Annotated in this window: 52 protein-coding genes and 1 other RNA gene (2 of these 53 cut by a window edge); 15 read left to right on the top strand and 38 right to left on the bottom strand. The window is 58.9% G+C overall.

Annotation, left to right across the window (positions count from 1 at the left end):
• The 7 genes from B3M52_RS14045 to B3M52_RS14015 form a co-directional block, all read right to left on the bottom strand.
• Positions 1-1,010 carry the 5' portion of an NAD(P)/FAD-dependent oxidoreductase gene (locus B3M52_RS14045; RefSeq protein WP_036211038.1) on the bottom strand. Its footprint begins 121 nt before the window's first position, so only the first 1,010 of its 1,131 coding nucleotides appear in the window; its start codon is at positions 1,008-1,010; its stop codon lies beyond the left edge, outside the window.
• 2 nt (positions 1,011-1,012) lie between these two features.
• Positions 1,013-2,332: an SAM-dependent methyltransferase gene (locus B3M52_RS14040; protein WP_075194241.1), complete on the bottom strand. Its 1,320-nt coding sequence runs from the start codon at positions 2,330-2,332 to the stop codon at positions 1,013-1,015.
• A 284-nt stretch (positions 2,333-2,616) separates the two neighbouring features.
• Complete coding sequence (locus B3M52_RS14035; protein WP_075194242.1) at positions 2,617-3,912, bottom strand: TRAP transporter large permease; 1,296 nt, start codon at positions 3,910-3,912, stop codon at positions 2,617-2,619.
• Entirely contained in the window at positions 3,909-4,454 is a 546-nt protein-coding gene (locus B3M52_RS14030) for a TRAP transporter small permease subunit (protein ID WP_036211047.1), read from the bottom strand. The genes B3M52_RS14035 and B3M52_RS14030 overlap by 4 nt, the downstream gene beginning before the upstream one ends.
• Positions 4,455-4,554: 100 nt before the next feature.
• A complete protein-coding gene (locus B3M52_RS14025; RefSeq protein ID WP_075194243.1) occupies positions 4,555-5,631 on the bottom strand; it encodes a TRAP transporter substrate-binding protein in 1,077 nt (358 codons plus the stop codon).
• Between the two features lie 182 nt (positions 5,632-5,813).
• Positions 5,814-6,875 carry a PA0069 family radical SAM protein gene (locus tag B3M52_RS14020; RefSeq protein WP_075194244.1) on the bottom strand — a complete coding sequence of 354 codons (1,062 nt, stop codon included), beginning with the start codon at positions 6,873-6,875 and terminating at the stop codon, positions 5,814-5,816.
• An 85-nt stretch (positions 6,876-6,960) separates the two neighbouring features.
• Entirely contained in the window at positions 6,961-7,425 is a 465-nt protein-coding gene (locus B3M52_RS14015; RefSeq protein ID WP_075194245.1) for an ATPase, read from the bottom strand.
• A 192-nt stretch (positions 7,426-7,617) separates the two neighbouring features.
• Here B3M52_RS14015 and B3M52_RS14010 point away from each other — a divergent pair, with 192 nt between their 5' ends.
• The gene (locus tag B3M52_RS14010; RefSeq protein WP_075194246.1) at positions 7,618-8,691 is read left to right on the top strand and encodes a beta-N-acetylglucosaminidase domain-containing protein; all 1,074 of its coding nucleotides are present in this window, start codon (positions 7,618-7,620) and stop codon (positions 8,689-8,691) included.
• Positions 8,692-8,705: 14 nt separating this feature from the next.
• On the opposite strand, the gene B3M52_RS14005 is transcribed toward B3M52_RS14010, so the two are convergent.
• The 4 genes from B3M52_RS14005 to ptsP form a co-directional block, all read right to left on the bottom strand.
• Positions 8,706-9,413, bottom strand: a complete 708-nt coding sequence (locus B3M52_RS14005; protein WP_075194247.1) for an SIMPL domain-containing protein — start codon at positions 9,411-9,413, stop codon at positions 8,706-8,708.
• Positions 9,414-9,495: 82 nt separating this feature from the next.
• Positions 9,496-11,235 (bottom strand): PTS fructose-like transporter subunit IIB, encoded by a 1,740-nt coding sequence (locus B3M52_RS14000; protein ID WP_075194248.1) that lies wholly within the window; start codon positions 11,233-11,235, stop codon positions 9,496-9,498.
• Entirely contained in the window at positions 11,232-12,206 is a 975-nt protein-coding gene (pfkB, locus tag B3M52_RS13995) for a 1-phosphofructokinase (RefSeq protein WP_075194249.1), read from the bottom strand. Before pfkB ends, B3M52_RS14000 begins: the two co-directional genes overlap by 4 nt.
• The gene (gene ptsP / locus B3M52_RS13990) at positions 12,206-15,034 is read right to left on the bottom strand and encodes a phosphoenolpyruvate--protein phosphotransferase (RefSeq protein WP_075194250.1); all 2,829 of its coding nucleotides are present in this window, start codon (positions 15,032-15,034) and stop codon (positions 12,206-12,208) included. Before ptsP ends, pfkB begins: the two co-directional genes overlap by 1 nt.
• 134 nt (positions 15,035-15,168) lie before the next feature.
• Between ptsP and cra the strand changes: the two genes are divergently transcribed.
• On the top strand, positions 15,169-16,152 hold the full coding sequence (gene cra, locus B3M52_RS13985) for a catabolite repressor/activator (RefSeq protein ID WP_075194251.1): 984 nt from the start codon (positions 15,169-15,171) through the stop codon (positions 16,150-16,152).
• A gap of 21 nt (positions 16,153-16,173) precedes the next feature.
• Entirely contained in the window at positions 16,174-16,725 is a 552-nt protein-coding gene (locus B3M52_RS13980; protein ID WP_075194252.1) for a macro domain-containing protein, read from the top strand.
• On the opposite strand, the gene B3M52_RS13975 is transcribed toward B3M52_RS13980, so the two are convergent.
• The gene (locus B3M52_RS13975) at positions 16,722-17,774 is read right to left on the bottom strand and encodes a ChaN family lipoprotein (RefSeq protein ID WP_226909979.1); all 1,053 of its coding nucleotides are present in this window, start codon (positions 17,772-17,774) and stop codon (positions 16,722-16,724) included. The genes B3M52_RS13980 and B3M52_RS13975 overlap by 4 nt on opposite strands.
• Before the next feature lie 132 nt (positions 17,775-17,906).
• Between B3M52_RS13975 and B3M52_RS13970 the strand changes: the two genes are divergently transcribed.
• Positions 17,907-19,853 carry a CASTOR/POLLUX-related putative ion channel gene (locus B3M52_RS13970; RefSeq protein ID WP_075194253.1) on the top strand — a complete coding sequence of 649 codons (1,947 nt, stop codon included), beginning with the start codon at positions 17,907-17,909 and terminating at the stop codon, positions 19,851-19,853.
• Between the two features lie 190 nt (positions 19,854-20,043).
• Positions 20,044-21,633, top strand: a complete 1,590-nt coding sequence (locus B3M52_RS13965; RefSeq protein ID WP_007154178.1) for an isocitrate lyase — start codon at positions 20,044-20,046, stop codon at positions 21,631-21,633.
• Positions 21,634-21,758: 125 nt separating this feature from the next.
• On the opposite strand, the gene B3M52_RS13960 is transcribed toward B3M52_RS13965, so the two are convergent.
• Genes B3M52_RS13960 through B3M52_RS13950 form a run of 3 tightly spaced genes read right to left on the bottom strand, consistent with a single transcriptional unit; the run spans position 21,759 to position 24,662 of the window.
• Positions 21,759-22,253 (bottom strand): acyl-CoA thioesterase, encoded by a 495-nt coding sequence (locus B3M52_RS13960; protein ID WP_036210582.1) that lies wholly within the window; start codon positions 22,251-22,253, stop codon positions 21,759-21,761.
• A gap of 41 nt (positions 22,254-22,294) precedes the next feature.
• Positions 22,295-23,365, bottom strand: coding sequence for a M48 family metallopeptidase (locus tag B3M52_RS13955; RefSeq protein WP_226909978.1), 1,071 nt, complete (start codon positions 23,363-23,365; stop codon positions 22,295-22,297).
• A complete protein-coding gene (locus B3M52_RS13950; protein ID WP_041332546.1) occupies positions 23,343-24,662 on the bottom strand; it encodes a YjgN family protein in 1,320 nt (439 codons plus the stop codon). The genes B3M52_RS13955 and B3M52_RS13950 overlap by 23 nt, the downstream gene beginning before the upstream one ends.
• Positions 24,663-24,856: 194 nt before the next feature.
• On the opposite strand from B3M52_RS13950, the gene B3M52_RS13945 reads away from it, so the two are divergent.
• The 3 genes from B3M52_RS13945 to B3M52_RS13935 are packed head-to-tail and all read left to right on the top strand — an operon-like array spanning position 24,857 to position 28,898.
• Entirely contained in the window at positions 24,857-26,665 is a 1,809-nt protein-coding gene (locus tag B3M52_RS13945) for an SLC13 family permease (protein ID WP_036210577.1), read from the top strand.
• 9 nt (positions 26,666-26,674) lie between these two features.
• Positions 26,675-28,144, top strand: a complete 1,470-nt coding sequence (gene senA, locus B3M52_RS13940; protein WP_226910029.1) for a selenoneine synthase SenA — start codon at positions 26,675-26,677, stop codon at positions 28,142-28,144.
• A gap of 10 nt (positions 28,145-28,154) precedes the next feature.
• Positions 28,155-28,898 carry a putative 4-mercaptohistidine N1-methyltransferase gene (locus B3M52_RS13935; RefSeq protein ID WP_041332547.1) on the top strand — a complete coding sequence of 248 codons (744 nt, stop codon included), beginning with the start codon at positions 28,155-28,157 and terminating at the stop codon, positions 28,896-28,898.
• On the opposite strand, the gene B3M52_RS13930 is transcribed toward B3M52_RS13935, so the two are convergent.
• The 13 genes from B3M52_RS13930 to B3M52_RS13870 all read right to left on the bottom strand — a co-directional run bounded on the left by B3M52_RS13930 (position 28,899) and on the right by B3M52_RS13870 (position 43,168).
• Positions 28,899-29,540: a methyltransferase domain-containing protein gene (locus tag B3M52_RS13930; RefSeq protein WP_075194255.1), complete on the bottom strand. Its 642-nt coding sequence runs from the start codon at positions 29,538-29,540 to the stop codon at positions 28,899-28,901. It abuts the gene before it with no gap.
• Complete coding sequence (locus B3M52_RS13925; protein WP_036210567.1) at positions 29,540-31,114, bottom strand: cation:proton antiporter family protein; 1,575 nt, start codon at positions 31,112-31,114, stop codon at positions 29,540-29,542. Before B3M52_RS13925 ends, B3M52_RS13930 begins: the two co-directional genes overlap by 1 nt.
• 105 nt (positions 31,115-31,219) lie before the next feature.
• Positions 31,220-32,167, bottom strand: coding sequence for an alpha/beta fold hydrolase (locus B3M52_RS13920; RefSeq protein ID WP_075194256.1), 948 nt, complete (start codon positions 32,165-32,167; stop codon positions 31,220-31,222).
• 44 nt (positions 32,168-32,211) lie between these two features.
• Positions 32,212-33,498, bottom strand: a complete 1,287-nt coding sequence (purD, locus tag B3M52_RS13915; protein ID WP_075194257.1) for a phosphoribosylamine--glycine ligase — start codon at positions 33,496-33,498, stop codon at positions 32,212-32,214.
• A gap of 21 nt (positions 33,499-33,519) precedes the next feature.
• Positions 33,520-35,100, bottom strand: a complete 1,581-nt coding sequence (gene purH / locus B3M52_RS13910) for a bifunctional phosphoribosylaminoimidazolecarboxamide formyltransferase/IMP cyclohydrolase (RefSeq protein WP_041332548.1) — start codon at positions 35,098-35,100, stop codon at positions 33,520-33,522.
• 85 nt (positions 35,101-35,185) lie between these two features.
• Positions 35,186-35,503, bottom strand: coding sequence for a DNA-binding transcriptional regulator Fis (fis, locus tag B3M52_RS13905; RefSeq protein WP_007154166.1), 318 nt, complete (start codon positions 35,501-35,503; stop codon positions 35,186-35,188).
• Positions 35,500-36,495, bottom strand: coding sequence for a tRNA dihydrouridine synthase DusB (gene dusB, locus B3M52_RS13900; protein ID WP_174447645.1), 996 nt, complete (start codon positions 36,493-36,495; stop codon positions 35,500-35,502). Before dusB ends, fis begins: the two co-directional genes overlap by 4 nt.
• Before the next feature lie 219 nt (positions 36,496-36,714).
• Positions 36,715-37,971: a DUF3426 domain-containing protein gene (locus B3M52_RS13895; protein WP_075194258.1), complete on the bottom strand. Its 1,257-nt coding sequence runs from the start codon at positions 37,969-37,971 to the stop codon at positions 36,715-36,717.
• 62 nt (positions 37,972-38,033) lie between these two features.
• Complete coding sequence (prmA, locus tag B3M52_RS13890; protein ID WP_075194259.1) at positions 38,034-38,930, bottom strand: 50S ribosomal protein L11 methyltransferase; 897 nt, start codon at positions 38,928-38,930, stop codon at positions 38,034-38,036.
• A gap of 38 nt (positions 38,931-38,968) precedes the next feature.
• Positions 38,969-40,315: an acetyl-CoA carboxylase biotin carboxylase subunit gene (accC, locus tag B3M52_RS13885; protein WP_036210545.1), complete on the bottom strand. Its 1,347-nt coding sequence runs from the start codon at positions 40,313-40,315 to the stop codon at positions 38,969-38,971.
• Between the two features lie 16 nt (positions 40,316-40,331).
• Positions 40,332-40,790 carry an acetyl-CoA carboxylase biotin carboxyl carrier protein gene (gene accB / locus B3M52_RS13880; RefSeq protein WP_007154161.1) on the bottom strand — a complete coding sequence of 153 codons (459 nt, stop codon included), beginning with the start codon at positions 40,788-40,790 and terminating at the stop codon, positions 40,332-40,334.
• A gap of 28 nt (positions 40,791-40,818) precedes the next feature.
• Positions 40,819-41,259: a type II 3-dehydroquinate dehydratase gene (gene aroQ, locus B3M52_RS13875; protein ID WP_036210542.1), complete on the bottom strand. Its 441-nt coding sequence runs from the start codon at positions 41,257-41,259 to the stop codon at positions 40,819-40,821.
• A 295-nt stretch (positions 41,260-41,554) separates the two neighbouring features.
• Positions 41,555-43,168: a diguanylate cyclase gene (locus B3M52_RS13870; protein ID WP_036210539.1), complete on the bottom strand. Its 1,614-nt coding sequence runs from the start codon at positions 43,166-43,168 to the stop codon at positions 41,555-41,557.
• A 200-nt stretch (positions 43,169-43,368) separates the two neighbouring features.
• Between B3M52_RS13870 and B3M52_RS13865 the strand changes: the two genes are divergently transcribed.
• Entirely contained in the window at positions 43,369-45,357 is a 1,989-nt protein-coding gene (locus tag B3M52_RS13865) for a bifunctional diguanylate cyclase/phosphodiesterase (RefSeq protein ID WP_036210536.1), read from the top strand.
• Between the two features lie 129 nt (positions 45,358-45,486).
• Positions 45,487-46,536: a DUF2333 family protein gene (locus B3M52_RS13860; RefSeq protein WP_036210533.1), complete on the top strand. Its 1,050-nt coding sequence runs from the start codon at positions 45,487-45,489 to the stop codon at positions 46,534-46,536.
• 79 nt (positions 46,537-46,615) lie between these two features.
• On the opposite strand, the gene ppa is transcribed toward B3M52_RS13860, so the two are convergent.
• From ppa to rpiA, 3 genes are all read right to left on the bottom strand, one after another.
• Complete coding sequence (ppa, locus tag B3M52_RS13855; protein ID WP_036210530.1) at positions 46,616-47,143, bottom strand: inorganic diphosphatase; 528 nt, start codon at positions 47,141-47,143, stop codon at positions 46,616-46,618.
• Between the two features lie 102 nt (positions 47,144-47,245).
• Positions 47,246-48,385 (bottom strand): acyl-CoA dehydrogenase family protein, encoded by a 1,140-nt coding sequence (locus B3M52_RS13850; protein WP_286749723.1) that lies wholly within the window; start codon positions 48,383-48,385, stop codon positions 47,246-47,248.
• 216 nt (positions 48,386-48,601) lie between these two features.
• A complete protein-coding gene (gene rpiA / locus B3M52_RS13845) occupies positions 48,602-49,282 on the bottom strand; it encodes a ribose-5-phosphate isomerase RpiA (protein ID WP_286749722.1) in 681 nt (226 codons plus the stop codon).
• 139 nt (positions 49,283-49,421) lie between these two features.
• Between rpiA and ilvA the strand changes: the two genes are divergently transcribed.
• Positions 49,422-50,957: a threonine ammonia-lyase, biosynthetic gene (gene ilvA / locus B3M52_RS13840; RefSeq protein WP_036210522.1), complete on the top strand. Its 1,536-nt coding sequence runs from the start codon at positions 49,422-49,424 to the stop codon at positions 50,955-50,957.
• A 271-nt stretch (positions 50,958-51,228) separates the two neighbouring features.
• Positions 51,229-51,378, top strand: coding sequence for a hypothetical protein (locus tag B3M52_RS13835; RefSeq protein WP_164732102.1), 150 nt, complete (start codon positions 51,229-51,231; stop codon positions 51,376-51,378).
• Between the two features lie 3 nt (positions 51,379-51,381).
• On the opposite strand, the gene B3M52_RS13830 is transcribed toward B3M52_RS13835, so the two are convergent.
• The gene (locus B3M52_RS13830) at positions 51,382-52,032 is read right to left on the bottom strand and encodes a 5-formyltetrahydrofolate cyclo-ligase (protein ID WP_041332551.1); all 651 of its coding nucleotides are present in this window, start codon (positions 52,030-52,032) and stop codon (positions 51,382-51,384) included.
• A gap of 137 nt (positions 52,033-52,169) precedes the next feature.
• Here B3M52_RS13830 and B3M52_RS13825 point away from each other — a divergent pair, with 137 nt between their 5' ends.
• A complete protein-coding gene (locus B3M52_RS13825; protein WP_136634057.1) occupies positions 52,170-52,553 on the top strand; it encodes a DUF2750 domain-containing protein in 384 nt (127 codons plus the stop codon).
• An 18-nt stretch (positions 52,554-52,571) separates the two neighbouring features.
• On the opposite strand, the gene ssrS is transcribed toward B3M52_RS13825, so the two are convergent.
• From ssrS to B3M52_RS13800, 5 genes are all read right to left on the bottom strand, one after another.
• Positions 52,572-52,751, bottom strand: a non-coding RNA gene (gene ssrS / locus B3M52_RS13820) — 6S RNA.
• Between the two features lie 64 nt (positions 52,752-52,815).
• On the bottom strand, positions 52,816-53,112 hold the full coding sequence (locus B3M52_RS13815) for a cell division protein ZapA (protein WP_007153201.1): 297 nt from the start codon (positions 53,110-53,112) through the stop codon (positions 52,816-52,818).
• A complete protein-coding gene (locus B3M52_RS13810; RefSeq protein ID WP_007153200.1) occupies positions 53,112-53,318 on the bottom strand; it encodes a TIGR02449 family protein in 207 nt (68 codons plus the stop codon). The genes B3M52_RS13815 and B3M52_RS13810 overlap by 1 nt, the downstream gene beginning before the upstream one ends.
• Before the next feature lie 102 nt (positions 53,319-53,420).
• A complete protein-coding gene (locus B3M52_RS13805; RefSeq protein ID WP_286749719.1) occupies positions 53,421-54,695 on the bottom strand; it encodes an ABC transporter permease in 1,275 nt (424 codons plus the stop codon).
• On the bottom strand, positions 54,692-55,432 hold the full coding sequence (locus B3M52_RS13800) for an ATP-binding cassette domain-containing protein (protein ID WP_286749718.1): 741 nt from the start codon (positions 55,430-55,432) through the stop codon (positions 54,692-54,694). Before B3M52_RS13800 ends, B3M52_RS13805 begins: the two co-directional genes overlap by 4 nt.
• Positions 55,433-55,481: 49 nt before the next feature.
• On the opposite strand from B3M52_RS13800, the gene B3M52_RS13795 reads away from it, so the two are divergent.
• Positions 55,482-56,024, top strand: a complete 543-nt coding sequence (locus tag B3M52_RS13795) for a DUF3299 domain-containing protein (RefSeq protein ID WP_414673599.1) — start codon at positions 55,482-55,484, stop codon at positions 56,022-56,024.
• A gap of 23 nt (positions 56,025-56,047) precedes the next feature.
• On the opposite strand, the gene B3M52_RS13790 is transcribed toward B3M52_RS13795, so the two are convergent.
• Positions 56,048-56,677 carry a ZrgA family zinc uptake protein gene (locus B3M52_RS13790; protein ID WP_286749717.1) on the bottom strand — a complete coding sequence of 210 codons (630 nt, stop codon included), beginning with the start codon at positions 56,675-56,677 and terminating at the stop codon, positions 56,048-56,050.
• A gap of 140 nt (positions 56,678-56,817) precedes the next feature.
• On the opposite strand from B3M52_RS13790, the gene B3M52_RS13785 reads away from it, so the two are divergent.
• Positions 56,818-57,089 carry the beginning of a UPF0149 family protein gene (locus B3M52_RS13785; RefSeq protein WP_036210508.1) on the top strand. It continues 325 nt past the right edge of the window, so only the first 272 of its 597 coding nucleotides appear in the window; its start codon is at positions 56,818-56,820; the stop codon falls past the right edge of the window.

Raw genomic sequence — 57,089 nt, 5'->3', positions numbered from 1 at the left:
CAGTCCGGCACTTGCCAGCCCTCATCCTGAGGCATGGCGCGATTACCAAAACGGCTGGCAATAGCTTCGCCGTAGGCCTGCAGTGCCTGGGCGGAATAATCCTCCTGGTCGCGAATAATGTCCGCCGCCATCAACGCAGACTCGATGGCAGGGCGAATACCTTCGCCGCTCTGGGTGTAGGCCAAGCCGGCGGAATCCCCGATCAACAGCAGGCCGTCATCGGCCAGTTGTCTTTCCGCGTGGGCGTATAGCAGGTAGGCATGACCTTTGAACTTGCCCGGTAAATCGGCCGGTATGCGTCCTTCGGATTTCATTTCCTCCACGAAGGCGTTGAGGTGCTCGGTCAGTTTGTGATTGTCTTCCCGGCCAAGGCCGATATTGAGGAAATTACCTTTTCGGAACACCCAGGCATAGCCCTTCAGGTCGCGGCAGAACCAGAGCTCGGGGGTGTCGCCACGAGCTTCGCACACCTCGGCCTGTTGAGGCGTCATCTCGAATTCCACCTCTTTGGCCGCCACTACGACTTCGTGGCTGCCGGGGCCGTCTCCCATCAGCTTCGCCACCGGGCAGAAATGGCCCCCGGCACCTACGATCAGGGGCGCCTCCCAGGTATCGTTGATCACCCAGTTGCCATCGCGACGAACAATGGACTTGACCGGTGTGTTCAGTTGCTTCGGCACGGCTGTCCTGTCCAGAAGAAACGCATCGAACTCGCAGCGTCGTATGCCGTAGCTGACAATCTCACCGTGGTCATTTTCCACCGCCGATTGCCCCATCATGCCTATACGGAACCGCCGGATGGGCTGAAGGGTTCGTCCGGTGCCGTAGTGGTTGATGTCGATATCGAGACTGTCCATCACCGCAGGAGTAACCCAGCCGGCGCAGGTCTTGTCCCGAGGAAAGTCCTGCTTATCGATTACCAGAATGCGTTTGCCGCTGTCCTGCAGTGCGTGGGCGAGGGTGGAGCCGGCAGGCCCGGCACCTACGATAATCAGGTCGTAGTAGTCCATGATTATGCCTCCGGAGCTGCGGGGGACGAATAGATGTCCTGGCGGTTTTGTGGCAGCTGGTTGTTCCCGCCATGGGTGAAGACCACCTGGAACAGTTGCAGTGACCCGGCGCGGAAGGCGGCTATGGAGCCGGCGAGGTACATTTCCCAGGCCCGGGCAAAGTGCCCGTCGTACATTTCTGTGACCTTGTCCATGTTGCTTCTGAACCGTTCCATCCAGTGGGTCAGCGTCTGTGCGTAGTGCAGTCTGAGATTTTCGACATCCAGCACCGAAAAGTCGCTGTGTTCGCAGATACCCATGAACTCAGAGATACTCGGTGGGTAAGCACCCGGAAAGATGCGTTTCTCGATCCAGGCGTTCATCAGCATGGGCCGGTTGCGGCCGATGCTGTGCAGTAACGCCAGGCCGTCCGGCTTCAGGGAACGACTGATAAGCTCCGACAGCGCCAGGTAATTGTCCTTGCCGACATGCTCCAGCATGCCGATGGACACAAAGGCGTCATATTGGCCGCTGATGTTGCGATAGTCGTCTTCAACGTACTCAATCAGGTGGTCCAGCTGCTGACGCCTGGCTTCTTCCCGAGCGTACGTCAGCTGTTCTTTCGAGATGTTGTAGGAATGTACCTTCACGCCGTAATTCCGGGCCATATAGCGCGCTAGACCACCCCAGCCACAGCCGGCTTCCACAACCGTCATGCCGGGTTTTAGTCGTAACTTGCGGCAAACGTGCTCCAGCTTGGCCAGTTGGGCCTGTTCCAGGGTCAAATCCGGCGTTTCGTAATAGGCGCAGGTGTACTGCATTTCGGCATGATCCAGCCAGAGCCGGTAAAACTCGTTGCCCAGATCGTAGTGGTGGTGAATGTTCTCCCGGGCTTCAGAAACGCCAGTAGAGCGGGGGTTGTGGTTGCGCCACAGGGCTTCCAGCCATTTGGGCCATTTCTGCCTGGCGTTGTGAATTGAGCGGTAAAGTGTCTCCATCAGCTCCGAAAGATCGCCATCTACCTGCAGCCTGCCCGCACTGTATAGATCCCCAAACGCCAGGTTGGGGTTGGTGACCAGCGTAAACAGCGCCTTGGGGTCTGTCAGTTTGAGCGTAAAACGGGCATGGCCTTCTTCGGGGTCAATGAATTCATTGTTCCACAGCTGGAACCGTAGCGGTGGTGACCCGGCCATGCGCATCAGCTTGGCGATCAGCCAGCGTTCATAACTGTGAGGCTCACGGTCCGCCTGCTGCTCTTCCAGGGGCAACGTCAGGACGTGAGGCCTGTCCTCCGGTCGGTCGTTGGTGGGCGCTGGGGGCTTCCGGGCGGTGCTTTGGCTCATGGATACATATCTCCCTTTTTCAGCTGGTTAATCACGGACTGAAGTCGGCGGGCTTGGCCGACAGTGATTCAGCATCAGGGCGTGTCCCGATATCACAACTGAGAATCGCCTGCTTCGTCTTTAGTATAGAAAACAAGCGTGTTTTGTCATATCCCCCCACACACCAAAGAATGGAGGGTTGCTATTGGGGCAATAGGTAAAAGGGGTAAAAGCGGGAATGGCGGGCGAAAAAACCGGGGCTGCACGGCCCCGGCTTGTTGGTGTGCTGTCGACTGGCGCCGACGTCAGTAGGTCGAACTCATGCCAAACCATTCCGGGAAAATCACGATCATCACCAGCACCAGTACCTGCATCAGGATAAACGGTAGTACCCCTTTGTAGATATCGATGGTCTGTACACCGGGTGGTGATACGCCTTTGAGATAGAACAGACTGAACCCGAATGGGGGCGTCAGGAAACTGGTTTGCAGGTTCATGGCAATCAGAATCGCGAACCACAGCATGTTGATGCCCATGGCTTCCGCCACTGGTGCCAGGATCGGAACGATGATGAACGAAATTTCCACGAAGTCGATGAAGAAGCCCAGCACCAGGATGACCAGCATGGCCAGGATGATGAAACCCCATTTTTCGCCGGGAAGCTGCAGTAGCCATTCTTCCAGCAGGTAATCGCCACCGGTGTAGCTGAACACCATCGAGAATGCGGTTGCACCGACGAGGATGGCGAACACCATGGCAGTGACCTTCACCGTGTCCTTTGAGGCATCCCACACCATCTTGAAGGAGAACTGGCGGTAAATGATGGCCAGCACCACGGCGCCGACACCACCGAGCGCCGAAGATTCCGTGGGGGTGGCAATACCGGCAAAGATGGAGCCCAGTACGACGATGATCAACGCCAGCGGCGGGATAATCGCCAGCAGCGCTGCACGGATTTCCTTGCCCCGTGACAGTCCGCTGTCATCCGGCATGGCGGGGCCGGTTTCAGGCTTGAAGCGGGTGAGAACAAGGATGTAGATGATGTACAGACCGACCAGCACCACACCTGGGATAACGGCTGCCCTGAAGAGGTCGCCAACCGGGAGCCCGAGCACGTCGCCAAGGATAATCAGGATAATCGAAGGCGGTACGATCTGGCCCAGTGTGCCGGACGCACAGATAGTGCCCGTTGCAAGCCGCTTGTCGTAGTTATGGGCCAGCATCACGGGGAGAGAGATCAGACCCATGGCTACCACACTGGCACCGACGACGCCCGTTGATGCGGCGAGCAGGGCACCTACCAGGATGGTGGAAATGGCCAGGCCCCCTGGCAATCCACCGAACAGGCGGCCCATGGAGGTCAGCAATTGCTCGGCCAGCCGCGTGCGTTGCAGGACCACACCCATGAAGATGAACAATGGCACCGCCATCAGCACCGTGTTCTGCATGACGCTCATAATGCGATAAGGCATGAAAGCAAACAGATCCATGCCTTCGGCATAGATCCCGAAAAACAGGGCAACGCCGCCAAAGGTAAAGGCAACCGGGAAGCCCAGCATCAGCAGGAGGAGGGCGGCTCCGAACATAATCATACCGATCATGCGAGACCCTCCGCGCCGTGCTTGGGCTCATAGGTCTTGTCGCCGGAGATAACCCGTATTGCGAAGGTCACCATGTTGAACCCGGCGATACCGGTAAACACCGCGGAAATCGGGATCACGCTCTTGATCACCCAGCGATGGGGTAGCCCACCCGGGTCGCCGCTGCCTTCGCCCATGCTGTAGGACTCAACGGCAAAATCGTAACCGTAGTTCCAGATCAGGTAGGCAAAGGGGATGACAAAGATAACAGCACCAACGATGTTGACCCAGGCCTTGGTCTTGTCACGCCAGCGGGTGTAGAAAACGTCTACGCGAACATGGCCGTCCGTGCGCAATGCGTAGGGGATGCCCAGCAGGAACACCACGGAATAGAGATGCCACTCCATTTCCTGCATACCGATCGAAACTTCATTGAAAGCGTAGCGGGCTACTACGTCGTAGAAGACGTTACCGGCCATCAGAATCATTGCGGCACAGGCCACCCAGCCGCAAAAAATGGACAGGGTGGCCAGGCCCTCGTCCAGCTTGATAATCCAACGCATTGATTGTCCTCCGCCAGCGAGCCGGCGATTTTTCAATTGCTATAAACGACAAAACCGGGATCACTGCTAGAGCGATCCCGGCTCAGTTACTGCCGATATGTTACTCGACTTCTGCCATCGTGTTTAGGTAGGCCCGCTCGGAAATGTCCGTGTAGGCCCGGCTCTTCTCAAGATATTCCTGTTGGGATTTTACAATCTTTGCGGCTTGCTCATTGTTCGCTGCCGCTTCTTTCAGGAGTTTCTCGTTGGCCTCGTGCATGGCCTGGAAGATTTCCTCAGGGAATTTCTTGATCTGTACGTTCGGGTACTCTTCCTTGATGTTGGCCCAGGCTTCTGCGTTTGCGTGCTGAGAGTGAACCAGCATGTCGTAGGAGGCTGTGCGCATAGCGACGCGCATGATTTCACGAAGGTCGGCTGGCAGTTTTTCCCATACCTTCTTGTTCACCAGGAACTGCAGCTCCGTGGCGGGCTCGTGCCAGCCAGTGTAGTAATAGTCTGCAATTTGCTGGAAACCGAGACGCAGATCCAGGGAAGGACCAACCCACTCAACCGCGTCAATGGTGTTGCGTTCCAGGGCTGTGTAAAGCTCGCCCGGTGGGATGTTGGTCGGATTAACGCCTACTTCTGCAAACACCTCACCGGCGAAGCCAGGAATACGCATCTTCAGGCCCTGCAGGTCTTCGAGAGTGTTGATTTCCTTGCGAAACCAGCCGCCCATTTGAACGCCGGTGTTGCCACCCGGGAACGACAGCATGTTGTGGGGTTCGTAAACCTCCTGCATCAGTTCCATACCACCGCCGTGGTAGAACCAGGCGTATTGTTCCATCGCGTTCATGCCGAAAGGCATGCTTGTGAAGAACAGGGTGTTGGGTACTTTGCCTTTCCAGTAGTAGGACGCGGAATGACCCATGTCGTACTGGCCGGCCTTGACCATATCAAAGACACCGAAGGGCGCTTTGTGCTTGTTTGACGAGTCGATGCGGACCTTCAGGCGGCCGTCGGACATCTTTTCGACAGTTTCAGCGAACCGTTTGGTGGTGTCACCGAAAATCGGGAAGTTGGGCCCCCAGGTCTCGGCCAGGCGCAGGGTAAACGTGTCTTGAGCGAGGGCTTGTGTGGAAGCAAAGGTAGTTGCTACAGCCAGCACAGCCGCGGATAGAACAGAACGGATCTTCATTGCTCTTCTAGCCTCTTTTGTCGTTATTGTGTTGAGAGCCTCTCCCTCTGTCTGGGAAAGTAACTCCTAATTCTAGTTCAAGTTATCAACAAACGTTAAGAAACGGAACGAAAAACCCGCCTCTGTACGACCTAGGTCTTACGACTTTCTCCCGCTGGTCAGCATGAGGTAATGTTTCCGGTCTAGAACAATCCGATCTGCTCACCCGCAGGACGCCTGAAGAGGTCGCTTCTAAGGGGCTCTGCCTGATGAAGGTTCAGGCCCAGTTGCCTTGCGCGCTTTGCGAAGCGCTGGCGGACAAGATCTGCGTAGGGGCCCGTTCCTGTCATTCTGCGCCCGAACTGGGCATCGTAACTTTTGCCACCCCGCAAATCGCGCATGCGATTCATCACATGACTGGCCCGGTCTGGAAAGTGCCGCTGCAACCAGTCCTGGAACAGCTCATCCAGTTCCAGCGGCAGGCGAAGCATGATCCAGCTTGCCCGTTCCGCACCTGCCTCTGCTGCGACCCCCAGAATGCTCTCAATTTCATGATCGTTGATGAACGGGATAACCGGCCCCAGGATGATGCCCGTTGGTACGCCGGCAGCGGCCAGCTCACGGATGACTTTCAGGCGTGTCGCCGGCGCTGCAGTGCGAGGTTCCATCTGGCGCTTCAGGGTATTGTCCAGGGTGGTTAAGCTGACCCGAACGGAACACAGGCCCTGATGTGCCAGTTCTGACAGCAGGTCCAGGTCCCTCAGAATCAGTGCCCCCTTGGTGATAATGGACACCGGATGGCGATACTCGACCAACACCTTGAGGACGTCGCGGGTAATTTCCCGGTGCTTCTCAACCGGCTGATAGGCATCGGTGTTCACGCCAAGGGCAATTGGCGACACACGGTAGCCGGGTTTATCGAGCTCCCTTCGAAGCTGTTCCGCAGCATTGGGTTTGGCGATCAGCCGGGTTTCGAAGTCCAGCCCCGGCGACATGTCCCAGTACGCATGGGTAGGCCGGGCAAAGCAGTATATGCACGCATGCTCGCAACCTCGGTACGGATTTATGGACTGGTCGAACGGCACATCCGGCGACTGGTTCCGGCTGATAATCGTACGCACCTGTTCATCCACCACTTCGGTTGCCAGTGAGTCCGGGCAGGTATCGTCAGCGGGGTCCTGATACCAGCCATCATCGTATTGGCGGTCCGTCACTATGGGCTGGAAGCGGTTCTGTGGGTTGAGGGGTGTCGCGCGAGTCTTCATGGGGGAAACTCCCGATACTGTTTATATATACAGTACTATCGGTGACTCGCGATTTCCAGTTTTCATGTACAGAGAGTGGAAGAATTCAGACATCATCCATCATGCCAATCTGCCTCGCGAGCCTCATGGCTTCGTTCTCCTCCATGGCGCGTAGGGATTCAGCGAGTTCTTTCGCTTCCGGAATCTCTGCCTTGCCGGCCAGGCTGTCATACAGGTCGATCAGTTGGTCATGGAAGTCGAACACCTCGCGGACAATGCTGTCGAAGTCGAGACTGGCGTAATGATCATCGCAGGTGCGGTGGGTTTTGATGGCCTTGTGTTCGTCGTTCAGGTAGTCGTAGAGTCTTGTTTTCAGGGCTCGTGAATCGGCCTGTTTCTCGAACTCCGCCGTGATGCGCTCCAGTTCGGCCTCATGGTCCGACAGATACGTCAGCAGTGCCCGGGCTCGCTCCTCCTTGTTTTTTGTTGAGCACTCCGACAAACATCGGGACAGGTGGGCGTGGAGCTCGCGAGCCCACTCAATCAGGTCTTCAAAGCTTTTAATGTCCATTTGCCAGGCTCCTTATCCACATGGGTAATCGGAGAGCGGATGTGAATCGCCACTGCTCATTACTACTCATCACTACATCATCAGTACGAGAAGTCTAGCCGACATTGCTAAACTTGTCCGGTGACCCCCACGGCCTGATGAGATACCCTCTGGACGGTAAACCATCTGTGTACTCGCGAAATGGAAACGCCAATGGCAGAGCAACCCCCACTGGGAATCATCGAAGGCTTCTATGGCCCGTTGTGGAGCTGGGAAGAGCGTCGGCAGCTGGTTGCGGCACTGGCTCCCCATGGTTATCGGAACTATTGGTACGCACCCAAGGCGGATGCTTTTCTCAGGCGCCGGTGGAACGAGCCGCATCCGCAAGCGGAGGCCGATGAGCTGGCTGATTTCGCCCGGTTTTGTGGCAGTCACGGAGTCCGGTTCGGCATTGGCCTGAGCCCGTTCGAGGTGTTCAACAATTTCGATGGCTCGGCGAAAACCGCGCTGACGCAAAAACTGGCAGCGTTTGATCAGTTGGGTATCACCGATCTGGCGATCCTGTTTGATGACATGAAAAGCGATACACCGGAACTGGCGGCCAGACAGGCGGACATCATTCACTGGGTGGCAGAACGCAGTACAGCGGACCAACTGACCGTCTGCCCCAGCTACTACTCCGATGATCCGGTGCTGGACCGGGTGTTTGGTCCTCGTCCCGAGCATTACCTGGAAGATCTAGGCAAGGCACTGGACCCGTCCGTGCAGGTGTTCTGGACGGGCGAGGAGGTGTGTTCGCGGGAGATATCGCCGGGCCACCTGCAGCGTGTTTCAGAAGCGCTGGGGCGCAAGCCGGTGCTGTGGGATAACTACCCGGTGAACGACGGTGACCGTATGTCCCGGCATCTGCACCTGCGGGCATTTACCGGCCGGCCGGCGGCCAACGGCCCGTATCTCTCGGGCCACGCCATTAATCCCGCGTTACAGCCAACGCTCACTACGATTCCGGCCATCACTCTGGCCCGTAGCTACGAACAGGGGCCCGGCTACCAGTATGGCAAGGCCTTCCAACTGGCCGCCGAGGAAGTGTTGGGCAAAGAGTTGGCGCAGCAGGTACAGGCCGATCTGCTCCTGTTGCAGGATGCCGGCTTGCATAGGCTCAGTACCGAACGCCATCAGGCGCTGACGGAATGTTATGGCCGCTTTGATCACCCGGCCGCCAGCGAGATCCTGCATTGGCTGGCCGGCCGCTATCAGGTTACCGATGAAATGGTGCAGACCCAGTAGCCGGTGGCGACTGTCTATTTAAGATAGTACTCCACGGTGGTCACCACCCGGACGGTTTTAATCGGCTGTTGGCCTTCGCTGACGCCTGGTGCCTGGTCTCGGGCCAGGATCTGGAACACGCCCTGATTGGCGCGGCGCAGGTTCCCCAATTCAGTTTTTGCATCCCTGGCAAACTGTGCGGCGGCCTCGCGGGCGGCGGCGGTGGCCTCGGCAATCATCTCGGGTTTGATGTCGTTCAACCGGTTAAACAGGTAAGTCGGCCCGCCTGGGCCATAATCGGATGACAGAATGACGCCGGAATCCACCAGTTCACTGACAGACTGCGCGGCCTGGCGAATGCGATCGATGTCGTCGCTGCGAACCATCAGGGTCTGGTTGATGATGAACTTCTGGCCGTTGCTTTCCTGGTAGGGATTGGCGCGGGTGTCCGTAACGTCCAGGCGTTGCAGTTCCACTGCGTCTGTGTCGATGGCTTGCAGCTTGAGGAAGGCCATAATGGCTTCGCGGCTGCTGCGGGCCTTCTCGCGGGCTTCGTCCAGGCTGTTGCCGGTAGCGACGAAACGCAGGGGCCAGAGTGCGAGGTCCGCCTGCACCTCCCGTTCCGCAACGCCCTTGACGGTGACGAAACGGTCTCCGGTGCGTAGCCCGGTCAGGCCGTTGGCGATGAGTGACGCGGAAACAACGGCGGCAATCGCCAGGATCAGGGTAGACAGAATTTTCATCACGGCGTCCTTGTGCGTGGATCTGGCGGATACCATCGCCGCAAATACCGGGGGCGTCAAGCGCCCCCGGAGGGGAGGTCTGCTAAGAGGAGGCGGTTGCCACCTCGGCCTTGCCGGTCTTGATCATGGCGTAGCCAAACCCGATTATCAGCGAACCGATGGCAATGGCGGCCACATAGGGCAGTACTGTGCTTACCGCGTTGGGAATGGCGAGCACGAACAGACCGCCATGGGGTGCCATGAGCTTGACAGTGAACAGCATGGACAGGGCGCCCGTGATGGCGCCCCCTACCATGCACACCGGAATCACGCGCAGTGGGTCTTTGGCCATGAAGGGGATCGCACCTTCGGAGATAAAGCACAGCCCCAGTACGAAGGAGGCCCGCCCGGCCTGCCGTTCGGCCTCTGCAAACTTGGCGCGGGCAATAAAGCTCGCCACACCCATGCCGATGGCGGGCACCATGCCCGCGGCCATGATCGCCGCCATGGGGGCCGAACCACCACTGCCTTCCGAGAGTAAACCGACACCGAAGGTATAGGCGGCCTTGTTCACCGGACCGCCCAGGTCAAAGCACATCATGGCTCCGAGAATACCGCCCAGCAGGATGGCGTTGGTGGTGCCCATCCCTTCCAGGAAGTTGGTCAGCCCATCCATCAGGGCGGCGGCGGGTTCGCCGATCACGTAGATCATGGCCAGGCCGGTGACCAGGCTGGCCAGCAACGGAATGATAAGGATGGGTTTGAGGGATTCGATGCTCTCGGGCATTGGCAGCTTCTGGCTGATGAAACGGGCGACGTAGCCCGCCAGGAAGCCCGCGATGATGCCGCCCAGGAAGCCTGCGCCAAGGGTGCTGGCCAGGTAGCCGCCAATCATTCCCGGCGCCAGGCCCGGCCGGTCGGCGATGGACCAGGCGATATAGCCGGCCAACAGGGGAATCATCAACTGGAAGGCGGTGCCGCCGCCGATCTGCATCAACGCGGCTGCCAGGGTGCCCTCCTCTTCAAACGCGTCAATGCCGAACACGAATGACAGGGCGATCAGCAGGCCGCCGGCTACCACCATGGGCAGCATGAAGGATACGCCCGTCAGCAAATGCTTGTAGGGGCCGCGTTTCTCGCCACCACCTCCTGAGGTCGCTTTTTTCTGGCCTTCCTCGACAGAGGCATTGGTCATGGCGTCATCAATGGTGGGCCCCGGTTTTTTCAGGGCGCTGCCGGTGGACGTGCGCCAAAGCCGCTTGCCGGCAAAACGGCTGGGGTCGACTTCGATATCACAGGCCAGGATCACCAGATCCGCCGCCTCGATTTCCTCGGCGGTCAGCGGATCCTGGGCACCCACGGAGCCCTGGGTTTCCACGCGGATCTGATGGCCAGCCGCGGTCGCGGCGGCGGTCAGGGCTTCTGCCGCCATAAAAGTGTGGGCGACACCGGTGGGGCAGGCGGTGACGGCGACAATGCGTTTGCCTGCGTTACCTGAGGTGGCAGGCTCGGGCTGTGAAGCCTCTGTTGGTTGATAGGGCTCGGCCTGCTTTTCGGCCTGGTCCAGAATCGACGCGGGATCGGGCAGGGCGGCCGTTACCGGGACCTGATAGAGGCGTTTGCCGGCGTAGGCGTTCAGGTCCGTTGGTGTTCCTGTTGCGGCAACGACCAGGTCCGCCGAGGCGATGACATCCTCGGGCAGGGACGACAGTGGTTGCTGCGGGCTGCGAATGTCTGTTCTGGCTTCCCAGCCCTTTTGCTGCGCGGCCCTTTCCAGGGCCCGGGCCGCCAGGAAGCTGGTGGCCACGCCCTGAGGGCAGGCGGTTACAATGATCAGTTTCATGATGGCATCTCCCCATTGTTGTTGTGCCCGGGCCAGGGGGTAAAGAGAGTGACGCGGGTTTGCTGAATCAGTTGGATAAAGTCGTCGGCCATTGGATCGCCAACGCCAATGTGTCGAACGCACTCGGCCGACAGCGCGGTGGCGGTTGACAGCACCTGTTCCGGGTGATGACGTTCGAGCAAGCCGTGAATCATTCCGGCCAGCAAAGTGTCGCCGGCGCAGACCGTGCTCGTGGCGGTCACGGGCGGTGGCAACGCTTGCCAGTTGCCCTTCGGCGACAGCCAGAGCACGCCTTTCTCGCCCATGGAAATCACCACATTGGCGATGCCGGTGGCCTGAAGTGAGCGGCCTGCCTCGGCGATGGCGTCCAGGCTCTCCAAAGGGTGCCCGGCCCATTCGGCCAGCTCTTCCGTATTGGGCTTGATGCCGTCTGGCAGCGCCTTAAGCCCGGCTGTGAGGCCTGCGCCGCTGGTATCCAGCCACACCGGGATGTCTGCTTCGCGAGCCAGGGTGACCAGTTCCGCCAGTGCCTCGGGCGGAAAGCCGCCGGGCAGGCTGCCAGCAATGGCAACGGCATCGAACCTGTTCTTCAAGTTACCCAGGCGTGCCTTTAATCGGTCCAGGGCATCCGCGGGTACGTCAAATCCGGGCCCGTTCAGATCGGTCACACGACCATCGCCCTCGGCAATTTTCACGTTGATGCGATTCTGCCCGGGGATGCGGACAAAGTGGTCTGCCAGGATGTCAGACGAGAACAGGCGGTCGAAGGGCGCGGCGTTGATGTCTCCCAGCAGTCCGGACACGGTCACGGTATGGCCGAGGCGTGACAGCACACGGCCCAGGTTAATGCCTTTGCCGGCAGCCTCCAGACGTGTGGACCGAGAGCGGTTCACGTTACCCAGCCGGATTGAGTCGGTCTCGGCATTTAGGTCCAGCGCCGGGTTCAGGGTGATGGTGAGTACCCGGGCCATTACAGTGTCTCCAGGGCGTCGCGCACTTCGGCTGCGGTGGCCTTGCCCAGCGCCAGTTTCGCCTGTTCACGGGCGTGTTCGCGGCTAAGCCCGCGGATACAGGCTTTGACCAGTGGCACTCGCCGGCTGGTCACCGACAGCTCGTCCACATCCAGGCCCAGCAGTACCGGAATAGCCTGTGGGTCGGAGGCCAGCTCGCCACAGATACCCACCCAGCGTTGGTGAGCATGGGCGGCTTCGACGGTCATGCGGATCAGTTGCAGTACCGAGGGGTGCAACCCGTCGGACTCGGCCGAAAGCTGGCCGTGGCCACGGTCGATAGCCAGGGTGTACTGGGTGAGGTCATTGGTGCCTACCGAGAAGAAATCCACTTCCGGTGCCAGGGTGTGGGCCAACAGGGCACAGGAGGGCACTTCAATCATCACGCCCACCTGCAGGCCCTGGCAGGGAATCTCGGCGCGGACCCGTTCGACGATGGCCTTGGCCGCGCGAAACTCTTCCAGGTCCTTGACCATGGGAAACATGATTCGCAGTGGGCGGTTGTCGGCAGCCGTCAGCAGCGCGCGCACCTGGGTTTCGAGGATTTCCGGTCGGGTCAGCGACAGGCGAATACCGCGCAGCCCAAGGAAGGGGTTGTCCTCGTGGGGAAGGGGCCAGTAATCCAGGGGCTTGTCACCACCCACATCGAGGGTGCGTGCGACCAGTGGCAGGCCGTTGAGGGCGTCGAAGGCATGGCGATATTCCTTCACCTGGGTGTCCAGGTCAGGCGCGTCCGGATGCTCCATGAAAATGAATTCGGTACGCAGCAGGCCAATGCCATCGGCGCCCCGGTCGACAGCATCCGGGGTGTGGGCGGTGTTGCCAAGGTTGGCGCATACGTCGATGGTGTGGCCATCGGTGGTGGTGGCTGGCTCGTTCCGGCACTCGTGGGCGTCCGCCTGCAGGCGGGTGAGTTGGTCCAGGCGACGGTCAATGCGGTCGCGGCGCTCGGCGCTGGGATTGGGCACCAGGCAGCCGCGTTCGCCGTCGACCACCAGGTTCGTTCCGTTGCTGATGGTCAGGATACGGTCACCAGCCCCGACCACGGCTGGGAGCCCCAGCGCCCGAGCCAAGATGGCGCTGTGGGATGTGGCGCCACCACGGGCCGTGATCAGGCCGCGAACGCGTTGGGTGTCCAGCCTTGCCACATCGGAAGGGCCCAGGTCGTCCGCCACCAGTACATAGGGTTCGTCCGGCGGTGTCGGCATGGCCACCCCGCAGAGGTTGGCCAGCACGCGCCGGCCAACATCCCGCAAATCTGCCGCCCGTTCGGCCAGAAGCCGGTCTGCCAGTGCTTCCTGGGCACGCGCGGCGGTATCAATGGCGAGCCACCAGCCGGCTTCGGCAGACGCGCCTTCGTTGATGGCTTCCAGGGCGGCCTGGTAGAGATCGTCATCCTGGAGCATTTCCACATGCACCGACAGAATCGGTGCTGCCTCACCGCCTTCGGCCTGGCGAATCAGCGTGCGCAGTTGTCCGTCGGCCTCGTCGATGGCCCGGCCCAGTCGGCTGGTCTGTTCACCGGCATCGCTGGCGGTGGCGGGGTAGTCCAATGTCGGCTGGCGCATGACGAAGGCGGGTGCCAGAGCCAGGCCCGGTGAGGCGGCGACCGCTTTCAGCGGTTCGTCATCGGCCAGAGGTTCGGGTTCCGGCTCGGCAGGCGCCGGCTGGCTCTGTTGTTGTCGAAGCGGGGAGATGGTTTCTCCGAGCCCGTCATTGATGGCCTGGCAAACGGCTTCTACCGCCTGTTCCGCATCGTTGCCGGTTGCGGATATGATCAGGGTTTGCCCCCTGCGGGCACCGAGGCCGATGATCCGGGTGAGACTGGTCGCCGATACCGAATTGCCATCGCCGTCCTCCAGGCGGATGCGAATGTCTGCCTTGTGCTGACGGGCTTCCTGTACCAGTTGTTTGGCGGGCCGGGCGTGTAGGCCATGGGTATTCAGCAGGCGCACCCGGTCGCTGACCGCATTGGCCTGCTCACCGGAAAGCCGGGAAAGTACAGCATCCACGGACTGGCTTTCCAGGGGGATGTTCTGGGCCAGGAAATTATCGATACGTTCCAGCAATTCGCGGCAGTCGTCGCCAGGGCCCGCCAGGCAGAAAACGCCGGCGAGGTCGTCACGGGGTTCTTTGGGGGTTGCCAGTGCCAGCGCAGGTCGGATACTGCCAACGCTGTGGTGAACCAGCCAAAACCCCTGGCCCAGCCCCACGGGTGGCTGGCTGACAATTTCTTTCATAAAGCTGGCGTCGACACAGCTCAACCCCTGTAGTCGGGCAGCAGCGCTGATGGCCAGTTCGCTGGTGGTCCGGGTGTTAACACCCAGGCAAAGGGTCTGAGCGTCGCATTTTGGCATCACTGGCTCCTTCGACAATAGGGATACCAGCGCCTCGGTGTCATCGGCCTCGGCCAGTTTCTGCGACAGGCCGGGTTTGTCCAGTACGCGGGTCAGGTGGCGCAGGATATCCAGATGCTCATCCGACTGGGCCGCAATGGCGACCAACACATGCACAGTGGCGTTGTCATGCCAGGTAACGCCGCCGGGAAACTGCAGCACGCGGATGCCGGTGCTGGTGACCGCCTCGCGGCTTTCCGGTGTGCCGTGGGGGATGGCAATGCCGTTGCCAAGGACGGTGGAGGACTGTTGCTCCCTGGCCAGCATGCCCGCGTGGTAGTCGGGAGTGGTCCGGCCTGCATCCTGCAGTTCCTGGCTGGCCTGGTTCAGGGCATCCCGCCAGTCGGTTGCAGTGCAGCCCAGGCGGATATCATTGGCTGTTAGCGTCAGCATGTGGGGAGCCTCGCCTTGTTGTTGTGAATACCAGTAAAATCTAGGTTGCTGAATCGTGTCAGCAAACATAGAATGAATCATGAAACAGATATGATCAGAAATCAAGCAATCTGTGCCCAGGAGGACTCGGCCCCATGACCCTTGCAGAACTTGCCCGCCTGGCGGGGGTGTCCCGCACCACCGCCAGCTACGTGATCAATGGCCAGGGGCCGGCCCGCCGGATCAAGCCGGCGACTATCGAAAAGGTGATGGCGGTTGCGCGGGACAACCACTTCCAGATAGACCCGCAAGCCGCGTCGCTGCGTGGTGGGGCCAGCCGCACCCTGGGGTTTATCCTGCCGGACCTGGAGAACGCCAGTTACGCCCGCCTGGCCAAATTGCTGGAGCAGGGTGCCCGTGCCCGGGGCTATCAATTGCTGATTGCCGGCTCCGGAGATGACCCGGATACCGAGCGCGAGCTGGCACGTTCTCTCAAGGCAAGGCGATGCGATGCCCTGATCGTTGCGAGTGCCCTGCCACCGAATGACCCCTTCTACCAAGAGTTGCAGGAGGAAGACCTGCCGGTGATCGCGGTGGACCGATCGCAATCACCGGGTGTGATCAGTTGCGTGGTCAGCGACAATCGCAAGGGCGCAGCCACACTGGCCCGTTCAGTGCTGGAGCCGGGCACCGGGTCGGTGGTCTGGCTTGATGCGGTGCCGGCGCTGGCAATGACACGGGAGCGCCGCGAGGGCTTTGAGGCGGTGGCTCGGAGTCGCAGTGGACAATGGGCGGTCTACAGTGGTGAACACTATGACCGAGCCTCCGGCGCCCGACTGATGCAGCTGGTGCTGGCGGATCAGGGGCTTCCGGATGCGTTGATTACCGCCTCGTACACCCTCTTGCAAGGGGTGCTCGACGTGCTGCTGGAGCAGCCGGGAGGCTTGCCGCAGTCCCTCAGAATGGCTACCTTCGGAGATGACCGGCTGCTGGATTTCCTGCCGGTCAAGGTTCACTCGTTACCCCAAAAACACGAAGCCATTGCCGAGGCAACGCTGGACCGGGCGCTGGCTGCCATCGCAGGTCACGGCGAGCCGGAAACCGTTATTATCAACCGCTCGCTGAAGCGGCGACGCTGAGGCAATGGCCGGGAGGTTTCCATGGCACAGGTTGAACTGAACGGAAAAACTGTGGAATGCGTTCGTGGCGACATCACCCGCCAGGATGATCTGGAAGCAGTCGTTAATGCCGCCAATGCCCAATTGATGTCCGGGGGCGGTGTCGCAGGCGCGCTCCATGCGGCGGCAGGGCCAGGGCTGGCTGAAGAGTGCCGGCCCATGGCGCCGATCCGCCCGGGTGAGGCGGTGATTTCAGGGGCGCATAACCTGCCAAACCAGTACGTCGTCCACTGCCTGGGGCCCGTTTACGGTGTGGATGAACCTTCCGATCACTGGCTGGCGGAATGCTATCGCAATGCCCTTGAGTTGGCAGACAGTAAAGCAATTGAATCCATAGCGTTTCCCGCCATTTCGGCAGGGGCTTTCGGTTACCCGGTGGAAGGGGCTGCAGAGGTTGCCATGGCGACGGTCAGGCAGGTATTGCCGCGTCTGGGAAGGGTTAGGTATGTGCGCTTCGTGCTTTTCAGCGCAGCGGACGAGGCGGTTTTTTCCCGCGCCATGGGGGCGGCTTTCGCCAAGGCTGGTGAGGCTTAGTCGCAGGTTGTTTCTGGCACCTTCCGGAATGCATCCATCATCGATTCGTGTCCCCGTGCTTCGTCCCGGTACTCCGGGGGCAGCGGTAGCAGGAAGTAGAGATAGTCGCCCTTGTTTTGGTTACCGGTGAGCGGTAGTTCGTCGCCGTCGGGCTGTGCTTCCATAAAAACCGGGCTTATAACCGCTACAGACAGCTCGGGGTTTCGCTGCAAAAGGGCCTCTACCGTGCCCAGGCGCTCCTCGCTGTGAAAGGTGCCCGTCAGGTGAATGACCTGGTGCTCGGGGTGGCGTTCCCTTGCGGCCAGTATCCGGCTTGCCATGGTGTTGTCCCGCAGCAACTGGGCGTGATAAGTGTTCTGCAGTCGCTCATTGTCGGCGGTGCCATGCCGGCCGCCCATGGTGCCAAAGAATTTTTCCCGGTAGGCTGCGCTGCCTGCGAAGGGCGCGTCTGGGATGTGGCGTTTCCGAGCTGCGTTCAGGTCCGCCAGATACTCGGGCCCCTCGCGTCCCACGCAGCGAACGATATCACCCGGAGCGTTTGCGGCGATGACCGGCAGGCCCTGGCGACGAGCAAATTCCACCAGCGGTCTGTAGGCGTATTGGTAGATAGGCCAGGCGCCGGCATCCTCGACCAGTTCCATTTCGCCAATGTCGCCGGCCAGGTAGCGGTCCAGCACCGGCTGCCGGTCCACCTCGAACTGTTCCATGGATAACAACTGTTCAGGGCGATGCTGGTACAGATGAGCCTGCAGGCGGGATTGGAGCAGGTGAGCGCCCTGGTGGCCGTGATATTCGCCAATCATGACCACATCCTGTTCCGCAAGTCGCTCGGCCAGTTGCGGTATGGAAACCGCCGTGCCGGATACGGCCTCGACCACGGGGGCATGATAGTGGGTTTGTGGTGGCGCCGGTTCCGGTGTTGGTGCCAGCAGGGAGCAGCCCGTCATCAGCGGGATGACAGCAAGTGACAATGTGATCGGCGCATGGGACATGAAAAACCGGCCAGTCTTGCAGCCGCTCAGGGCCGCGTTGGAGAACTTGATAGACATCTATACGATGCTGCGGATTGCGTAGCCAGTCAATTGTTCGTGAACGAGCGTGCTATAAGGCACCGCTCCGGTTTTATTCCATACGTTCTGCGCTATGCTACCGACATTCCCCATCTTGCCAGAAGGACGATCATGATCCCCTTTCGTTTTGTTGACCGCGTGAAGTTCATCGTTGAGCGCCAACTCGTAAAAGGTGCGGGCTTTCAGTTGTTAGTGGTGGGTGTCTTTATAGGCATCATTTCGCTTGTTGGCGGGCTGCTGGTGATCCCCCTTGGAACGCCTTTTGAAGATGTCGGCGATGCCATCTGGTGGGCTTTTTTGCGGCTGACGGACCCGGGCTATCTCGGAGACGATGTGGGTAACTGGCAGCGGTTTGTGTCCACCATTCTCACCGTCAGCGGTTATGTGGTTTTCATGGGCACGCTGGTGGCGATCCTGACGCGCTGGTTGATCGCCAAGATGACCGACCTGGAGCGGGGGCTGACCCCGGTTACCCTGCGAAACCACATCGTAGTTCTGGGCTGGACCAGCCAGACCTTACCGCTGCTGGGCGAGTTGTTGGGGTCATCAGGGCGCATGCGCCGTTTCCTGGAAAAACGTGAAACCAACCGCTTACGCCTGGTGGTGCTTTCCGAGCATGCCTCGGCGGCCCAGGTGCATGAGTTGCGCGACGAGCCCGGTATCGGGCGCAAGTCTCGCCAGATCATCCTCCGTGCCGGCGCTGCCATTCAGCCGGATGCCTTGCAGAGGGTAGCCTGCCTGGATGCCGCGGCTGTCATAGTGCCCAGTGCCTCCCATCAGGCGGGCAGCCTGGTGACATCGGACGTGGAGACCGTGAAGGCGTTGCTGTCCATTGCTGCTCAGGCACGACACCTGGGGGCATCACTGCCCTTTGTCATTGCCGAGATACAGGATGTGCGCAAGCTCCCGGTGATTGAGCGCGCCTATCCCGGAGAGGTGGAGGTGGTTGCCGGCGATGCCACCATAAGCCGGCTAATGGTGCAGAACATCCTCCATCCGGGGTTGTCGGAAATTTACAACGAACTTCTGACCGCCGGTGAGGGTTGCGAAATCTACATCCGGGGTGGCGATGCCCTGGCGGGACTGTCCCTCGGAGAATTGGCCTCTCTGCGGCCCCAGGCAATTGTGCTGGGTATTCTGAAGCGGTCGGGCAAGGCCTGGATGGTGAGGATGCCGGCGTCGTCAGACACGGTGATTGAGGCCGGGGACCGGGTTGTCATGATGGCCAGGGACTACACCGAAACCGAGTCGGATTCGAAGGTGCCGCCGCTGCCGGTTATCACTCGAGGTGAACCCGCAAGCCGGGCTGTCTCGCTTTCAGGCGGGGTTCACCGGATTCTTGTGCTGGGATGGAATCGCCGGGTGCCAAGCCTGATCGATGAGTTTTCCAGCTACAGCCAATGGCGGTTCGAGGTGGATCTCGTTTCGGTAGTGCCTGCCAAGGAGCGGGAACAGGAAATTGACCGTTACCTGGGGGGGCAGCGGGACGTGATCTGCCGCCATATCGAAGCGGATTACATGGTGGAAGGCGAGTTGAGGCGGGTTGGGCCGCTCAACTATGACTCCATTATGTTGTTGAGCAGTGATCGTCTGGCGTCCGGCGAGGAAGCTGACGCCCGTGCCATGGTGGGTTACCTGCAACTGGAAGACCTGTTGAGTGAGGGTGATAGGCGCCCGCAACTGATCATGGAACTGAGCGACCCGGACAATCGAAATCTGTTAATGGGCCACCAGAGTGAAATGCTGATCAGCCCAATGATCATCAGTCACGTGCTTGCTCAGGTCGCCCTGCGGCGGGAGCTGAGGGTGGTGCTGGATGAGCTGTTTACGGTGGGCGGTGCTGAGGTGCAGTTCCGGGATCCCCAGAACTATCCTTTGCCTGCCAGCGCGGATTTTCAGGTACTGGAGAAAACGGTCGCTGCGGAAGGAGAAGTGGCGCTGGGCATATGGCGCGCGCAGCCCGACTCGTTGGGGCGGCATCTGGCGCTGAGCCCGCCACGGGACGAGTATCTTGACCTGAATAGCGCTGATCGGCTCGTTGTTCTTTGCAATGCGTGAGGGAAGATGTCTTCATTCATACAAAAAATGCCGAATATAGATAATATAAATTTCAATTATAAAATCAAAGCCACTAAAGTAACCCTCAATGTCAGCGGTCTGGTTATTTTTTGAACGGACGCTGGCTCGCTGAAGTCGCTTTTATGCTTCATAAAAGAGCACCTCAAACCTTAGAAACAGGACTGAGACCATGCCATACGCAAAAGACGTTGACGCCATCGCTTCCCTGCTGAAGCAAAACCCGACCTGGAACGCCATCAAGCCCGAGCACGCGGCCCGCATGCGCGCCCAGAACAAATTCAAGACTGGTCTGGACATCGCCAAGTTCACCGCGAAAATCATGCGCGAAGACATGGCGAACTACGACAAGGACACGGCTCAGTACACCCAGTCCCTGGGTTGCTGGCATGGCTTCATCGGTCAGCAGAAGCTGCTGTCCATCAAGAAGCACTTCGGTACCACCAAGCGTCGTTACCTGTACCTGTCTGGCTGGATGGTTGCGGCCCTGCGCTCCGAGTTTGGCCCGCTGCCTGACCAGTCCATGCACGAGAAGACCGCTGTATCTGGTCTGATCGAAGAACTGTACACCTTCCTGCGTCAGGCGGATGCCTGGGAACTGAACCACCTGTTCCGCGCCCTGGAAGAAGCTCAGAACGCTGGCGACAACGCCAAGGCTGACGAGCTGATCAAGCAGATCGACAATCACGAAACTCACGTTGTGCCGATCATCGCCGACATCGACGCTGGTTTCGGTAACGCCGAAGCAACGTACCTGCTGGCCAAGCAGATGATCGAAGCAGGCGCTTGCTGTATCCAGATCGAGAACCAGGTGTCCGACGAGAAGCAGTGTGGCCACCAGGACGGCAAAGTGACCGTTCCTCACGCCGACTTCCTGTCCAAGATCAACGCTGTACGTCTGGCTTTCCTTGAACTGGGTGTGGACGACGGTGTGATCGTTGCCCGTACTGACTCCCTGGGCGCTGGCCTGACCCAGAAGATCGCTGTGACTGAAGAGCCGGGCGACCTGGGCGACCAGTACAACAGCTTCATCGACGGTGAAGTAATCGAGAAGGCTGAAGACATCAACAACGGCGACGTTGTGATCAAGCAGAAAGGTCAGCTGGTTCGTCCCAAGCGTCTGGCATCTGGCCTGTTCCAGTTCAAGCCTGGCACTGGCGAAGACCGTGTGGTTCTGGACTGTATCACCAGCCTGCAGAACGGTGCTGACCTGCTGTGGATCGAAACCGAGAAGCCCCACGTTGGCCAGATCGCTGCCATGGTTAACCGCATCAAAGAAGTGGTTCCCGATGCCAAGCTGGTTTACAACAACAGCCCGTCCTTCAACTGGACTCTGAACTTCCGTCAGCAGGTATTCGACGCGTGGAAAGAAGAAGGCAAGGACGTATCTGCCTACGAGCGCGCCGACCTGATGAATGCCAAGTACGACGAAACCGACCTTGGCAAGCTGGCCGACGAGTGGACTGCCAACTTCCAGCGTGACGGGTCACGTGAAGCCGGCATCTTCCACCACCTGATCACTCTGCCGACTTACCACACGGCTGCTCTGTCTACCGACAACCTGGCCAAGGGCTACTTCGGTGACGAAGGCATGCTGGCCTACGTTGCAGGCGTTCAGCGTAAGGAAATCCGTCAGGGTATCGCGACTGTGAAGCACCAGGACATGGCCGGTTCCAACATCGGTGATGACCACAAAGAGTTCTTCGCGGGTGACGCAGCTCTGAAGGCTGGCGGTAAAGACAACACCATGAACCAGTTCTAAATAACGGTTCGGGTGTTGTTCCCGGGCTTGCCCGGGACCTGCCACAAAAAAAGCCCTGCCGGGATTCCGGCAGGGCTTTTGTCGTTTAAGGGGGTAAGGGCCATGGGGATAGGGAGTGGAATTCCTTAGTGGCGTTCACTCAGCTTCTTGCGGGTTTCCAGGCGACCTTCCCGACGGATTTCGGCGTTGTTGAAGCGGCGTTTCTCGTCGTCGGTTTCCGGCTCTACCGCAGGCACGTCCACGGGATTGTCGTTCTCGTCCAGCGCCACGAAAGTGAAAAATGCGGAAAGGATATGTCGGGACTCTCCGGTGTAGCTGTTTTCCGCTTCCACCCGAGCTCCGATTTCCATGGATGACCCCCAGCTGCGGTTCAGGGCAAGGCTGAACAGCAGGGTATCGTTGCCCTTGGCGGGCGCGCGGAAGTGAATGGAGTCCACCGCTGCCGTGACGCAGACATGGCCGGAGTGTCGTTCCGCCACCACCAGGGCCAGACGGTCGCACTTGGCCATAATCATGCCCCCGAACACCGTCTGATGTGCGTTCATGTCATTGGGAAAAACCTTGTAGACATGTTTGTCGATGGCAGAGGCCGCAACCGGCCTGGTGGGTCTGGATGGCATCGTGTGTGCTCCCTGTGATGAACGTATCGCTACTATACCGATCAGGGCGTCTGTTTAAAGCGTTCGATGCGCTCGCCCGTTTCCGGGTGGCTCGACAGCATGTCGCGAAGGCTGTCCCACCGGCTAGTGCCTTCCTCGGCCTCTGAGGAACGGTCCTCGCCATGAGCAGCCATCAGGCGCTCCATGATGGTAACGAAGTGGGTCGGGTCCAGGTCGTGGTCCGTCATTGCTTTCAGGGCATAGGCGTCGGCCTCCCGTTCCATGTCACGGGAGTAGGACAGGCTCATCATGACCGCCGGAACCACTACGGTTGCGTCGGAAAACGCAGACAGGTCACCGGTCATCATCACGATCAGCCAGAAAGTCAGTGACGATTGCACCATGCCTTTCATGCCATGGTTATGGGCGACATGGCCGATTTCATGGGCGAGGATAGCGGTCAGTTCGTTATCATCTTCGGCGAGGTTCACCAGATCGTCCGTGAAGATCATCGTGCCGTCCGGCAATGCCATGGCGTTGGTGCCGATGGCGGGAGACGAGCGGAAAATCACTCTCAGGTCTTTGCCCGCCACTGGCATCAGGAAAGGCTCGAAATGGGCCTGCAACGCCTGTTGGCGTTCCTCTGAAAGCGAAGAAGGTTCAAGCCAAGTGCTGTCCAGCGTGGTGAGTGTGGAGTCGCCAACCTGCTCCGCTATACTGTTCGGGAGTGCATTGGCCACGGCCTGGGCCGCCCAGGGCACGCCCCAGACAAACGCAGCGCCGGTGGTCGCAATCGTGACGACGACCGCAACCAGAATCAGCCCCAGGTGATTCTCCAGCGCGTGCAGCAGCCGATTGCCACGCCCCCGCCGGGATTGCCGGCTAAGCTGATCCACCGCGGCGTTGTCTTCGGTTTCAAAGACCCCATCGTCAGGCAGGTGGAGGTAGCGGGGGGCGTTGCCAATCCGTGGTGATATGGTCACATCGTCGTGCGCGAGGCGCAGTCGGGTGTCTCCCGCATCAACGATGATCACGCCAGCGGCGGAGCGCAATACTGCGCCCCGCCGGCTGGAGTCATTACCTGAATAGAACTGGCCTTCGATCGTGACTTCAGATGGCGGCGAAGTCGACATCGAAGGCATCTCCCAGTTCCTGTCCCAACGCGCTGGTGCGGTTCTGCTCGGCTGCAACGAAGTGGTTCAGGTCACCGCTGACCATCATGGCCGTGCAGGAAGCCCGATACCTTGCCATGCGCACCTTGGCCCAGGGGGTGAAAAGGCCAAGGGTGAGGACTACGAAGAAACTGTTGGACAGGTAAATCCACACCATTTGCAGCGGTTGCAGGCGGGATTCAAAGCCGTGACGGTCGAGGTGGACGGCATTGAGGAAGAGGTTTGAAATGCCCGCCATGAAATAGCCGAACAGTGTCAGGTAGCCAGCACCGGCAATGATCGACCCGACGGTAAAGCCGACATAGCGCATGGCGAGGAACGCCGCAACACCGAAGGCAATGGCGATCAGCAGGCCTTTTCCGAAGAAACGGTAGTAGGATCCGGTATCGGCTTTGAGCGCGAACTCGGTGGTGCCGTATCGGCTGCCGTTAGCGATGAATTCGTGGGTTTTCTTCATCACCAGTGGGGTAAGCAGCAACAGGGTCAGCATGTTCAGCAATGGCCACACAAACGCCACCATGAAAGCCTGGCCATAGCGGCCCTGAAAGTCGAAGCGGATGTTGCGGTAGGCACTGTTGACGGCATTGAACCGCAGCGAGCGCACCATGATCCAGGGTACGAGGGGGATAAATGCGATGGCAAAGACCACGGCAGCTTCAACATACATCTCGGAAAGCACCACGTAGACAACCAGGACAGCCAGGGCAATCAATCGACCTTTGAGGATAGTGATCGGGCTGGCCAGGTACTGGAAACTGGCTCCATCGAGTTTGGTGTTGCCGTAGAAGTATTGATTGTTACGCACCGTGGCCCAGGCCGAATAAATGCCAAGGGTGACAATGGTCAGCAGGATGTTGACGATCCAGATTCCGAAATACTCGCGGCCGTTGCCGGTGAACTCCAGCGGTGTCTCCCGTTGTGGACCGGTCGGGGTGGCCGTTGCTGGCTCGTCGTCTGACGACGCTGGCGGTTGGGCGCCGGCGGTTTCCAATTTGGGGTTTACTGCAGCGGCGGGCTGTTTCGCAATTTGCACTTCGGCACCAGCTTTTGTCAGTCGCTCCTGGTAAACCAGGGCGTCCGCGTGACTGAGACCGGACTTGAGTGTCTTGGTGGCACCGCTGAAAAGGCTTGCAGTACGTTCGTCGGAGATCCGAAACAGGGCTTGTACATTTTCCCTGACTTCTGCGTCGTCGAATCCTTCGAGAATCCGCCCGGCAAACGTTATCTGATAGAGTTCGTTGTGGAGTTCCTTGGTCATGACGTCCCTTGTACCTGTTGTTCCCTGATGGGGTGTTCATGTCACCCGTTGTAATCGAAAGATGGTGCTGCGCTCGTAAAAGACCGCTACGGGAAGAAAGTTACCAGAAATTCATGCGGCATGCGCGATATCAGGCACAAATAATCCATGTTAAACCGACGATAAACCGTCGGATGTAAAATTAAGGGGTAGGCGTGACCACAGAGCAGGGAATTGTCTTCGCAGTGTTGGGGGCCACGCTGGCTCTGTTCATCTGGAACCGGCTGCGGTTCGATGTGGTGGCGATGCTGGCGTTGTTGGCGATTGCCATTGCCGGGCTGGTGCCCACTGACGAACTGTTTGCCGGCTTTGGTCACCCTGCCGTGGTGACCGTTGCGGCGGTTCTGGTGATCAGTCAGGGCCTGGTGAATGGCGGTGTGGTGGATAACATAGCCCGGTTCCTGGGGAAGGTAGGGCACCGACCCACCATACAGGTGCTTACCCTGACGGCGGTCGTTGCGCTCTGTTCCGGTTTTATCAACAACGTGGGTGCGTTGGCGCTGTTGATGCCGGTAGCGGTGTGGATGTCCAGGGAGGCAGGGCGCTCGCCCTCATTGCTGCTGATGCCACTGGCGTTTGGTTCGCTGCTTGGAGGCACCATGACCCTGATCGGGACGCCTCCGAATATTATCATTGCCAGCTATCGGGAAGGCAGCGAAGCGTTCGGTCTGTTCGATTTTGCGCCGGTGGGCGCTGCGATCACCTTTGCCGGTGTCGCTTTCATCGCCCTGGTGGGGTGGCGATTGACGCCCAGAAGGGGCGACGAAAGTGGGGATGACGACAAGCTTTTCAGCGTTGGCGACTACCTGACCGAACTGAAGATCCCCGAAGGTTCTCCCCATGCCGGCGCGACACTCCACAACCTGCTGGCGGAAAGCGGGGAAGACCGGGACGTGGTGGTGCTGGCGCTGATTCGCGACGACAAACGCCAGCTTGCGCCATCAACCTACAAGGTACTGCAAGAGAACGACCTGCTTCTGGTGGAATCGGACACCGAGAGCCTACAGGCGTTCCTTGACAACACCGGCCTGGAACTCGGTAGCCAGGATGACTCCGAATCCGAAGAGGACAAAACGGCACGGAAAAGCCGTAAAAAGGAACTGAATGAAGGTGAGGTGCAGCTGACCGAAGCGGTGATCACCCCTGAATCTTCCCTGGTGGGGCAGACGGCCAATCGCCTCAATTTGCGCGAGCGCAACGGCCTCAATATTGTTGCCGTTGCCCGGCAGGGGCATCGGCTGAAGCGCCGGCTGGGGGATATTCGCTTCAATGCCGGTGATATTCTGCTGGTGCAGGGCTTCGAAGACACCCTGACCGGTACGCTGTCCAACCTCGGTTGTCTGCCGCTGGCCGAACGCGGGTTGCGCCTGGGCTCTTCCCGCAAGACCCTGCTGGCATCCGGCATCTTTATCATCAGTATCGTTGCCATTGTCAGCGGTTGGCTGTCAGCCCCGGTGGCGTTGGTGTCCGGCGCTGTGGCCATGGTTTTGACCAAGCTGATTGACGCCCCCGGTGCCTACCGGGCCATCGACTGGTCTGTGATTGTGCTGCTGGCGGCGATGATCCCGGTGGGACAGGCGCTGGAAACCACGGGTGGCGCAGAGTTGATCGCCGGCCAGATGCTGGCAATTGGTGACGGACTGGCCCCGTCGGCCGTGCTGGTCATGGTTCTGGTGGGAACCATGCTGTTATCGAACGTGGTCAATAACGCGGCGGCGGCCATTCTGGTGGCGCCTATTGCACTGAGCCTGTCCGCTGAACTTGGCATGGCCTCCGATGCGGTGCTGATGGCGGTTGCGGTCGGCGCGTCCTGCGCCTTCCTGACGCCCATCGGTCACCAGTCGAATGCGCTGGTGATGGAGCCCGGAGGCTATCAGTTTGGCGACTACTGGCGTTTGGGCTTGCCGCTGTCGATCCTGGTCACCGCTGTTGCCGTACCGATGATCCTGCTGGTTTGGGGGTGACGAAGAGTGATGAAGGGTGATGAGCGCGAGCATCGAGAGCGTTCCCTGTACCAGGCTCTCTGTTATGCTGAAGGCGAGAAACGGGTAATCGACGGAGCCGACATGACGCAGAGCGAACAGGCGCAGAAAACAGAACTGCTGGCCGAGTTGGAGGCGACCCGCCAACGGACCTTTGAACTGGTGGACTCCCTCAGTGATGAGCAGCTTGAGGTGCCCTACCACCCGGGCGTGAACCCGCCACTTTGGGAAATGGGGCACGCGAGCTTTTTCTACGAAGTGTTCGTTTTTAACCTTCTGGATGGAACCCCGAGCTACGATCCGTCCATGGATGACCTCTGGGATTCGTTTCACATTGATCATGGAGACCGTTGGAGTCGCAAACTCTTCCCCGGCCGTGAGCAAACCCTTCAGTATTTCAACACCATCTACGATCGTGTTGCGTCGCGCATCGCACAGCAACCACTGACCGACGAGGCCCTGTACCTCTATCGCTACGCCATTTATCACCAGCACATGCACATTGAGTCGATGACGTGGTGTCGGCAGACGGTTGCCCTGCCTGCTCCCCCCGGCATTGTTGGCGCCTTGCCAGAACGTGTGGAGCCTCTGCCCGGCGATGCACTCATCCCCGGCGGTCGCTACCAGATTGGAATGCCGGGCGAGTCTGACTGCTACGCCACCACCGACTTTGCCTTTGATGGGGAAAAGCCGCGTTTCGAAACCACGGTGGAGCCGTTTGCAATTTCCCGCACCCTTGTTTCCAACCGCGATTTCCTGGCGTTCGTTGAGGATGATGGCTACCGGCGACCTGAACTCTGGTCTTTCGGAGGACGCAAGTGGTTGAGTACCGAGACCGATACTGCCCTGGTGCATGGCAGCTCCCAGCCAATGTTGCGGGAGCCCAGGCATCCACTTTACTGGCGCTGGCACGAGGGCGAATGGCAGGAGCGAGTGTTTGACCGCTGGCAGGCCCTGAATCTGGATGCGCCTGTCGTCCACGTCAGCTATTGGGAGGCCGAGGCCTATTGCCAGTGGGCCTGCCGCCGCTTGCCAACAGAAGTGGAGTGGGAGGCTGCGGCACTGGGTAACCGGATTGGCGAGGATTTTCGTCGTTTTCCCTGGGGGAATGAACGCCCAACACCCGACCATGCGGATCTCGACGCCACCCACATGGCGCAGCAGCCGGTGTGGGATTATCCGGCGGGTGATAGCCGCTCCGGCTGTCGCCAGATGATCGGCAGTGTCTGGGAATGGACCAGCAGTCAGTTTCTTCCCTATGACGGATTCAGGGTCGATATGTACCCCTTTATGTCTACCTTGCAGTTCGGTGATCACAAGGTGACCCGGGGTGGTGGGTGTGCGACATCTTCATGCCTGATCCGGGGCACTTACAGGCAAGCCTATCTGCCCCTTCGCAACGACGTGTACACCGGGTTTCGCACCTGTGCGCTGTCGGATTCGGCTTCTGGTACACGCTGAGGATCTTGATATGAATGTCTATGAAACCGACGAACTACTCGGGCAGTACCTGGGGTTCCATTTTGGTGAAAGCCATTTCGGAGTGGGGAATTATCCCGCCCGCTGCGCCGGTATCTGCCAGGAGTTGATGGCAGGCCGGGATAAACGACGAGCGCTTGATCTTGGGTGCGCGGTGGGCCGAACCGCCTTTGAGCTTGGCCGGGTCTTTGACCATGTGGTGGGAGTGGACCTTTCCCGCCGGTTTATCGATGCGGCGACTACCCTGCAGAAGACCGGAGAGATCGATTACTTCCGCCGCGACGAAGGGGAACTTGGCGAACGCGTAACGGTGAGCCTGAATGCCCTGGGGCTCGACCGGGCGACTGAAAAAGTATCGTTTGCCACCGGCGACGCCAGCAACCTGGGGCCGGAACATGTGGATTATGACCTGGTCTTCGCGGGCAACCTGATTGACCGTCTTCAGGATCCGGGCGCCTTCCTGGAAAGCATCCATAGACGCCTGGCTCTGGGCGGCACCCTGGTGATCAGCTCGCCCTATACCTTGATGGATGAATTCACCCCGATTGCCAACTGGATTGGCGGATACGAACGCAATGGCCAACCCTATACGGTCTATCAGGGTATGAAAGAGATACTCTCGCACCATTTTGAAGAGATACAGCCGCCCAGGGATGTGCCGTTTGTCATCCGGGAAACCCGCCGTAAGTTTCAGCACACCATTGCGGAGCTCAGTGCCTGGCGTCGAACCCGGTGATCAGTCCCGGCGGGTAAAAAATGCTGTCTGGGTAGGGTGCCCAACGTCGGGTACGTAGTCTCCAATGCCTCCAAATCGCACGTCATAGCCGTTGCGCTCGGCCACACCACGGGCCCAGCGCTGGAACTTGGGCCTGTCCCATTCGAATTTGTGGTCTTCCTCGCGGAATTCACCCGGCGCCAGGTCGAACAGGGGGTTGTACTCCCGATTTGGCGTGGTCATGAACAGATACCCTGGCCGGTATTCCCCGAACACCGCGCGTTCCACCCTCGACAGCTGCTCTGGCCGGACATGTTCAATGGTTTCCACCATGGCGGCCGCATCGTAGCCGGTCAGGGTAGGATTGCTCTCGGCGTAGGAACCGCGGACCAGCCGGATCCTCGGAGTTTCTTCGCACAGGTATTCAGCGAGCACGGCGCGGGCCTGCTGAAGAGACACGCCGGAATCCTCAAGGCCGGTTATGCTCTCGAACTGTGGGTCGGCAAGCATGCGGTAGAGCAGGGAGCCGGAACCGCAACCCAGGTCGAGTACACGCCTTGCCCCGGTCGACTTCAGGGTACGCAATACGAAATCCAGACGCTCCTCGTGGAGGGAGGTCATCTGGGTCATCATGCTGTTATCCGGAGCCTTGAGTTCGTGCATCAGGCTTTTGCGTTCTCCGTTGGTGATGGTGCCTGGCCGTCGCGATGCAACACCTGGCTTGCCAGGGCGACGCCGGTTTCACTCATGGTCAGGTAAGCCTCGTCCGCACCCGCTTCGCGAATTCGCTCTGCTTCGTCGGCGTACAGGGTATGCGCCACAATATAGCCGGTGAAGCCCTTTTTCCGAAGGTTTCTGGCGGCGATCAGTTTGCCTTCGATGTCACCCATGGCAAGGATGACGGCTTCAACCGCGGGCATGTGCAGCCCCTGCCAGAAAGAGATGTCCTCCGCGTCACCAAAGACCACGTTGCGTCCTTCCTTCTGGTGTTTTTCCACCTTTGCCGGGTCGGAGTCAAGCGCCTTGATCAGTGGCTCCTCACGAGCAAGCTGGTCATAGGCGGCTGAGCCGGTACGGCCCATACCCATCACCAGTAATCTGGTGTTGCCCAGGGAGATCGGTTGTTCGTCGGGGTGGCGCCGCTGGCTCTCAAAGGGAGCCAGACGGGCACTGAAGCGCTCATAGACCGTGTGGGAAAGCCGGTTCACGGGGGCAGACACCACGAAGGACAGTGCCACGGTGATGGCCAGGGGGACCAGCCACTCCGGCAGGGCGACACTGGCCACGATAAGGCCAAATTCACTATAGTTGGTCAGTGACAGGGCGCTCAGGAAACTGCTGCGAGAGCGCAGGCGGAAGGCCAGCAACAGGAAGAAAAACAGCACCCCTTTCAGGGGTACTACCAGCAGCGCTACGGCTGCAAACAGCAATGCCTCACCATCCGGCAGGCCGCCGATGCCAATCTGCAGGAAAAAGCCCACCAGGAACATTTCCTTTACGCTCCATAGCGACTTGGCCAGTTCCTGGGCACGTGGGTGGTTGGCCAGCATGGCGCCAAGCACCAGGGCGCCAAGCTCCGAGCTCAGCCCCACTGCTTCAAAACCGAGCCCGCCAAGAACCAGAGCCAGCAGGAGCCCGAGCAGAACCAGCAACTCATCGTGACCACTGGCATCCAGCAGTTTGAACAGCAGCGGTCTGAGCAGGGGCAGGCCAAAGATGATCAGCGCCCACTGGGAGGGCGTCTGGCCGGCGGCCAGACTCATCACCACGAGGGCAATCAGATCCTGCATGATCAGGATTCCGATGGCGACACGCCCATGGAAGGCTCTCAGTTCACGCTTTGTTTCCAGCACCTTGGCGGCCAGCACGGTACTGGAAAAGGAGAGTGCGATGGCGAGCAGAAATGCAGTCTGCCACGTGAGTTCCATCAGCAGGTAGAGGCCGGGGGTAAACACCGCACAGGTGATGCCAAAGTGAAGCAGGCTGCCGCCGATGACTTCAGGGCTGATGATGGAACGTAGCTTCAGCTTCAGGCCAACGGTAAACAGCAGCAACAGGACGCCCAGGTGGGCGATGTGTTCAAGAACATCGGTAGCTTCAATGGCCAGGTCAGTGGCGGCGGAGAGACCGCTCAGCACAAACCCTGCTGCCAGGTATCCCACCAGGGGCGGCAGGCCAATGGCTTTGACCGTCAGGCCGAGGACAAAGGCAAAGGATATCCATAGTGCTTCGGGCATGGGTCACTTCACGGTTTAGAAACAAGGCTCTGGCAAGGCTACCGTGTTTCCGTCGGGCCGTGTAGTCAAAACTGACTTGTCGTGCCAGTTATCACGCGTTGGCGATCACTTTCCCTGGCCGGTGGCGGTTGCGACGAGCTCGCGGAACAAGCGTGCGGATTCTTCTGGCACCTCGACCATGGGGGCGTGGCCGACGCCTTCCAGAAGCACTTTACGGGCATCTGGGATTCGCTCGACGAACACATCAGCGTTGCGATAATTGATCACCCGGTCTTCCATACCCCAGACCACCAGAACCGGTGCCTGGATGCGGGTGATGGCATTGCGGAAGTCATCCTCGTAACCGGTATCCCGGATGGCATCGAAAATCACTTCGTTGACGTCGCGGTTGGCAATGGCCTTCTCTTCCATGACGTCGTAAATGGGCCAGGGCACGAAGGGTTTCTTCTCCAGCGCAAAATCAACCAGGCGTTCAAAGTCGCCCTCCTGGGAGGGGATCAGCGGATTGTCACCGCCCATGACCAGGCTGACCAACTCGCTGTCGTACTCAAAAATTCCCGCCGGATCAAAGAGGGTGGCGGTGAGGATCTGGTCCGGGTAGGTCGCTGCATAGAGAGCGGTGATGGCGCCGCCCATGGAGTTGCCCATCATGTGCGCTCTCTGGACGCCCAGAGCATCGAGAATCCTCGACAGGTGCCTGACCTGATCCTCGAATCGATATCCCAGGTCCAGCTCCTTGCTGCTGTCACCATGGCCGGGCAGGTCGATGGCGTAAACGTTGAACTCATCCGTCAACTGCCGCGCCAGTCGGGTCCAGTTGTCCTTGTTGGCGCCAAAGCCATGGACGAGCACGATGGTGTCGCCGTCCACCGGCTCTGCATTGCTCAGGTAGGCAATGGTCATCTCACCAACGGTGATACTGGATTCCTCCAGCCCGGCACTGGAGCGTTCCCAGCCAATGGCGTTGTCATACAGAGCCTGGCGGGAACAGGCACTGATCATCAAGGTGATGATCAGTATTGAGAGGGTCGACAGGACAGATCGTTGAGCCATCAGAGCGTTCCTTGCGAAGAGTGGGCAGATTCGGGCCTGCGCTATCAGGTGTTTTCCCTGGCAATCGCGCGATAGGCAATGTCCTTGCGATAGAAGGCACCGTCCCATGAAATGCGCGCAGCTACCTCGTAGGCGCGCTTCTGTGCCTCCGTGACGGTATTGCCCAGGGCCGTGGCGCACAGCACTCGTCCACCGTTGGTAGCCACCTGTTCCCCGTTCAAACGGGTACCGGCGTGGAAGACCTTCTCGCCCTCGGTTTCCGATTCTGGCAGCCCGGATATGACGTCGCCCTTGTTGTAGCTGCCAGGATAGCCGCCCGCAGCCAGCACGATGCCCACGGAAGCGCGCTCGTCCCAGTCTGAACGGCACTGGTCAAGCTTGCCGTCAATGGCAGCCCCGCAGAGTTCCACCAGATCCGATTTCATCCGCAGCATGATGGGCTGGGTTTCCGGATCGCCAAAGCGGCAGTTGAATTCAATGACCTTGGGGGTACCTTCGCCATCGATCATCAGGCCGGCGTACAGGAAACCTTTGTAGGGGTGGCCTTCCGCGGCCATGCCGCGCACGGTGGGATAGATTACTTCGTCCATGATTCGCTTATGGACATCCTGAGTGACCACAGGAGCCGGGGAGTAGGCCCCCATGCCACCGGTATTCGGACCAGTGTCACCGTCGCCCACACGCTTATGGTCCTGGGAGGTCGCCATGGGTAATACGTGCTCGCCATCTACCATGACGATAAAGCTGGCTTCTTCGCCATCCAGGAATTCCTCAACCACGACGCGGTTGCCTGCATCACCAAAGGCGTTACCGGCCAGCATGTCGCGGATGGCGTCTTCCGCCTCCTTCAGCGTCATGGCAACAATCACGCCTTTGCCCGCAGCCAGGCCATCGGCTTTCACCACGATGGGTGCGCCCTGCTTGCGTACATAATCCAGTGCCTGGTCCACGTCGGTGAAATTGGCGTAGGCGGCGGTGGGAATGTTCTGGCGATCCAGAAAGTCCTTGGTGAAGGCCTTGGAGCCTTCCAGCTGTGCGGCACCGGCACTGGGGCCGAACACCCGCAAACCACGCTCTTCGAACAGGTCTACAATGCCATCAACCAGCGGCGCCTCGGGGCCGACAATGGTCAGTCCCACGTTATTGGCCGCGGCAAAGTCCGCCAGGCCGTTGAGATCCATCACGTCAATGTTGATGTTTTCCAGGCCTGGCTCGCGGGCGGTGCCGGCGTTGCCGGGGGCAACAAACACCCGGTCAGCGTCCGGTGATTGAGCGGCTTTCCAGGCCAGTGCGTGTTCGCGTCCGCCGGAGCCTATAACAAGAATATTCATGATCGGTTCCTGTGTGTCGGATTAGTGCCGGAAGTGGCGCATGCCGGTAAACACCATGGCAATGCCGTGCTGGTTGGCTGCGTCGATCACTTCCTGGTCACGCATGGAGCCGCCGGGCTGGATCACGGCGGTAATGCCGGCTTCTGCGGCGGCGTCGATACCATCCCGGAAGGGGAAGAACGCATCGGACGCCATCACCGAGCCTTTTACCTCAAGGCCTTCATCGGCGGCTTTGATGCCGGCAATCCTGGCGCTGTAGACGCGGCTCATCTGGCCGGCTCCCACGCCGATGGTGCGGCCCGCCTTGGCGTAGACAATGGCGTTGGACTTGACGTACTTGGCCACTTCCCAGGCGAAAAGCAGGTCGTTCAGCTCCTGTTCGGATGGTTCACGCTCGCTGACCACCTTGACGTCTTCCATCGCTACCATGCCCAGGTCACGATCCTGAACCAGCAGGCCACCGGTGACGCGTTTGTAGTCCATGGATTTGGCGCGTTCGCCATCGAACTCGCCACAGGCAAGCAGGCGTACGTTCTTCTTGGCGGCGACCAGCTCCACTGCTTCTCGTGCGATGGTCGGGGCAATGATCACTTCCACGAACTGACGGTCGATGATGGCCTTGGCAGTTTCCGCGTCCAGTTCGCGGTTAAAGGCAATGATGCCGCCAAACGCAGAGGTGGGGTCGGTGGCGAAGGCCAGGTCATAGGCCTGGAGGATGTCGGCGCCGATGGCCACACCACAGGGATTGGCGTGCTTGACGATCACGCAGGCGGGATCGGCAAAGGGCTTGACGCATTCCAGCGCGGCATCGGTGTCGGCGACATTGTTGTAGGACAGTTCCTTACCCTGAAGCTGTTTGGCGGTGGCAATGCAGGCTTCCCTGGGGTTGCGCTCGGTGTAGAAGGCAGCCCGCTGGTGGGGATTTTCTCCGTAGCGCATGTCCTGAACCTTCAGGAACTGAGTGTTGAAGGTGCGAGGGAAATCGGCGTTGTCGTTGTCGGAGGTGCGGCCGCCGAGATAGTTGGCGATAGCACCGTCATAGCCGGCGGTGTGCTCGAAGGCCTTCACGGCCAGGTCAAAGCGCGTGGTGTAGCTCAGCTCGCCGTCGTTGGCTTCCAGCTCTTTCAGAACACGGCTGTAATCAGAGGCGTTCACCACAATGGCCACGTCGTTGTGGTTCTTGGCAGCCGCGCGAACCATGGTAGGGCCGCCAATGTCGATGTTCTCAATGGCGGTGGCAAGGTCGCAGTCCGGTTTGGCGATGGCATTCTCAAATGGGTAGAGGTTTACAATCACCATGTCGATGGGGTTGATGCTGTGCTCTGCCATCACCGCGTCGTCGACGCTGCGACGACCAAGGATACCGCCGTGGATTTTCGGGTGCAGGGTTTTGACCCGGCCATCCATCATTTCCGGAAAGCCGGTGTAGTCACTGACTTCGGTGACGGGTACCTGGTTTTCCTGCAGGAGGCGAAAGGTGCCACCGGTAGAAAGCAGTTCGATGCCGCGATCGGTCAGTGCACGGCCGAATTCAACGATACCGGTTTTATCGGACACGCTGATCAGCGCACGACGGACGGGGGTATTAGCCTGATTTGCCATGAGTCACTTATTTCTGCTGGGTATGAACGAATGAAGGCCTCGCGAATGGTGTCCGGGAGGCCCTCGTTTCAATCGGGTAGCTGGATTATAGCAGACCGTACTGTTTGAGCTTCTTGCGCAGGGTGCCGCGGTTCAGGCCAAGCATGGTCGATGCCTTGGTCTGGTTATTGCGGGTGTACTTCATCACCTGCTCGAGCAGCGGGGCCTCTACTTCCGATAACACCAGTTGGTAGACCTCGGTCACCGGGGCGCCATCGAGTTGGGCAAAATAGTTTTTAAGGGCAACTTCCACGCTGTCGCGCAGGGTAACCGTGTTGCCGCTGCTGTTCACCGTTTGCAACTGATGAATATCATCGTTGGCAGGTGGGGTCAGGTTGTCTTTAGCCAAAGTCTCAGCGGTCATGCTGCGAATACCTCTCCATTTCGTAAGCCTGCAAAGTACTGTTGAATACTGTCTTTCTGCGCCATCGCGTCGTCAATGGCGTTGAAGCGTTTTCTGAACTGTTTGTCTTCGTCGTGGGACTGGAGGTACCAGCCCACGTGTTTCCTGGCAATTCGTACGCCCATGGTCTCGCCGTAAAAGCGGTGCAGGGCGTCCAGGTGTTCGCTTAATACCTGTTCCACCTCATCCACAGGCGGCTCCGCAAGGTGTTTTCCGGTTTCCAGGAAATGCAGGATTTCCCGGAAAATCCAGGGTCGTCCCTGTGCTCCACGGCCAATAAGCAGCCCGTCAGCACCGGTGAACTTCAGTACATGCTGTGCCTGTTCCGGCGAGTTTATGTCGCCGTTGGCAAATACTGGAATGCTCACCCGGGACTTTACGTCGGCGATCGTGTCGTACTCGGCCTCGCCTTTATAGGCATCGGCGCGGGTACGACCATGAATGGCCAGGGCCTGGATGCCAGCGTCTTCTGCCATGCGGGCGATCAGTGGCGCATTCCGATGTTCCCTGTCCCAGCCTGTGCGCATCTTCAGTGTCACCGGGATGTCCACGGCAGCCACGACCGCTTCCAGGATATCCCGCACCAGCGCCTCATCTTTCATCAGTGCTGAGCCGGCGGCCTTGTTACACACCTTCTTGGCCGGGCATCCCATGTTGATGTCGATGATCTGGGCACCGAACTCGGCATTCAGCCTGGCGGCGTTGGCCAGCATTTCAGGGTCGCCGCCGGCGATCTGCACAGAGCGGGGCTCGGGTTCACCTTCATGGTTCATGCGCGTTTGTGACTTGCGCGTATGCCACAGTTTGCTGTCCGCAATGACCATCTCGGATACAGCCAGCCCAGCGCCCATTCGCCGGCAGAGCAGGCGAAAAGGCCGGTCTGTTACACCGGCCATAGGTGCAACAATCAACGGATTGGGCAGGGTGTACGGCCCGATTTTTGCCGTTGGCAGCATGATCTGAATCCGTGTAACAGCGGGTTAAGCGAACGTCGGATGTGATCGGCTGCTCAATAAGTAACCGATCCTGATCCGAAGGGCGGTAATGATACCGCTGGCAGAGATCCTATTGAAGGGGCGAAGCCATGAAAAAATTGATTATTTTTCGTCCTTTCTGGTTGACTTTCAGTCTATTCGGTGGCCGCCCCCGCTTTCTGTCGAGTGAGGACTTGCTTACTCCTGATAGGCGCGGAAGGCGATATTGTAGTTCACGGCGTCCTTTCCAGGGTCGCGGATGTTGATGACGATCCTGACCGGGGTATCGGTCGGCATCGCCTCAAGATCACGGCCGTCTCCCGCCAGGTACTCGTCCGGTGTGAACACACTCTGGGCGACCACATCACCATTCAGGTTGGAGAACGTCAGGGCGATGGCGGGGAATGGCTGTTCAAAAGCGGCCCGGTTGATGATGACGGCATCAACCACCAGTTGGCTGCGGTTTTCCGGATTGGTTCGGACCACCAGTTTGCGGCTCTGGATGGCATCCACATTGATCAGCGGTTTCAGTTCGCACCCGGCAATTTCGCAGCCCTGTTCATAGAACGGGCGCAGTTCCGGTATGGAAGACAGGCGGTCGAACTGGAACCAGGTGACTTGCGCCACCAGGACGCCGATCAGTGCCAGGATAATCAGGGTCCATAGGACCGTTCTCACGCGGCCCCTGCCATTGCCTGCCACAGAGACCGGCTCCCTGCGCAGGTTGCTGTAGGGGGAGCCGGCGATAAGAGGTTCGTTGTCGGTTACCGGCCCGGCATCATAGTCGAAGGACGACGATTGGGGTTCATCGACGTAGAAGCCATCGGCGTTGTCCACCGGTTCCAGGCTCAGGTCTTCGGGTTCCCGTGGTGTTGCTTCGGGCTCACCCCAGACCTGTTCATCAAATGGCTCGTTCTCGAGTGGTTCTGATTCCGGTTGCTCGAATTTCGCAGGTTCTTCTTCTGGCGGCTCGGGTTCAACAGGGGCAGGCTTGGTCTTGCGCCTGGTGTCGTCTTCTTCGGACAACATCGCCTCGGCCCAGCTTTCATCGATTTTTTCGTGGGTTACGTCGTCGCTGTCGGTCTCGAACGTGCCACCGCTGCGCTCGTCGACAGTGCGAAAGCTGTCGCTCAACTCGTCGTCGGAGAAGGTCAGCCGGGTACCAGCGTATGGGCCCTCGGCAGCATCTTCCTCAGGGTTGTCCGCAAAAATCAGGTCATCATCCGAGGTGAACCCTGGATCTGCCGGAGCATCCTGCTGTTCCGGTGCGGGCGGGCCGCTCTTTGGGCTGGATATGCCTGAAGCTCCCTCGTTTATCCGGTGTTCGACGGCATTGAACACCGCCATGCAGTTGCCGCAACGCACTTTTCCGCTGGCTACGCTCAGCTGTGCGTCGGTGACCCGGAACCGGGTTTCACATTTTGGGCATCGTGTCTGCAGGCTGCTCTGGGTCATGCTTCTTTCCTGTAGGCGGCATCGCTACGAGTCACGGAGTTTAGTTGGTTCGGCAGAATTCGTCACCTGTCGTTGCGCCGTCCTGTGAGCCGTATCCACTCCTCGCGTTGTTCCGGCTCGTCCATGATGAACCAGGGCTCGTAGGCCTCCATGACCTCCCGGGCCTGGTTGGACAGTATGCCGGACAACACAATATCACCGCCCGGTTTTACCTTTGCTGCCAACCTGGGTGCCAGGCCAATCAGTGGCTGGGCCAGTATGTTGGCCAGCATGATGTCCGCCATGGTATCGGGTTCATCCCCGGGCAGGAACAGGTCCAGCCGTTCTTCTTCGACCTTGTTGCGGCGAGCATTTTCCCGGCTGGCTTCCAGTGCCTGGGGGTCTGTGTCGACTCCGATAACGTGGTCAGCGCCCAGTAATAGGGCTGCAAGACCCAGTATGCCGGAGCCGCAACCATAGTCGATCACTTGCCGTGAGGTCACGTCCTGACCATCAAGCCATTCCAGGCATAGAGCCGTGGTGGGGTGGGTTCCAGTGCCAAAGGCCAGGCCGGGATCCAGCAGCAGGTTGGCGGCGTGGGGATCTGGAGCGTCGTGCCAGCTGGGCACGATCCATAGCCGGTCACCGAAGCGCAGTGGCTTGAAGTCATCCATCCATTCGCGTTCCCAGTCCTTGTCTTCCACCAGGGTAACGTCGATGTCGGGTAATGATTGTTGTGTCTGCTGGTGCCAGGCATCCTTAACGGCGGCGCAGAGCTCTTCAATATCGCGATCGGACCCGAACAGGCCGGTGACACTGGTCTGGTGCCAGAGCGGCGTTGTACCCGGGTCGGGCTCGTACAGGGGCTGGTCTGCGGCATCTTCCATGGAGACGGCTTCTGCGCCCATCTCCATGAGCAGATCCTCAAGCTGGTCCGCGTTATCCGGATCAGCTGGGATCTGTAGTTGTATCCAGGGCATGTGGGTGTCCTGTTTGGTAGACGAATCGACTGATCGGGTCAGTCCCGAATCAGTTTTTCCAGATAATGGATGGTGAAGTCTACCTGTTTAAAGCCGCCATCGCGTACCAGTTTTCTGTGCAGCGCCTGGTTCGTCTTGATGCCCTCGACCACCAGTTCATCCAGCGCATTCTTCATGCGGCGGCGGGCAATTTCCCGATCGTCTCCCCAGGTGATCAGCTTGGCGACCATGGAGTCGTAGAATGGAGGTACGGTGTAGCCGCTGTACAGGTGAGAGTCTACCCGTACACCGTTACCGCCAGGCGCATGGAAGTGCTTGACCTTGCCCGGGCTGGGTACAAAGGTTTGCGGGTCTTCGGCGTTGATACGGCATTCCAGCGCGTGGCCGGAAATCTTGATCTCGTCCTGGGTGTATTGCAGGGGCAGGCCACTGGCAATGCGCAGCTGCTCGCGAACGATATCGACACCGGTCACCATCTCTGACACCGGATGCTCCACCTGCACCCGCGTGTTCATCTCGATAAAGTAGAAGGCGCCGTCCTGGTACAGGAACTCGAACGTACCTGCACCCACGTAGCCAATCTCCTTGCAGGCGTCGACACAGGCTTTCAGGGTCTTCTCACGCGCTTCCGGATCGATATTCGGCGCCGGGGCTTCTTCGATGACTTTCTGGTGCCTGCGTTGCATGGAGCAGTCACGGTCGCCAAGGTGGATGACGTTGCCGTGGGTGTCCGCCAGTACCTGCACTTCGACGTGGCGGGGGCGTTCCAGATATTTTTCGAGATAAACCGTAGCATCCCCGAAAGAGTTCTTGGCTTCCGACTGTGTGACCTGCACGCTCTTCAGCAGGGCCGCTTCGGAATGCACCACCTGCATGCCGCGGCCACCACCGCCAGAGGCGGCCTTGATAATGACCGGATAGCCAATTCTACGGGCGACTTCCAGGGTGCGGTTGTCGTCGTCCGTCAACGGGCCATCGGAGCCAGGCACGGTAGGGACGCCCGCTGCAATCATTGAGTTGATGGCGGAGACTTTGTTGCCCATCAGGCGAATGGTGTCGGCTCTGGGGCCGATAAAGCGAAAGCCGCTTTTTTCAACCTGTTCAGCGAAATCCGCGTTTTCGGCGAGGAAGCCATAACCGGGATGGATGCCGACGGAATCTGTCACTTCAGCCGCACTGATAATAGTCGGGATGTTCAGGTAACTGTCTGCGGCACTGTTGGGGCCGATACAGACCGACTCGTCCGCCAGGCGAACATGCATGAGGTCGCGGTCGATCTGTGAGTGGACAGCCACGGTTTTAATGCCCAGCTCCTTGCAGGCGCGCAGGATACGCAGGGCAATTTCGCCGCGATTTGCGATCAGGACTTTTTCTAACATAGCCATGAGAGTATCACCGGGTTCAGGAAATGATGATCATCGGCTGGTCGAACTCGACCGGCTGACCGTTCTCCACCAGGATCTCGGCGATGGTGCCGCTCTTGTCTGCCTCGATCTGGTTCATCATCTTCATGGCTTCGACGATGCACACCACGTCGCCGGCTTTCACTGATTGCCCGACTTCCACAAACGCTTTCGCGGTGGGTGAGGGCGAGCGGTAGAAGGTGCCGACCATTGGCGACTTCACCGCATGGCCGGAAGGCTCTGCCGGCTTTGCGGGCTCGTCGGCGGCTGGCGCGGACGGCTGCGGTGAGGCGGGCTGGGGTGCTGGTGACGGATACTGTGCCATATACTGTGGCGCAGCCAGTTGTTCACGACGCCGGGAGATGCGAACAGAATCATCACCCTCGTGAATCTCCAGCTCCTCGACGTCGGATTCCTCCAGCAGTTCGATAAGTTTCTTGATCTTGCGAATGTCCATAGTCAGTCCGATCCCGTTTTAATCAGTTCTATCGATGAATTCGTTGCAGGGCGGCTTCGAGTGCAAGGTCGTACCCCAGGCTGCCCAGCCCGCAGATAACGCCATCGGCGATATCAGAAAAGTATGAGTGATGACGGAATGCTTCCCGCGCATGCACGTTGGAAAGATGGACCTCAATAAACGGTATGCCCGAGGCCAACATGGCGTCCCGCAGTGCAACACTGGTGTGGGTGAACGCCGCCGGGTTGAAGATGATGAAATCAACCCCTTCTGATCTGGCTTCATGTATCCGCTCAATCAGTTCATATTCCGCGTTTGACTGTAAATGTAGCAGGTGATGGCCATCTTCGGCGGCTTTCCGGTGCAAACGGTCGTCAATGTCCGCCAACGACTCGTGGCCGTACACCTCCGGCTCGCGGGTTCCCAGCATGTTCAGGTTGGGGCCATGAAGTACGAGTATGGTCGACATGATTTCGTCTGCCTTGCTGACTTTTTTACAGGATCGCCGAATTTAGCGACATTTTCCCACAATGGTGCGTTCTTGAAGTCTTCAGATCAACACTTTTTGACAATCGGGTGTGTGTCGAAAAGTATCTTATCTCTGTGTCGAAAAGAATCTTACCCGCGCACAAGCAATCTTTGTCGTTTGCACGGTCATTGTCGTGAAGGGGGATCAGGAGTTCTATAAGACGTTGGTTTCATAGAACGGCCCCGAGAGCGGGGCGGGGCCGTTGCTGGGGAGAGCCCGCCAGTGGCGTTTGGGCTCAGTCGCCGGCGGCGGTCACGCAGTTGCGGCCCTGGGCCTTGGACCGGTAAAGAGCCTTGTCCGCCCGTTCGCAGAGAGCCTGGGAGGTATCACCCTTCCAGGCGGCAACGCCGCAACTGAAGGTGACATTAAACTCCCGGTCGCCAGCCGGTTGCAGCAGCTCCGAGAAACGCTCGCGGATTTCGTTCAGCACATTGCGGGCATCGCTCTCGCGGGTGTCCGGCAGAATAATGGCAAATTCCTCGCCACCGTATCGGCCAATGTGGTCGGTCTTGCGCAAGCGCTGTTTCAGGAACATGGACAAACTTCGCAGCACGCGGTCGCCAATGGGATGGCCAAACGTGTCATTCACCTTCTTGAAGTAGTCGATGTCGATCATTGCAAAGCACAGTTGCTGGTCTTTCTGCCGCGCCCGCACGATCTCCTGATCGAGCAGGTGCAGGGTATGAGTGTGATTGAATAGGCCGGTGAGGCTGTCGCGGATCATCAGCGCCAGCAGTGACCGGGCGCGGCGGCCCCGATTGTGTATGGTGGAGATCAGGTGTTTCGGGTCAATCGGCTTGGTCAGGAAGTCATCGCCCCCCAGGCTCATGGCATGCAGCTGTTTGGAAACGTCTTCTTCGGCGGATAGGTAGATGATAGGCACGCTATGAAAACGGTCCTGCTGGCGGATTACTCGCGCGATTTCCATGCCGGTGCAGCCAGGCATGTACATGTCCAGAATGATGATCTCCGGCGAGAACGACTCCAGCGCATGAATGATTTCCATCGGATCGGTGATGATGTGGGCATTCATGCCCGCTTTTTTCAGAACCGTTTCCATGAACTTGGCCTGAGCGCGGGAGTCATCCAGCACCAGCACTTTGTAGGGCTCAACGGTATTGCCGTGGGTGTAGGTCTCGATCTTCTCGATCAGCTGGCCGGGATCAACCGCCGGGTAGAAGAATTCCTCGCCACCGCAGCGGGACGCCCGCAGGCGGGTTTGGATGGTGCCATCTTCGTCGCTCATGAAGATGATGGGGATGGGTGTGTCGTGTCGCTCCTGAAGCCGCTCGATGGTGGCAATTCCGCTCAGCGGCTCGCCGCCGTAGTTAACGTCCATCAGGATGGTTTCGGGTTTGTGAAGTGCGCAGGCTTCGATCAGCTTGTCGGCGGTGTTGAACGCTGACGCACGGAAGCCGAAGAACTCAAGCTGGCGGATCAGGCGGCTGGCCATCTCTTCACTGGCCAGAGCAATATAGACGGGCGTGCGTCGATACTGTTGGGGAGCCTCGCTGGCTTCCTGGTCGGTCCGTCTCAACGTGCATTGGGACAGCTGCTCTATGGCGTCCTGGAGCTTGCGATCCAGGCTTTCGGGAAGCGCGGTGCCTTCCGGCCACTCGCCGATCAGGTCAAAAACCTGGCGCCCGGAATCGGCATGGCTTTCCATGTCGAAGCGCTTTGCGTAGCGAACCAGCTTGTCGGCTGCCCTGGCAAAATCGCCCCTGAAGGCGGCAGACTGGCCGGTGTCTTCGTGGATCTTTTGCCATGTATCCAGGACGACGCGCGCCTGGGTGGTGACACGGCGAGCGAAGTGCTGCCTGAGTTTGTCTTTCTGGCTATCGTCGTTCATTGTGCTCCGGCCTGTGTTTTTCTCGTTCTGAGCCGCCCGTTTCCGGTACAAGCGGATATTTTCAACATTAGTCTTTTTGCAGAGTCTATAGTGTTTAATGTTGTCGGCGTAGGTGACGCTGTGTAAATGTTTGTCAACTCTGCGGGGCAGGTCACACCAGATAGCCGACAATCGTTGTTTCAGACTAGGGGCTGCCAGTGATGGCACGGACGCAAAACGACCGACAGATCTCTCGCCAGCAAGGTGTTATTACCTTGCGCAGTCTGCTGTTGCTGTTTACCGGTGGCATGTTGCTGCTTGTGCTGGTGGCGGCGGCCAGCGTCAGTTTTGACCGGTTCCGGGACTACATGTCGGGTCAGCTCCAGGGCCATGCCCGGGATGGTGCCACGGCCATTGGCCTGTCCCTGTCCAATGCCATTGACGGTCGCGATCCAGTGGCCTCGTCTTCATTGATCGATGCCGTTTTCGACAGTGGTCGTTATCTCTCGGTGGTCTACGTCAATAATCAGGGTGAGGAGGTGGCCGGGCGGGAAACCTCCCTGCGTGAGGTGGATGTGCCGGGCTGGTTTGTGGCGCTGGCGGATCTGCCACTGCCGGTGGGTGAAGCGGAAGTGGTGCGCGGCTGGAGTCGACTGGGTAAGGTGCGGGTCGTAAGCCACCCTGGCCGGGCCTACGAAGACCTGTGGGTGGTGACGGTTAGAATCGTGGCCGGCTCTGCCCTGATTGGTGGCCTTGGGTTGATCGGCCTGTTTTGGATGATGACACGCCTGATGCGTCCGCTCAGGGCTGTTGAGAAACAGGCCAGGGCCTTGGGTAAACGGGACTTCAGGCGTCGGGTCGACATTACCTCCACGCGGGAATTGAACCAGGTCACCCACGCGATGAACCAGATGGCGGATGACCTCGGGCGACTTTTTGAAGGGCAGGCCAAACTGATCCAGCACCTGCGCAAGGTGAACAACGAAGACAGCCTGACCGGGCTTGCGAGCCGGCAGGCGTTCGAGCAACGCTTGAAGGTTGAAGTGGAATCGGAAGAGCGGTCCGCCCCCGGGGTGCTGTTCCTGATCCAGTTGGAAGAGTTCGCCCAGTATAACCAGAGTTATGGCCGCGACGAGGCCGACCGCTTGCTGGTTCGCATTGCGGGGGCGCTGAATACGTTTGTCCATGCGCACAGCGATTCGTTCGCCGGCCGCATGACGGGTGCCGGGTTTGCTGTCTTCCTGCCTGGTGTTTCACGTGCCGATGGGGTGATCTGGTGTCGCCAACTGGTCGAAGAGCTGGATGGCATCTATTCCGACCTCTCCGCTCCCATGGATGTGTCTGTTCATGCAGGCATTGCCCAGGCTGCTGAAACCCGCAAAGCGGGCGAGCTTATGTCAGCGGCCGACGAAGCGCTTCGGCAGGCACAGATGGAGGAGGGATCTGCCTGTCATGCCGCTGATCGCGACCGGCCTGAGCACCATGACAGTGAAAAGTGGCGGATGATGATTGGCGAAGCGATCACCCAGGGACAGATGTCGCTGTGGATGCAGCCCATGATCAGCAATGGCGATAACGGGGTGCTGTTCCATCAGGTCTTTTCCCGGATGAGAACGGAGGAAGGCTGGATCAAGGCTGGTATTTTCGTGCCCATGGCGGAACGCTTTGGCATGATCCCCGACATTGATCGCTGGGTCCTTGAGCGTTCCCTGGCGCTTCTGCATACGGAACCAGACACTCGCCTGGCGTTAAGCCTGGGCATGGTTTCGGTGGCCAGTGAGGCATTCCGCAAAGAACTTCTGGAGCAGCTGTCCGCTGCCGGCAAGGAGCGCCGGCGATTGCAGATTGGTATTTCCGAGCAGGCTGTTCACCACCACCGGACGGCGGTAGGACTCCTGGTGCGTGGGTTGAACCGGCTTAAGGTGCCGGTGATTGTCGACCGCTTCGGTGTAGGCGGGGTGCCCTTCAGCTACCTGAGGAATCTGAGGTTCCAGGCACTGCGTATTGATAACAGCTTCGTTCATGATATCGACAGCCATGACGACAACCGCTTCTACCTCGAATCCGTGACGACCATCGCCCACAGCCGCGGCGTGCGGGTCTACGTCACAGGTGTTGAAACAGCCGGTGAATATGCGGCACTGCAGGGTGTCGGTATCGATGGCGCAATGGGGTACCATTTGGGCCGGCCATTTGAGGTGGGACATTAGTGTGTGATCGCGGTTACAGTGCCGGAAAACGCCGCAAATTGCATAAACGTTGCCGTTGCTTCATGGTATTCGCAGTGCGCGAACGGATAGCGTCCGGGATAAAACGACAAACAGGGGAACTGAAAACCGATGCCAGGAAAAATCAGACAGTATTTCAGTGATCGCAAAGACGACGTTCAGGACTACACCGGCGGAGGGGTTGTCGGCAAATTTATACTGGCCGTTGTGGTTGTGTACCTGCTTGTTGCCCTGGTGCTAGGCATGATCTGGAGCAGCGAGCCAGACGTTTTCTCGGTACGCGAACACACACGCGCCGTGGCCAATGAGATGCAGCGTGAACCGGTGGCCGGTTTCGCAACAACGGCAACCATGATCCGGGTGGCGGAGACTCTTCTCGATAAGCCTGGCGGTTACGTTTCGAACGACATATTCCCCCCGGGGCTTTGGCTCGACAACATGCCTAACTGGGAATACGGGGTGCTCGTTCAGCTTCGCGACCTGTCCCGTGCCATGCGCAAGGACATCAGTCGTTCCCAGAGTCAGTCCGCTGAGGACCCTGACCTGACAATTGCTGAGCCCCAGTTCCACTTCGACAGCGGTAGCTGGGCCATTCCCTCCACCGAGGCGGAGTATCGTCGTGGCATCCAGGCCCTGTATAGCTACCTGGACCGCTTATCACGCCCCGATCAACCCAACGCCCAGTTTTTCGCCAGGGCTGACAACCTGGCCAACTGGCTGGCGGACCTGGAAACCCGCCTGGGCAGTCTATCCCGAACGCTTGGTGAGAGTGTTGGCAAAGCGTCAGTGTCCGACGCCGTGTCTAACGTCAATCCCGGCGACCCGCTTTCGGAAGATGTCATGGGCGAGGAGGTCAAGACCTCCTGGACGAAGATAGACGACGTGTTCTATGAGGCGCGCGGCAGTGCCTGGGCTCTGTTGCATATCTTCCGCGCCATTGAAGTGGACTTCCGCAAGGTGCTTAACGACAAGAACGCCCTGGCCAGCGCCAAACAGATCATTATCGAACTGGAAGGTGCGCAGGGTGAAATGTGGAGCCCCGTGATTCTGAACGGCAGCGGCTTCGGTGTGCTGGCCAATCACTCATTGACCATGGCGGCGTACCTGTCCCGCGCCAGTGCTGCGATCAGCGACATGCGTGACCTGCTGACCCGAGGCTGATGCCGGTACAGCATCGCCGCATAAAAAAAACCGGGCCACGCAGCCCGGTTTTTTTGTCATCGACTGAAAGCGTCGCCGATCAGCCTTTGTAGGCCTTCACGGACGCTTCGATGGCCTTCTTGGCTTCGGCGGCGTTGGCCCAGCCCTGAACCTTAACCCACTTGCCCGGCTCCAGCGTCTTGTAGTTCTCGAAGAAGTGCTGGATCTGGTCGCGGAGCAGTTGCGGAAGATCTTCCACATCTTTCACGTCGGTGTAGCTCTTGGTGAGCTTGTCGTGGGGTACGGCAACCAGTTTGGCGTCGCCACCGGCTTCGTCTTCCATGTTCAGCACGCCAACCGGGCGGCAGCGAATCACGGAACCGGCCTGAACCGGATACGGGGTCACCACCAGCACGTCAATCGGGTCACCGTCGTCAGCCAGGGTGTGGGGAATGAAGCCGTAGTTGGCCGGGTAGAACATTGGCGTAGCCATGAAGCGGTCTACCAGCAGGGCGCCCATGTCCTTATCCAGCTCATACTTCACCGGGGAGCTGTTGGACGGGATTTCGATGGCCACGTAGATGTCTTCCGGCGGGTTCTTGCCAGCAGGGATATGGTCGAAGTTCATGGTCGATCCTTTCTGAAGTGCGTTTAACTGCGTTTAAAAAGTGGGCGCAATTATACGGGACAATGGTGTGGATCGAAACTAAACGTTGGTATCGCCTTACCGCTACAACCGCATCTGCTTGGCGATCAGTTCCTTCATGATCTCATCGGTACCGCCACCAATCGACAGGATCTTGCCATCCCGGTAAAGCCGCTCTACGACGGATTCACGCATGTACCCCATGCCGCCGTGAATCTGAACGGCCTCGCGGGTGACTTTCTCGCACACCTCCACCGCAAAGTTCTTCGCCATGGCAACCTGCTTAATCGGGCTCTTGCCCGCCTGCATCAGCGCGGCACAGCGATAGGTATACTCCCGCGCCACGTCCACTTGGGTGGCCATGTCGACCAGCTTGTGACGAGTGACCTGGAATTTGTTCACCGGCCGACCAAAAGCCTCCCGTTGGCCGGCCCAGGCTATCGAGGCTTCAAGGGCGATTTCGGCTGTCATGTAGGCCATGATGGATAAGCTGAGGCGTTCAAACAGAAAATTGCTCATGATCGCGATAAAGCCCGCATTCTCGGCACCGATCAGGCGGTTGGCAGGCACCCGACAGTCCTCGAAAAACAGCTCCGCCGTATCGCTGGCCCACCAGCCCATTTTCTTGAGCTTCTTGCCGGTGGAAAAGCCGGGCATATCGCGGTCAATCAACAACAGACTGATGCCACCATGGCCCTCGCCACCGGTGCGTACCGCAACGGTGTAATGATCGGCACGCATGCCGCTGGTGATAAAGGTTTTGCTGCCGTTGACGATGTAGTCATCGCCGTCCCTGACGGCCCGGGTTTTGATGTTGGCAACGTCGGACCCGCCGCCGGGCTCGGTAACTGCCAGCGCGGCAATCTTTTCGCCTCGCAGCACCGGGGGCACAATCGCTTCTTTTACGTCCTGCTGCGCCCACTTCGCCACCGGAGGCAGGCCGATATCCAGCGATCCCAGCCCTGCCACCAGGCCGCCGGAAGTGGATCGCATCAGCTCTTCGGACATGGCGACTTTCATGAAAATATCGCCTTCACCAATGCCGCCAAGACTTTCCGGAAAACCGACCCCAAGCAGCCCGGCCTCCCCAGCGGTCTTATAAAGCTCCCTGGGGAACTCGCCAGCTTCCTCCCAGTCGTCTATGTAGGGCAACACATGAGTGGCAATGAACTTGCGGGCACTCTGGCGAACCTGTTCGTGGGTATCGTTGAAATAATCAGACACGGAAAGCCTCCCTCAATCGGAAATCATGAGAGCAGTCTCACGCAAAAAAAGGAACCAAGCAAGCGCTTGGTTCCTGGAAGGCCCGAAAAGAGTCAGGGCCACGAAGAGGTGGGCTCATCAGGGGACGTCAAAAACATGGATGTTTTTGTCGAGCGTACACGGACGTATTAACAGCGTGCCCCTGATGAGTTTACCTCTTCGTGGTTTCCTCCGACGTTAGCCGTCCTTGCGGGAGACCGTCTTCACCCCATCTTCAGTACCAAGCAACAACAAGTCCGCAGGCCGTCGAGCAAACAGGCCATTGGTCACAATGCCTACAATATTGTTCAACTGCTCTTCCACCTGAAGCGGGCGGGAAATATCCAGATTGTGGATGTCCAGGATGATATTGCCGTTGTCGGTGGTGAAACCCTCGCGATAAACCGGGTCGCCGCCGAGCTTGACGATTTCGCGGCCAACGTGGCTGCGAGCCATGGGTACCACCTCCACCGGAAGCGGAAACGCGCCCAGAATATCCACCTTCTTGGACCCATCGGCAATGCAGATAAACGTCTTGGCCACCGCCGCCACGATCTTCTCACGGGTCAGGGCGCCGCCGCCCCCCTTGATCAGTTCCAGGCGTTCATTGGTCTCATCGGCACCGTCGATATAAAACTCCAGGGGGCCGGCACTGTTGAGGTCGTAAACCGGAATACCATGGCTCTTCAGGCGCTCAGCCGTGGCGTCGGAACTGGCGACGGCGCCATCGAAATCGGTGCGGATATCCGCCAGCAGATCGATGAAACAGTTGGCCGTACTGCCGGTACCCACGCCGATAACGCTCTCCTGATCCAGGTGCGGCCTGATATGGTCCAGTGCGGCCTTGGCGACGGCTTTCTTCAGTTCGTCCTGATTCATCGATCGACTCCGGTTTTGCAGGAAAGTGTGGTTAAAGCCGCCATTATAGCCCTTCTGTGGGGCGAGCTTATAGACGGAACCCCGGCAAAGTTTCTACACTGTCCGTTTTCCCAACGACAATCCAACTCCGGACGGACCCATGCCGCAACGCTACATAAAGAAAATCCTCGATGCCCGTGTTTACGACGTGGCCATCGAGACTCCGCTGACCGAGGCCCGTAGCCTCTCAAAGCGCTTTGGCAACAACATTCTGCTCAAGCGCGAAGACCTTCAGCCGGTGTTTTCTTTCAAGATTCGTGGCGCCTACAACCGGATTGCGCAGCTCTCTGAAGAGCAGAAAGCCAAGGGCGTGATTTGTGCCTCTGCTGGCAACCATGCCCAGGGCGTGGCCCTGGCTTCCAAGAACCTGGGTATCAAGGCGGTCATCGTCATGCCTCAGACCACGCCAGAGATCAAAGTGCGGTCTGTGCGTGATCACGGCGCCAAAGTGGTTCTCAAGGGCGACGCTTTTGACGAGGCCGCAGCTCATGCTCAGGAGCTGATCGCGAAGCACGGCTACACCTACATCCCGCCCTATGACGACCCGGACGTCATCGCCGGGCAGGGCACTGTGGCCATGGAAATCATGTGGCAGTTCAGCAAACCCATTCATGCCATCTTTATTTGTGTTGGCGGCGGCGGACTGATTGCTGGCATGGCGGCCTACATCAAATACCTGCGCCCGGAAATCAAGGTGATCGGCGTTGAACCCGAGGACTCCAACTGCCTGCAGGCGGCCATGAAGGCTGGCAAGCGGGTGGTATTGGACGAAGTGGGCATCTTTGCAGATGGCGTGGCCGTCAAGCAGATCGGCAAATACCCCTGGGAGATCTGCAAGGATCACGTAGACGAGGTGATCACCGTCTCCACCGACGAAATCTGCGCCGCCATCAAGGATGTCTTCGAAGACACCCGCTCCATCGCCGAACCGGCCGGTGCGCTCGGCGTGGCTGGTATCAAGAAGTACATCGAGCGCGAACAGATCGAGAATGAAAACCTGGTGGCCACCCTCAGTGGGGCCAACATGAACTTCGATCGCCTGCGCTATATCTCGGAGCGCACGGAAATCGGTGAAAAGCGCGAGGCCATCCTGGCGGTGACCATCCCGGAGAAACCGGGGGCCTTCAAGACGTTCATCAACGCCCTGCACAAGCGCAGCATCACCGAGTTCAATTACCGCTACGCCGATGCCACCAATGCGACCATCTTCGTGGGCATCCAGATTGCGGCGGGCGGCCATGGCCGTGAAGATCTTATCCAGGATCTGCGGGAAACCGGATATTCCGTCATAGACCTGACTGAGAGCGATCTGGCGAAGCAGCACATTCGCCATATGGTGGGTGGTCATGCGCCAACCATCACCAACGAGAAGGTTTTCCAGTTCGAGTTCCCGGAGCGCCCGGGCGCCTTGCTGAAGTTCCTGATGTCCTTGGGCACGCGCTGGAACATCTCCATGTTCCATTACCGCAACCACGGTGCGGCCTACAGTCGTGTTCTGCTGGGCGCCCAGGTGGAAGACGACGAAGTGAAAGACTTCGAGAAGATGCTCGACAAGGTTGGCTTCCGCTACGAAAACATGACTGACAATGAGGCTTATCAGCTGTTTTTGGGAGCCGGGAACAACAAGTCTTCTTAATTTTCTGCGAGAACCGGGGAGGAAGCCCCCTCCCGAAACACGCTCAAGCACATCCATGTGGCGCTTGAGCTCCGCCATCCATGGCTCCGCACAGTTTCGGGAGGGGGCTTCCTCCCCGGTTCGGCAAACTTTGGAGCGGCTTACAAAAATTTAATCTGTGAAAAATTGTAAAACGCAGGATAGGTGTTAGTCTTTCGTCTAATTCTTGAAAACAAGAATAGTCAACTGATTTAGATCGATTTTACTATTTAAAATACCGGAGAATCCCCTCATGGGCCGCAAGCCTGACATTATCCGGACGGTCGTGCTGATTTTCGCCGTTGGCCTTGTTATTACTGGCTTCACATCACTTCAGGCCTCTGACGATGAGCCTACGGCCTCCGATAGCGAAGCCTTTACAGTGTCCGCCGTTCGAGACTAAACCTTACCGAAAGCTCTTCGATCTCATTCGGTAACGCTCTCTGTCAGTCACCACACTGTGCAGAGGGATATCCCAGGGTTCCAGCGGTAACTCCGATACTTTTTGACAGTCATGGGCCAGCCCGATCAGCTTGGGGGCCAGTCGTGGCCGGATTCGCGTGAACGCAAAGGTGCGATCATAGAAGCCGCCACCCATGCCCAGGCGGCCACCGAAACCATCAAATCCCACCAGCGGAAACAGCACTGCGTCCAGCGCCCATGGTGGCCGCTCCAGCCCCTTGTGGAAGGGTGGTTCCGGAATGCCAAAGCGGTTGGCTGTCAGCTCGGTGCCATCGGTAAAAGGGCTGAAAACCAGCCTGCCGCGGTGCACCGGATGCAGCACCGGCAAATAGAAGTGAATGCCTCGCCTGCGGGCAACATGAACGTACACCTGGGGATCAATTTCACCGTCGTTGGGCAGGTATACGGCAACGTGGCGGGCCCTGAAAAGGTCAGGATGTTTCAACAGGTTCAGCGCAAGCTGGTCAGCGGCAATCTGTTGTTCTTCCACAGACAGCGAGCGGCGCTTCTTCCGAAGGGCCTTGCGAAGATTGCTTCGGGATTGCGAGTCAGGGTGCTCTTCAAAGGGCTGGGGTGAGACAACGTTGGTCAACATAGAGCTTTTTCTACCATCGGGCTGCCCCCGTTGTACAGAAAAATGTCGCCTGTCACCGGTCTCTGGTTGTGTCGATGTGGCGAGCCGATAGGCTATCATTGGCCCTTCAAACTTTTCGTTCAACAGCAGGTCGACCCATGAACCATGATGCATTAACGAGTGTCCTCGAATCAGACGGCGAAGAACGATACGACTATTTCCTGAGCCAGGTCGGGGAGGAGCGTGAAATCTGGATTCTGGTGAATGCGGAGAATCGCTTCCTCAAGATCGTGTCTGAAGATGGCGATGTGGAGTACCTGCCGGTATGGCCCAGTGAGGCATTCGCGGTGGAATATGGTAAGGGTTCCGACGATCTCACGCCTAAGCGTATTCCGTTGCCGGATTTTTTCAGGAAATGGGTGCCGGGTCTGACGAAAGACGGTCTGGACGTTGGGGTGTTGCCCGGTATGGATGAAACCCTGTGGATAACCGAGCCGGAAGAGCTGAAACGCGACCTGCAGGATGAATTGTCGAGTTTCTGAGGATCCTGGTTGAAAGTAAAGCTTCCCGGGCTGCCGTTATCGGATGTGGCCCTTGAACCCAAAGTTCAAGGTCGGTGGCCGCTGTGACATATTAGGCTTTCCCCGTATGGGGACGTGCTCACAATGCCCTGAAGTAGCCACCTGGGTAGTGCGCATCGGCTCGAGGACGAATCCGACCAGCGAACAGCCCAGGAAGTTAATTTCATTATACGGGCATTGCCGGGGCTGATTGCAACACCTGAATCGGATTCCTGTGTAAGGACTAGTTACCGGTGCCTTCACCCAATGCGGTATCGAGCTTTTCGTCCATGGCGTTGAGAATTGAACTGGCGGTGTCCGACATGGTGTCCCGCTCAAGCATCTCATTGGTGATGTTGAGTGCTGCCATCACGGCGATACGTTCGGTACCGAATACCTTGCCGCTGGCACGTATTTCCCGCATTTTGGTGTCCAGGTGCCTGGCGGAGCGGAGAAGGGCTTCCTGCTCTTCCTGGGGGCAGGCGACCAGGTATTCCTTGTCGAGAATCTTGACTTCGACGGTTGTCGGCTGCTGTGGCATCAGTGGTGCTCCAGGGCCCGGAGGCGGCCTATCATGGCTTCAATCTTGTTTTTGGCAAGATCATTCTTGTGCATGAGCTGCGCTCGCTCACGGTTCCAGTCGTCCTGCAGCTCGCGCAGCATCGCGTTGTCACGTTCCAGTTTGCGACAGTGTTCGATCAATCTGTCGAGTTTGTCCGCCAATGCCTGTAGTTCGGACTGTTCCATGAGTCGTCCAACGCCTGTATCAAAGAAGTGAACTAACTATAAGTGTGGACTGCAAGCTGGTCAATTTACAGGGATGTCATGGCCCGCGTTGCGTGATGTCCGTCACTCTGGGGCCACGTGTCCCAGCCCCTGTTTTCGGCTGCCTCGCCAGGCCTGGAGTGCTGGAATCAGTCCCACGAGCAACGCTGCCAGAGGGACGCTGGCGATGATCGACCATTCCGTTGCATTCAGCGGCCGCAAGCCTACCTGAACGCCCCATGTATCCAGTAGCCAGGGGCTAAGAGCCGCGATGCCGGCCGCTCCGGCCAGGATCGCGAGCCCGCAGGCCGCAATGGCCAGCAGAATGCATTCGATCACGTGCAATGCCGCGATGAGGGCGGGCGAAGCCCCGGTAGCCCTGAGAATCGCCACTTCCTGCCGCCGCTGCGCTTGCAGAGTCAGCAACACGGCCACGAGCCCGACCAGGCTAGTGACCACGACAAAGCCGGTGATGCCCAGCAAGGCTTTTTCGAACTGACCCATGATTCGCCAGAGTTCGCTGAGCGCCACCCCCGGGAGAATCGCCGACAACGGTTCGAGCTGCGATTCGTTGATCTGGCGCTGAACCTGAAAAGTCAGCACCTTGTGGTCGATGCCCACGAATGCGGCGGTAATCGCGTCCGGTGTGAGGTCCCTCTGCCTGGCCTGTTCGGGCGTGACGGTTCGCCCGGGGATGGCAACACCGGATTCCCAGCCAATATGGATGGCTTCGAGGCCCTCCAGGCTGACGTAAACTGCCTGGTCCACCGGTGTGCCAGTGGGAGCGAGGATGCCAGTGACCGTAAACGGAGTGTCCTTGTGGTTGGAGAAGCTGGTCTTGCCGCCGCCATGGGACAGGACAACCCTGTCGCCAGTTTGGTGAGCGTGCTTGCGGGCTACTTCGGCCCCCAACACCACGTCGAAGACATCGGCGAACCATTCTCCCTCGGCCAATGCGGGTTTCTGATCCCGACCGTAGCGGAAATGTTCCGGGAACTGCTCGCTGGTGCCGACAACCCGGTGCCCGCGATAACTGTCGCCCAGGGATATGGGCACCAGCCAGCCGATGCGCTCATCCTCCTGCAGTTTCTCGTAGGTACTCCAGCGGATGTTATTGGTGGCGTCACCGATGTGAAAGACCGTGTACAGCAGCAGGTTCAGCTGACCGCTGCGAGCGCCCACGATCAGGTCGGTGCCGGAGATGGTGCTGGTAAAGGACTGCTTCACTTCGGTGCGAAGGTACTGAACGCCCAGAAGCAGGGTGATGCTGAGCGTCAGGGTCAGGGTCACCAGCGCCAGTACCCTGCGCCGATACCAGAGGCTTGCCATGGCCAGAGACAGTGCCAGCCGCAGGTTCATGGGGTCACCTCCAGGGCCAGTTGGTGGTTAAAGCGTTGGGCCAGGCTCTTGTCGTGACTGACAAAGACAACGGATGAGTGTTTTTCAGCCGCCAGCCCCAGCAACAACTCGATAAAGCGGTCCCGGTTGTCGCTGTCCAGGGCCGAGGTGGGCTCGTCGGCGAGGATCAGTTCCGGGGCGCCGGTCAGTGCCCTGGCGGCGGCTACTCGCTGTTGTTGCCCGACGCTGAGGGTGGTAACACGCCGGTGCCAATGGCTCTGGGGGATGCCCAGGGCAGTCAGCAGGGATTTCGCTTCTGCCTCCGGCGAAGACAAGGCCCGCGCTCGGCGTTTCCGTGAAAGCTTGCAGGGCAGTGTGACGTTGTCCAGCGTGCTCAGGTAGGGCACCAGGTTGAACTGCTGGAAGATAACGCCCATGTGGTCGGCTCTGAATCGGTCGCGTTGGCCGCTGGTCAAGCCTGCCAGGTCTGTGCCCAGTAATTCCAGGCGACCGGTGTCCGGCACGATCAGGCCGCCCAGCAGGCTCAGGAGTGTGCTCTTGCCACTCCCGCTGGGGCCTCGGAGGAAAAGGTGTTCACCGCTGTTCAGTGTTACGTCAGGATAGCGGATGCCCGGCTGGGTCCGGTCCCAGCGAAAAGCGAGTTCGCTGATGCGGAGGGTTTGCCGTGGGGTTACGGAACTCTCTGAGGTTACGGAACTATCTTTGTGCAAGTCTGTCTTGCCGGTCATGTCAGGCATTGGTCATCCGGTGTATGATCCCTGAATCGTTACAGGAGACGTCAGTTTTATGTCAGAACCTCTGGAATCCCGCTCGCGGCAACGCTCCCTGTTCGCCACCCTGTGTATGGTGGCGCTCGTCGCGGCCTTCAGTCTTTCAACCGCCGTTCGTGCAAAAGACGCCTCGCAAGAGATCGACTGGCTGGAACTGATGCCAGAGGAGGATCTCAACCTACTCGAGAATATGCCAGAAGTCTCCCACGAGGGTGACGGCCCTGCCACATTACCGGACGAGATCATGACAGGCCGTGTGGTGCCTGAAATGGATGGCCGGTCGGGCCGGATTCCGGGTTTTGTTGTGCCGCTGAAAACCACACAGGATATGCGCATTCTGGAGTTTTTCCTGGTGCCATACTATGGCGCTTGTATACACGTGCCGCCGCCCCCTCCCAACCAGATCATCCATGTGAAGTACAAGAAGGGCTTCAAGCTGGAAGCGCTCTACGACCCGGTGTGGATCGAGGGCACCCTGAAGATCGAGAAGACCGAGAACGACATTGCCTCGTCCTCCTACTCCATCGTGGCGGAGAACGTCTCGCCCTACGAGGAGTAATGCCTCGGCAGGGCCTTCATCAGTCAGTTGTTGACAGTAAATGCCCGGTTTGAGGGTGTCAGCCGGGCGCTGCCCTGGCCGGAGGGGCTGACCCATTCGACGGTGAGTTCCTTCATGCCCTCGAACCTCTCCATCAGTGCCGATGTGAACGCCAGGTCGGCGTCGAGGTGGTTGCATTCCAGTTGCTGGGATACATCGTATTCCCGATGAGTGGTTTCCCCATGATGTTCTTCGTCGTGATGTTCGTCCTCGTGATGATCGTGCTCGTCGTGGCCGTGATCGTGATGAGTATCCCCGCTATGGTTTTCTTCTCCCCCGCCGAGTTCCACGGCTGAGGCTGTCACGCGGCAGTCGGCCGCTGCGGTGTTGACCAGCGGCGTGGTTTCCAGCCAGCGGTTGATGTCCGCCAACCGGTCTTTTTCTGCCTCCGTGCGGGCGCCATGCTCGAACCCGGCGAGGTTGTAGGCCGGGGAATTGAGCATCAGGTCAATACGGTTTTCTTCCACCGCCATCTGCAATCGGGCATGGCCGTGCTCGTGGGCGCCGGGATTGTCGGCGGCCAGCGCTACCGGCGCCAGGCTGCAGGCGGCGATCATACATTCAAGTTTATGCAGCGAGCGGGGGCGGTTGGGGGGTATGCGTTTGGCGGACATGGCTAGCGGCTCTCCTTGAAATTGATATGTTATAACATAATTTACTCTTTCCCGGTCCGGAATCAAGAGGGCAAGTGTCTTAAATGCGCCTGAATGCTAGGATAGGGCCTTCACTCATTCATACAGGACCGTCCCGTTTCATGTCCGAAACCGACACCTCCAACGCCCGCGCCGTCGCCTTTGAGCGCTGGGCGAATATGTTCACCGCTCACAAGGCTTTCAGTCATCCATCAGAGCTCCATGGCGTGCTTTGTGGCCGGCTCGCTGCCGGCGCTCGTATCAATGAAGAAGAATGGCTGGCCATGGTGTGTGAGCACATGGGCCTGCCCCAGGCTGCGACCGACGAATCGGACGAACTGCGGGAATTTATGGCCTCGGCCTATAGCCAGACGCTTGAGCTGTTGAAGGCTAC

The sequence above is a fragment of the Marinobacter sp. UBA2688 genome (genome assembly GCF_002352785.1).
Taxonomy (GTDB): Bacteria; Pseudomonadota; Gammaproteobacteria; order Pseudomonadales; family Oleiphilaceae; genus Marinobacter; species Marinobacter salarius.
This window is presented reverse-complemented; position numbering and strand designations above follow the sequence as displayed.

Coding starts and splice junctions, on each gene's coding strand:
- B3M52_RS13870 (WP_036210539.1), bottom strand. CDS start 43,168: ATGAACGACGATAGCCAGAAAGACAAACTCAGGCAGCACTTCGCTCGC.
- B3M52_RS13815 (WP_007153201.1), bottom strand. CDS start 53,112: ATGCCACAGCAGCCGACAACCGTCGAAGTCAAGATTCTCGACAAGGAA.
- B3M52_RS13975 (WP_226909979.1), bottom strand. CDS start 17,774: ATGTCTATCAAGTTCTCCAACGCGGCCCTGAGCGGCTGCAAGACTGGC.
- B3M52_RS13950 (WP_041332546.1), bottom strand. CDS start 24,662: ATGACCAAGGAACTCCACAACGAACTCTATCAGATAACGTTTGCCGGG.
- B3M52_RS13920 (WP_075194256.1), bottom strand. CDS start 32,167: ATGGCTCAACGATCTGTCCTGTCGACCCTCTCAATACTGATCATCACC.
- purD (WP_075194257.1), bottom strand. CDS start 33,498: ATGAATATTCTTGTTATAGGCTCCGGCGGACGCGAACACGCACTGGCC.
- B3M52_RS14015 (WP_075194245.1), bottom strand. CDS start 7,425: ATGGACATTAAAAGCTTTGAAGACCTGATTGAGTGGGCTCGCGAGCTC.
- B3M52_RS13960 (WP_036210582.1), bottom strand. CDS start 22,253: ATGCCATCCAGACCCACCAGGCCGGTTGCGGCCTCTGCCATCGACAAA.
- aroQ (WP_036210542.1), bottom strand. CDS start 41,259: ATGTCGACCATACTCGTACTTCATGGCCCCAACCTGAACATGCTGGGA.
- B3M52_RS13860 (WP_036210533.1), top strand. CDS start 45,487: ATGCCAGGAAAAATCAGACAGTATTTCAGTGATCGCAAAGACGACGTT.
- B3M52_RS13930 (WP_075194255.1), bottom strand. CDS start 29,540: ATGCACGAACTCAAGGCTCCGGATAACAGCATGATGACCCAGATGACC.
- B3M52_RS13830 (WP_041332551.1), bottom strand. CDS start 52,032: ATGTTGACCAACGTTGTCTCACCCCAGCCCTTTGAAGAGCACCCTGAC.
- B3M52_RS13810 (WP_007153200.1), bottom strand. CDS start 53,318: ATGGAACAGTCCGAACTACAGGCATTGGCGGACAAACTCGACAGATTG.
- purH (WP_041332548.1), bottom strand. CDS start 35,100: ATGGCAAATCAGGCTAATACCCCCGTCCGTCGTGCGCTGATCAGCGTG.
- senA (WP_226910029.1), top strand. CDS start 26,675: ATGAAGGGTGATGAGCGCGAGCATCGAGAGCGTTCCCTGTACCAGGCT.
- B3M52_RS14035 (WP_075194242.1), bottom strand. CDS start 3,912: ATGATCGGTATGATTATGTTCGGAGCCGCCCTCCTCCTGCTGATGCTG.
- B3M52_RS13965 (WP_007154178.1), top strand. CDS start 20,044: ATGCCATACGCAAAAGACGTTGACGCCATCGCTTCCCTGCTGAAGCAA.
- pfkB (WP_075194249.1), bottom strand. CDS start 12,206: ATGGCCCGGGTACTCACCATCACCCTGAACCCGGCGCTGGACCTAAAT.
- fis (WP_007154166.1), bottom strand. CDS start 35,503: ATGACCGCTGAGACTTTGGCTAAAGACAACCTGACCCCACCTGCCAAC.
- B3M52_RS14000 (WP_075194248.1), bottom strand. CDS start 11,235: ATGAAACTGATCATTGTAACCGCCTGCCCTCAGGGCGTGGCCACCAGC.
- B3M52_RS13955 (WP_226909978.1), bottom strand. CDS start 23,365: ATGTCGACTTCGCCGCCATCTGAAGTCACGATCGAAGGCCAGTTCTAT.
- cra (WP_075194251.1), top strand. CDS start 15,169: ATGACCCTTGCAGAACTTGCCCGCCTGGCGGGGGTGTCCCGCACCACC.
- ilvA (WP_036210522.1), top strand. CDS start 49,422: ATGCCGCAACGCTACATAAAGAAAATCCTCGATGCCCGTGTTTACGAC.
- ppa (WP_036210530.1), bottom strand. CDS start 47,143: ATGAACTTCGACCATATCCCTGCTGGCAAGAACCCGCCGGAAGACATC.
- rpiA (WP_286749722.1), bottom strand. CDS start 49,282: ATGAATCAGGACGAACTGAAGAAAGCCGTCGCCAAGGCCGCACTGGAC.
- B3M52_RS13925 (WP_036210567.1), bottom strand. CDS start 31,114: ATGCCCGAAGCACTATGGATATCCTTTGCCTTTGTCCTCGGCCTGACG.
- ptsP (WP_075194250.1), bottom strand. CDS start 15,034: ATGCTGACGCTAACAGCCAATGATATCCGCCTGGGCTGCACTGCAACC.
- B3M52_RS13935 (WP_041332547.1), top strand. CDS start 28,155: ATGAATGTCTATGAAACCGACGAACTACTCGGGCAGTACCTGGGGTTC.
- B3M52_RS14030 (WP_036211047.1), bottom strand. CDS start 4,454: ATGCGTTGGATTATCAAGCTGGACGAGGGCCTGGCCACCCTGTCCATT.
- B3M52_RS14010 (WP_075194246.1), top strand. CDS start 7,618: ATGGCAGAGCAACCCCCACTGGGAATCATCGAAGGCTTCTATGGCCCG.
- B3M52_RS14020 (WP_075194244.1), bottom strand. CDS start 6,875: ATGAAGACTCGCGCGACACCCCTCAACCCACAGAACCGCTTCCAGCCC.
- B3M52_RS13825 (WP_136634057.1), top strand. CDS start 52,170: ATGAACCATGATGCATTAACGAGTGTCCTCGAATCAGACGGCGAAGAA.
- B3M52_RS13805 (WP_286749719.1), bottom strand. CDS start 54,695: ATGAACCTGCGGCTGGCACTGTCTCTGGCCATGGCAAGCCTCTGGTAT.
- B3M52_RS13835 (WP_164732102.1), top strand. CDS start 51,229: ATGGGCCGCAAGCCTGACATTATCCGGACGGTCGTGCTGATTTTCGCC.
- B3M52_RS13970 (WP_075194253.1), top strand. CDS start 17,907: ATGATCCCCTTTCGTTTTGTTGACCGCGTGAAGTTCATCGTTGAGCGC.
- B3M52_RS13980 (WP_075194252.1), top strand. CDS start 16,174: ATGGCACAGGTTGAACTGAACGGAAAAACTGTGGAATGCGTTCGTGGC.
- B3M52_RS13795 (WP_414673599.1), top strand. CDS start 55,482: ATGTCAGAACCTCTGGAATCCCGCTCGCGGCAACGCTCCCTGTTCGCC.
- B3M52_RS14005 (WP_075194247.1), bottom strand. CDS start 9,413: ATGAAAATTCTGTCTACCCTGATCCTGGCGATTGCCGCCGTTGTTTCC.
- accB (WP_007154161.1), bottom strand. CDS start 40,790: ATGGACATTCGCAAGATCAAGAAACTTATCGAACTGCTGGAGGAATCC.
- B3M52_RS14025 (WP_075194243.1), bottom strand. CDS start 5,631: ATGAAGATCCGTTCTGTTCTATCCGCGGCTGTGCTGGCTGTAGCAACT.
- accC (WP_036210545.1), bottom strand. CDS start 40,315: ATGGCTATGTTAGAAAAAGTCCTGATCGCAAATCGCGGCGAAATTGCC.
- B3M52_RS13895 (WP_075194258.1), bottom strand. CDS start 37,971: ATGACCCAGAGCAGCCTGCAGACACGATGCCCAAAATGTGAAACCCGG.
- B3M52_RS13800 (WP_286749718.1), bottom strand. CDS start 55,432: ATGCCTGACATGACCGGCAAGACAGACTTGCACAAAGATAGTTCCGTA.
- B3M52_RS13790 (WP_286749717.1), bottom strand. CDS start 56,677: ATGTCCGCCAAACGCATACCCCCCAACCGCCCCCGCTCGCTGCATAAA.
- prmA (WP_075194259.1), bottom strand. CDS start 38,930: ATGCCCTGGATACAACTACAGATCCCAGCTGATCCGGATAACGCGGAC.
- B3M52_RS14040 (WP_075194241.1), bottom strand. CDS start 2,332: ATGAGCCAAAGCACCGCCCGGAAGCCCCCAGCGCCCACCAACGACCGA.
- B3M52_RS13865 (WP_036210536.1), top strand. CDS start 43,369: ATGGCACGGACGCAAAACGACCGACAGATCTCTCGCCAGCAAGGTGTT.